This window comes from Streptomyces rhizoryzae (assembly GCF_023155275.1).
Classification (GTDB): Bacteria; Actinomycetota; Actinomycetes; order Streptomycetales; family Streptomycetaceae; genus Streptomyces; species Streptomyces rhizoryzae.
Genome location: NZ_JALMUV010000051.1, coordinates 1 through 55,430, shown reverse-complemented (window position 1 = coordinate 55,430; position 55,430 = coordinate 1). Strand labels below are relative to the sequence as shown.

Genomic DNA, 55,430 nt, shown 5'->3' with positions numbered 1-55,430 from the left:
AACCAAGACTAACTGAACCAGAATCAGTCGTGCTGCCAATTACACCATAGGCCATCAAAGTGCAACCCCCACTGAGGGGATTTTCCTTGATCCGCGCTTTCCGGTCCGGGCCTTTCGGCCCCTCTCGGGCGGCGCAGGAAGAACATTACCTGATCGTGGAGGGTGCTCCAAAACCGATAACCCCGCGCACCAGGTCCGGGAGCTCGGTCAGCTCCCGGATCCGGCGCACGCCCGGCGGGAGCCGTTCCCCGCCGGTACCGGCGCGGTCCAGCCAGACGGCCGCCAGACCGGCGTCCCGGGCGCCCAGGGCGTCCACGTCGAGCCGGTCGCCCACGTAGACCACCTCGGCCGGCGCCAGCGCGAGGGCCGCGCAGGCCGCCCGGAACGCCTCCGGGGCGGGTTTGGCGTGCCCCAGGCCGTCGGCGCACAGCACCGCCTCGAAGTGCTCCCGGATGCCCAGGGCGGTGAGCTTGCGCTCCTGGTTGGCGGTGGAGGAGTTGGAGAGCACCGCCTGTCGCACCAGCGGGGCCAGGGCCTCCAGGGCCGGTACGGCGTCCGGGAAGAGCTCCCAGGCGGCCTCGTAGTGGGCTACGTAGCGGCCGAACCAGGCATCCGCCTCGGCGTCGCCCAGCGGGACGCCGAGGAAGGTGCGGGCGCGGGCCCTGCGGTGCTCCAGGAAGCCCAGCTCCCCGGCGAGGAAGCGGGCGAACTGGGTCTCCATGGCCGTCCGCCACCGGGCCAGCGCCACCTCCTCGCCGCCGTACGCGGCCAGCAGGCCCTCGGTCCGCAGGTGCCGCAGCACGCCGGCGCGGTCGGAGCCGGTGTAGTCGAAGAGGGTGTCGTCGAGATCCCAGAGGACGGCACGCAGGGGCATACGGCGAATCTACGGGGAAAAGGGCCGGGCCCGGAAGCGCGGGGCTTCCGGGCCCGGGGGGTCCCGCGGTGCGGTGCGGCCGGGTCAGGCGGTCAGCCGGGCCAGGGCCGCGTCGATGCGGTGCAGGGTGCGCTCCTTGCCCAGGATCTCCAGGGACTCGAAGAGCGGCAGGCCGACGGTGCGGCCGGTGACGGCCACCCGGACCGGGGCCTGGGCCTTGCCCAGCTTGAGGCCGTGCTGCTCGCCGGCGGCGAGGACGGCCTGCTTGAGGGGCTCGGGGCCGGCGGTCCAGTCGGCGGCGTCGAGGTTGGCGCGGGCGGTGGTGAGCAGGGCCACCGGGTCGCCCTTCATCGCCTTGGCCCAGGACGCCTCGTCGTCGACCGGCTCCTTGCGGAAGAGGAAGTCGACGTTGGCGGTGATCTCGGAGAGGACGGTGACGCGGGTCTGGGCGTGCGGGGCGATGGCCTCCCAGGCCGCGCGGTCGAAGTCGCCCTCCTCCCAGGTGGCGAACGGGGCCTTCAGCCAGGGCTCGCAGGCCGCGGTGAAGTCCTTCACGTCCAGCCGGCGGATGTGCTCGGCGTTGATCGCCTCGGCCTTCTTGAGGTCGAAGCGGGCCGGGTTGGCGTTGACGTCCGCGATGTCGAACTTCTCGATCATCTCGGGGATGGTGAAGACGTCCTGGTCGGCGGAGAACGACCAGCCCAGCAGGGAGAGGTAGTTCAGCAGGCCCTCGGGGAGGAAGCCGCGGTCGCGGTAGAGGTTGAGGCTGGCCTGCGGGTCGCGCTTGGAGAGCTTCTTGTTGCCCTCGCCCATGACGTAGGGCAGGTGGCCGAAGTGCGGGACGGCCTGGGCGGTGCCCAGCTCGATCAGGGCCCGGTAGAGGGCGATCTGGCGGGGGGTGGAGGAGAGCAGGTCCTCGCCGCGCAGGACGTGGGTGATCCCCATCAGGGCGTCGTCGACCGGGTTGACCAGGGTGTAGAGCGGGGCGCCGTTGGCCCGGACGATGCCGTAGTCCGGGACGTTCTCCGGGGTGAAGGTCAGTTCGCCGCGGACCAGGTCGGTGAAGGTGATCGGCTCGTCGGGCATCCGGAAGCGGATGATCGAGGCGCGGCCCTCGGCCTCGTAGGCGGCCTTGCGCTCGGCGGTCAGCTCGCGGCAGGTGCCGTCGTAGCCGGAGGGGCGGCCGGCCTGGCGGGCGGCCTCGCGGCGGGCGTCGAGCTCCTCGGTGGTGCAGTAGCAGTGGTAGGCGTGGCCGGCGGCGAGCAGCTTGTCGGCGACGTCGCGGTAGAGGTCCATCCGCTGGGACTGGCGGTAGGGGGCGTGCGGGCCGCCGACCTCCGGGCCCTCGTCCCAGTCGAAGCCGAGCCAGTGGAACGAGTCCAGCAGCTGCTGGTAGGACTCCTCGGAGTCGCGGGCCGCGTCGGTGTCCTCGATGCGGAAGACCAGCCGGCCGCCGGTGTGGCGCGCGTACGCCCAGTTGAACAGGGCGGTGCGGACCAGGCCGACGTGGGGGTTGCCGGTCGGGGAGGGACAGAAACGGACGCGGACGGGGGTCGCGTTAGCCACGCTTGATCACCTTATTGGTGAGAGTGCCGATGCCTTCGATGGTGACGGAGACCGTGTCGCCGTCGTGGAGCGGGCCGACCCCGGCCGGGGTGCCCGTGAGGACGACGTCGCCGGGGAGCAGCGTCATCGCCTCGGTGATGTGGACGATCAGGTCCTCGATCGGGCGGACCATGTCGCTGGTGCGGCCGAGCTGGCGCTGGACGCCGTTGACGGTGCACTGGACGGTGAGGCCGGCGGCGACCGCCGACGGGTCGAGGTCCGTCTCGATCCAGGGGCCCAGGGGGCAGGAGCCGTCGAAGCCCTTGGCCCGGGCCCATTGCTTCTCGCGGCGCTGGACGTCACGCGCGGTGATGTCGTTGGCGCAGGTGTAGCCGAGGATGACGTCCTTGACCCGCTCGCGGGGCACCTCGCGGCACATCCGGCCGATGACGACGGCCAGCTCCGCTTCGTGGTGCACCTCCTGGGAGAAGGAGGGGTAGGCGATGGGGTCCCCGGGGCCGGTCACCGCGGTCGACGGCTTGAAGAAGATGACCGGCGTGTCCGGGACCTCGTTGCCCAGCTCGGCGGCGTGCTCGGCGTAGTTGCGGCCCACGCCCACGACCTTGTTGGGGAGGACCGGCGGCAGCAGCCGGACCTTGTCGAGGGGGACCTTGCGGCCCGAGCGCTCGAATTCCGCGAAGGGGTGCCCCTTGATGACGTCGAGTTCGTCGCCTTCGAGGACGCCGAAGCCGACGGTGCCGTCGATGGAGAATCTGGCGATGCGCACGGGTTGCCGCTGCCCCTCATTGATCACTGGCCGGAGTTGACACTCCAGGCTATCGCGGGGGCACGGGCGGACCGCCGTCCATTCAGGCCGGGATGTCCTGCTTCGGGAGGTCGTTCAGGACGGTGCGGCGGGGGTTGGCGGTCTGGCGGGGCAGCTCGACGGTGTGCTCCTGGGGCTCCGGCGCGCCGAGTTCGTCGGCGTCCTCGAGGTGGGCCAGGGTGGTGCGCCGCGGGTTGGCTATGTTGCGGAACATCATCGTCGTCTTCACGGGGATATGCCTCGCGTCTGGTCGGGGAGCGTTGCCGAACGTTGCAGTGCCGCGCGTTGTCGTTTCGCGCGACTCTGTAAAGCGTCAGGCTAAGCGCGCTATTCCCTGCGGATCAGCGGGAAAGTCGGCGATCTTCCTGTGAGTTTCCTCACGAGGGGTGTGACATATGCCGCATTTCCCATGATCAACATCCATGGTCGAAACGGACATTGCTGGATTGAAGCGCATGTTCCGCTCCTGATCACCGCACCTGGGACAGGCGGAGGGGGTGAACGACTCGCGGAGAAAAGTCCGGTATCGGGGGCAGCGTCTTCTACTCGACGTAATGCGCCCCGCACGGTCCGTCACCCGGGCCGCCGCCCCCGGCTCCGCTCTTGTTGGAGATCCGGCACTGTGCTGGAATTCCACGGACCGCCGCACGTTTCCGCCGGCGCGCAGGGCGCGAAGGAGCGCCGCGCGGTGGTGCCGCTCTCTCGGCCAGAGGGGGCAGCCCGCCGGTCACTCACGACCGCCATGGGGGCTTCGCGGTCCCCTCCGACTCGACACCGTCCCGCCGCCCGCGCGGGGGGACGCCTGGTCCAGAGGTTGCGACGCTAGTGCAGGGACGTTTCAAGAGGGATGGCAACGCTGCGGCGGACCCGGAGCTGCGCGGCGCGACAGACCGCGACCGGACTCCGGGCGAAGACGCCGCGGACGGCGGCAGGCCCAAGAACGGCCCCGGCGGGCCCGGCAGCCGCGTAGCCCTGCGCAACTGGCGCATCAGCACCCGCCTGGTCTCCCTGCTCGCGCTCCCCGTGGTCGCCGCGACGACCCTGGGCGCCCTGCGTGTCAACACCGAGCTGGACAACATGGACCAGCTCGACAAGATGCAGCTGCTGACGCAGATGACCCGCTACGCCACCGAGCTGGCGGACGCGCTTCAGGTCGAGCGGGACAAGTCGGCCGGTCCGCTGGCCGGCTCGGGCAACACCAAGGACGACGCCAACGTCGTCGCCCCGCGCGAGGCGACCAACCGCGCGAAGGTCTCGTTCGACCAGGCCACCGGCGACATCAAGACGGACGACGCCACCATGGCCGGCGTCCGGGCGACCGTCCTGGAGATCGGCCGCCAGCTCAACACCCTCAACGAGATCCGCGCCAACGCCTACAAGGACGACGACAACGTCGCGCGGACCGTCAACGCCTACAACCAGCTGATCACCTCCCTGCTGAACCTCTCGCAGGACATGGCGCAGGCCACCAGCAACCCGGAGATGATCCGCTCCACCCGTGCCCTGGCGGCGTTCTCCTCGGCCAAGGAGTACGCCTCGATGCAGCGCGCCCTGGTCAGCGCCGGCCTGGCGCACTCGGGCGGCCCGCAGCTCTCCGCCAACGACCGGCAGGCCGGGCACAACGCCGAGGAGAACGAGAAGGCCGCCCGGGCCCGCTTCTCGCAGATCTACAGCGGCAACGCCGCCTCCCTCACCAAGGGCCTGGACGGCAACAACGACGAGATCAAGGCCGCCTCCGCGTTCGCCGACCGGACCTTCGCGACGCCGAACGGCATCCGCAGCCAGGAGTACAAGTACCTCGACTGGTACGACTCCGACACCGTCAAGATCGACGAGATGTCGCGGATCGAGACCGCGCTGCTGTCCGAGATGGACCAGAAGTCCCGCGAGCTGCGCAACGCCGCGACCCAGGACGCGATCCTCAACGGTGCGGTGATCCTGCTGGTCCTCGGGGTCTCGCTGGTCGGCGCGTTCGTGGTGGCCCGCTCCATGGTCCGCTCGCTGCGCCGCCTCCAGGACACCGCGCAGAAGGTCGCCCAGGACCGGCTGCCCGAGCTGGTCAAGCAGCTCTCCGAGGCCGACCCGCAGGACGTGGACACCTCGGTCGAGTCGGTCGGTGTGCACAGCCGGGACGAGATCGGCCGGGTGGCCGCGGCGTTCGACGAGGTCCACCGCGAGGCGGTCCGGCTGGCGTCCGAGCAGGCGCTGCTGCGGGGCAACGTCAACGCGATGTTCACCAACCTCTCGCGCCGCTCCCAGGGTCTGATCCAGCGCCAGCTCTCGCTGATCTCCGAACTGGAGTCCCGCGAGGCCGACCCGGACCAGCTGTCCTCGCTGTTCAAGCTCGACCACCTCGCCACCCGTATGCGCCGGAACGGCGAGAACCTCCTGGTCCTGGCGGGCGAGGAGCCGGGCCGCCGGTGGACCCGCCCGGTCCCGCTGGTCGACGTGCTGCGCGCCGCCGCCTCCGAGGTGGAGCAGTACGAGCGGATCGAGCTGAACGCGGTCCCGCAGACCGAGGTCGCCGGCCGGGTCGTCAACGACCTGGTGCACCTGCTCGCCGAGCTGCTGGAGAACGCCACCTCGTTCTCGTCGCCGCAGACCAAGGTCAAGGTGACCGGTCACGCGCTGCCCGACGGCCGGGTGCTGGTGGAGATCCACGACACCGGTATCGGCCTCTCCCCCGAGGACCTCTCGGCGATCAACGAGCGGCTGGCCAGCCCGCCGACCGTGGACGTCTCGGTGTCCCGGCGGATGGGTCTGTTCGTGGTCGGCCGGCTCTCGCTGCGGCACGGCATCCGCATCCAGCTGCGGCCGTCGGACTCCGGCGGCACCACCGCGCTGGTCATGCTGCCGGTCGACGTCGCCCAGGGCGGCAAGAAGCCGGCGCCCGGCGCGGGCAAGGGCGGCCCCGGCAAGCCCGAGGGCGGCGGCGCGCCCACCAGCCGGCTGGCCGGACTCCAGCCGCGCGGCCAGGTCGGCGCCGGCCCCGGCGGGCGGCCCGCGCTGCCCGGCCGCGGCGGCCAGGGCGGCCCCGGCGGCGCCCCGGGCGCGTTCGGCGCGCCGGCCCCCGGCGGCCGTACCGCACCGGCCGCTCCCCCGGCCCGCGGCGGCGACGCGCCCCGGCCCGCCGCCGGCGGCGGGCGGCCCGCGCTGCCGGTCCGCGGCGCCGACAACGGCACCGGCCGTGGCACGGACACCGGCCGCGGCCCCGACGACAACCGCACCCCGACCGTGGCCCCGCCGACCGGCGCGCCCGGGCGCGGCGAGCGGCCGCAGCTGCCGTCGCGGCCGTCCGCGCCGTCGCCCGCCGGCGAGCTGCCGGGCGGCTCCGCCGGGCCGGCGCCCGCGGAGACCGGGCCGTTCCCGCGGCCGGACGGTGCGCCGCTGGGCGTCCGCCGGGACCGCGGCCGCGACGACGACTGGCCGCTGGCCCCGCGGGCGGCGCAGGACCGGCCGCGCGGCCACGAGGAGCCGGCCGGCGCGGGCGGCTTCGAGCAGCTGTCCCCGGCCGCCGGGCCCGGCGACACCGCCGCGTTCCCCCGGCCCGACTTCGGCGGACCGCGGCCGGACGGCGGACGGGACGGCGCCGCCGGCGGGCCGGCCGACACCGGGCGCTTCCCGCAGCTGGAGCAGCCGGCGGAGACCACCGGGCGCTTCCCGCGGCCCGAGCAGCCGGCGGAGACCACCGGGCAGTTCGAGACGGCCGGCCGGTTCGAGACCACCGGGCAGTTCGAGACCGGACAGTTCGAGACCGGACCGGCGGACGCCGGGCGGTTCGGGGCCGAGCGGCCCGAGGCGGGCCGGTCCGGGACCGACCCGTTCGGCTCCGGGCAGTCCGGCTCGGGCCGGCACGCCGGTACCACCGGGCAGTTCGGAACCACCGGGGAGTTCCCGGCCGGGCGGCCGGAGACCACCGGGCAGTTCCCGCACCCCGGCGACGGGCCGGCGCAGACCACCGGACAGGTCCGGCGGCCGGAGGCGCAGCGGCCCGCCGCGGGCACCGGTCCGCTGGGCGGCGACCCGCTCGCCGACCCGCTGGACACCGCCGACAGCGGTCCCGGGGACGCCCGTACGCCGATCTTCGACACCATCGAGTCCAACTGGTTCAACACCCCGGCCTCGGCGGCCGCCGGTGTCCCGCCGAGGCCGCACCGCGGCGCCGGCGAGGACGGCGGCGCGCCCGCGGGCCGCGGGGGCGAGGCCGCCCCGGCCGACCCCACCGCGCAGTGGCGGACCTCGCCCAACGACGAGGTGTGGCGGCAGGCCGAGCAGGTCCGCCAGCCCGCCTCGGGCGGTGTCACCACCTCCGGGCTGCCCCGCCGGGTGCCGCGCGCCAACCTGGTCGCCGGCACCGCGCAGCAGCAGACCCCCCAGGGCGGTCCGCAGGTCTCCCGCGCGCCGAGCGACGTGCGGGGCCGGCTGACCAATCTCCGCCGGGGCATTCAGCAGGGCCGGCAGGCCGGGACGTCGTCCACCGGCACCCACGGCATTGTCGATCCCACTCACCAGCAGGAGCGTTAGTTGAGTCCGATGAGCCAGGCGGCGCAGAATCTGAACTGGTTGATCACCAACTTCGTGGAGAACACCCCCGGGGTGTCCCACACGGTCGTGGTCTCCGCGGACGGTCTCCTCCTCGCGATGTCCGAGGGCTTCCCGCGCGACCGCGCCGACCAGTTGGCGGCGGTGGCCTCCGGTCTGACGTCGCTGACCTCCGGCGCGTCCCGCATCTTCGAGGGCGGGCACGTCAACCAGACCGTGGTGGAGATGGAGCGCGGTTTCCTCTTCATCATGTCGATCTCCGACGGATCGTCGCTGGCCGTGCTGGCGCACCCCGAGTGCGACATCGGCCTCGTCGGCTACGAGATGGCCCTGCTGGTCGACCGCGCGGGCACCGTCCTGACGCCCGATCTGCGCGCAGAGCTCCAGGGCAGTCTGCTGAACTGAGCGCGCGCGGCGTCCGCAGCGCCGCCCGCACCCGGTAAATCCCATCCATCCGTGCCGCACCCCCCACCGGCCCAACCTGACGACAGACAGCTGTCCCGTCCGGAGGACCCATGACCCCGCCGCCCCATACTTCCGGCCCGTACGGCGCCTACAGTCCCGCGCCGTACGGGAGCGAAGGTGACCAGCCGCTGGTGCGGCCGTACGCCATGACCGGGGGCCGGACCCGGCCGCGCTACCAGCTCGCCATCGAGGCGCTGGTCAGCACCACCGCCGACCCGTCCCAGCTGCCCGGGCTGCTGCCCGAGCACCAGCGCATCTGCCACCTGTGCCGCGAGGTGAAGTCGGTGGCCGAGGTCTCCGCGCTGCTGCACATCCCGCTCGGGGTCGCGCGCATCCTGGTGGCGGACCTGGCGGAGGCCGGGATGGTGGCGATCCACCAGCCGGGCGGCGAGGCGGGCGGCACGCCGGACGTGACCCTGCTGGAGAGGGTGCTCAGTGGACTTCGCAAGCTCTGACGCCGGCCGCGGCCAGGCCCCGGGCCGCTCCACCACCTCGGCGAAGATCGTGGTGGCGGGCGGCTTCGGCGTGGGCAAGACCACGTTCGTCGGCGCGGTCTCGGAGATCAACCCGCTGCGCACGGAGGCCGTGATGACCTCCGCGTCGGCCGGGATCGACGACCTCAGCCACGTCCAGGACAAGACGACCACGACCGTGGCGATGGACTTCGGCCGCATCACGCTGGACGAGGACCTGATCCTGTACCTCTTCGGTACGCCGGGCCAGGACCGCTTCTGGTTCATGTGGGACGACCTGGTGCGCGGCGCCATCGGCGCGGTGGTGCTCGTGGACACCCGCCGCCTGGCGGACTGCTTCCCGGCCGTGGACTACTTCGAGAACAGCGGCCTGCCGTTCGTGATCGCCCTCAACGGCTTCGACGGACACCAGCCCTACACGCCGGACGAGGTGCGCGAGGCGCTCCAGATCGGCCCGGGGACCCCGATCCTCACCACCGACGCGCGGCACCGCGCGGAGGCCAAGAGCGCGCTGATCACGCTCGTGGAGCACGCGCTGATGGCCCGGCTCCGGTAGCGGGGTCCGGCCCGCCGCCCACCGGCGCGGGCCGACGGGGGAGTTGCCGTCCGGCAGGCGTCGGCCGGGTTGCGGCGGGGGGTGTGCAAGGGGGGTGGTGGCGGGGGAGGTCACGGGGGAATGCGGGCTGCCCGCGTCCGGTTCCGCTCACCGGGGCGGCATGCTGTGTCCTTCGACACGCCCGCCCGGGGCTTCATAACGTTTCGACAGTGAATCGGCCCGACTTCGCCACGGCACGCGCATGTCCGGCTTCGCTGTGCTCACAGTTCTCCCGCCTTTTGCCGCGCCTCGCCCTTAACGCCCCTTTTATCTTGCGCCGTTCAAGGGCCTTTCGAGCTCTGCCCAGTGTTTGGAACGCACTGCCCTGACGTGCTGAAATTCGCTGAACTCCGGAGTAGTAACGCCCAGAAGAAACGGCACTGCAAGACCGTGCCGGCGCCGAGAGGTTGTTGGTCGAGTGAGGCGAAGCACGTCGAGCCCCGAGCCGCAGGAACCGCGGCGGGGCAACTTCACGCCGCCACCCCGAAGCGGCAGCGCACCGGCTCCCGACGCGCCCGCGGACCCGGCCCCGAAGCCGCCGGTCAGCGGCGGCCGGTTCTCCCCGCGCAACTGGCGGGTCGCCACCCGGCTGAACGCCATCCTGCTGATCCCCGTGCTCGTCGCCCTGGTCTTCGGCGGCCTGCGGGTGGACAACTCCTTCGGCACCTGGCAGGAGGCGCAGGACGCGGAGAACACCGCGAAGCTCGTTCGCGCCGCGCTTTCCTACAGCAACGCCCTCATCGACGAACGGGACCGCACCGCCGCGCCGCTGCTGAAGGGCGAGAAGGACGATCCGATCGTCCAGGAGGCCCGGGACGCCACCGACGCGGCCGCGAAGGCGTTCCACGAGGCCGCCGGGAACATGCCCGACAAGCCGGGCCTCAAGCGCCGCATGGGGCTCTTCGAGAAGACCGAGCCGAAGCTGGCGCAGCTGCGGCAGGCGGCCTTCACCCCCAAGCTCACCGGTGTGCAGACCGAAGAGGGCTACGTCGAGATCCAGCACCCGCTGATGGAGTTCGCCAACGAACTCGGCCTGGGCACCGGCAACATCACCTCCTACGGCCGCACCGTCTACGCCGTCGCACTGGCGAAGGCCGCCGAGTCGCTGGAGCGCTCGATCGGCACCCACCTGCTGGTCGCCCCGGCCACCCCGGAGAACGGCAAGGAGCACAAGACCCAGCTGACCGCGTTCGCCTCGTACCGCTACCTGGAGGGCATCGCGATCGGCGAGTACACCTCCGGCGGTACCCCGGACGACGTGGCACGGCTGAAGTCGGACGCCGCCGCGCTCCAGCAGTCCGCGCAGCAGCAGATCGCGCGGGCGAAGGCGCAGGCCCAGGCGGCCGGTCGGACGTTCCACGCGCCGCCGTCGATCGACCAGATGTCGACCCTGATCGCCAGTGGCGCCGACCCGTCGGCGCTGGCCCAGCGGGGCGTCACGCCGGAGGCGTACTTCCAGGCGGCCACCGGCAAGTTCGACATGTACCGGTCCATCGAGAAGGACCTGGCGGACAAGGCGGTCGACGAGGCCGCGCAGATCTCCGCGGACGCCCGGCGCTCGACGTTCGTGGTCTCCGGCATCGTGCTGGCCGCGCTGATCGCCGCGTTCCTGGTGGCCGGGCTGATGGCCCGCCGGATGAGCCACAACATGCGCGAGCTGCGCAACGCGGCCTTCGGCGTGGCCGAGCAGCGGCTGCCGCTGCTGGTCGACCAGCTCTCCCGCACCGACCCGGGCCGGGTCGACACCCGCGTGCAGCCCATCCCGATCTCCACCACGGACGAGATCGGCGAGGTGGCCCGCGCCTTCGACCAGGTGCACCGCGAGGCGGTCCGGCTCGCCGCCGAGCAGGCGCTGCTGCGCGGCAACGTCAACGCGATCTTCACCAACCTCTCCAGCCGCAACCAGGGGCTGATCGAGCGTCAGCTGGAGCTGATCACCAACCTGGAGAACAACGAGGCCGACCCGGACCAGCTGGAGAACCTCTTCCGGCTCGACCACCTCGCCACGCGCATGCGCCGTAACGGCGAGAACCTCCTGATCCTCGCGGGCGAGGAGCCCGGCCGCCGCTGGAACCAGCCGGTGCCGCTGATCGACGTCCTGCGGGCGGCGACGTCCGAGGTCGAGTCGTACGAGCGGATCGAGCTCAGCGGGGTGCCGGAGAGCGAGATCCACGGCACCGCGGTGACCGACCTCATCCACCTGCTGTCCGAGCTGCTGGAGAACGCCACCACGTTCTCCTCCCCGCAGACCAAGGTGAAGGTGGCCGCGACCCGGCTGCCGGACGGCCGGGTCATGATCGAGATCCACGACAAGGGCATCGGGCTGACCCCCGAGGACTTCGCGGACATCAACCACCGGCTGGCCAACCCGCCGAGCGTGGACGTCGCGATCTCCCAGCGGATGGGCCTGTTCGTGGTCGGCCGGCTGGCCGACCGGCACGGGATCCGGGTGCAGCTGCGCCCCTCGGGCGAGCAGGCCGGCACCACCTCGCTGGTCATGCTGCCGGAGGCGATCACCCACGGCGGTGGCGGCGACGAGCAGGTCGACGAGACCTTCACCGTCTCCCGGATCGTGCCCGAGCAGCCGCAGGAGGCGTACGAGGGCGGCACCCGCACGGCCGCGGAGCTGGGCTTCGACGACGGCTTCCACGGGCGCCCCGGCGCCCCGGCCGGAATGGACCCGGTGGGCCGTTCGCTGCACCGCGAGGAGCGCCGGGCGGCGCTGGAGGCCCAGGCGGCCGCGGGGCACCCCGCGCCGGCCGACCCCCGTCCGCTGTTCCGCGACGAACTGCCGGCCGACGGCCCCAAGGGCTACGAGTCCCCGCAGGGCTACGACGCCCCGCAGGGCTACGAAGGCGGGCAGGGCCCCGACGGCTACGAGGCCCACCAGGGCCACCAGGAGCCCTCCGGGCCCTATGCGGAGCCCGGCCGGCCGCTGTACGACGACCGCTCCTTCGGCGGGGAGGCGTTCGGCGAACCGGACCCGGCGCAGAGCACCGGCCAGCACCCCTTCGCCCCGCACGACCCGCTGCGGGACCCGCTGCCCGCGGACGCCTGGGCCGAACAGCCCGTCTACGACGGCTACTTCGGAACCGAAGCGGAATCTGACCGGAATGCACCCGCCGCTCCCGCGGATGCGCCGGAGCGCGTACCATTCGAGCGTCCCGGCCCTACCGCGAGCGTGATCCACTCGCTGACCGAAGCCGGTCTTCCGCGCCGCGGAACCGGCTCGCCGCAGGATCAGCAGCAGACCGCACCGGAGCCCGGCCAGGACGACGGTTCCGCCTGGCGCAGCGAGAACGACGAGCGCTGGCAGCGGGCGGGACGACTGCGCCAGCCGTCGGCGGGCGGGGTCACCGCTTCCGGCCTGCCCCGGCGGGTGCCCAAGGCCAATCTGGTCGAGGGCACCGCGGAGCAGTCCGCGCAGGGCGGCCCCCAGGTCTCCCGCGCCCCCGAGGATGTCCGCGGCAGGCTGAGCAATCTGCGCCGCGGTGTCCAGCAGGGGCGCAGCGCCGGCACCGGCACGGATCCCTCCCCGGGGGTCCCCCAGAATGACCAACAGGGCTTCGGCCCCGGCAGCACCTACGATCAGGAGCGTTAGTGTGAGCCCGATGAGCCAGGCGGCGCAGAATCTGAACTGGTTGATCACCAACTTCGTGGAGAACACCCCCGGGGTGTCCCACACGGTCGTGGTCTCCGCGGACGGTCTCCTCCTCGCGATGTCCGAGGGCTTCCCCCGGGACAGAGCGGATCAGCTGGCGGCGGTGGCCTCCGGTCTGACGTCGCTGACCTCCGGCGCGTCCCGCATCTTCGAGGGCGGGAACGTCAACCAGACCGTGGTGGAGATGGAGCGCGGCTTCCTCTTCATCATGTCCGTCTCCGACGGATCGTCGCTGGCCGTGCTGGCGCACCCCGAGTGCGACATCGGCCTCGTCGGCTACGAGATGGCCCTGCTGGTCGACCGCGCGGGCACCGTCCTGACGCCCGACCTGCGCGCGGAACTGCAGGGCAGCCTTCTCAACTAGCAGACAGGCAGTGCGTTTCCCGCCACCGCGCCATAGGGTGCGGTGGCGCGACCGGCGTCGAAGAAGGCAAGTTGGAGGAGGAGACGTGGCAACGCCCCCGAGCGGCTACCCGTACGGTCCCGGACAGCAGTCCGGGTCCCAGGGCGAGACCCATCACAACCGCTTCAACTTCCCCTCCGCGCCGAGCCGCCGGCCGCAGCGGCACCTGCCGCCGCAGCCGCAGCAGCCCGCTGCACAGCGGGGCCCGTACGACCCGAGGCCGTACGAACCCGCGCCGTACGAACAGCCGCAGCCGCCCCGCATCCAGCCGGTGCAGCCGCCGCGGCCGGCGCCCGAGCCCGCCCCCACGGGCGGGGCGAACAACCCCCTCGTGCGCCCGTACGCCATGACCGGGGGCCGGACCCGGCCGCGCTACCAGCTCGCCATCGAGGCGCTGGTGAGCACGACCGCCGATCCCGCGAAGCTGCAGGGCCAGCTGCCGGAGCACCAGCGCATCTGCCACCTCTGCCGCGAGATCAAATCAGTGGCCGAGATCTCGGCCCTCCTCTCCATCCCCCTCGGCGTCGCCCGGATCCTCGTCGCCGACCTGGCGGAGGCCGGACTCGTCGCCATCCATCAGCCCGGCGGGGACGAGACCGCCGGCGGACAGCCAGATGTGACACTGCTCGAAAGGGTGCTCAGTGGACTTCGCAAGCTCTAGCGGTGCAGCCCGCTCCACCACCTCGGCGAAGATCGTGGTGGCGGGCGGCTTCGGCGTGGGCAAGACCACGTTCGTCGGGGCCGTCTCAGAGATCAACCCGCTGCGCACCGAAGCCGTGATGACCTCCGCCTCGGCGGGCATCGACGACCTCACGCACGCACCGGACAAGACGACCACGACCGTGGCGATGGACTTCGGCCGCATCACGCTGGACCAGGACCTGATCCTGTACCTCTTCGGTACGCCGGGCCAGGACCGCTTCTGGTTCATGTGGGACGACCTGGTGCGCGGCGCCATCGGCGCGGTGGTCCTGGTGGACACCCGCCGCCTGGCGGACTGCTTCCCGGCCGTGGACTACTTCGAGAACAGCGGCCTGCCGTTCGTGATCGCCCTCAACGGCTTCGACGGACACCAGCCCTACACGCCCGACGAGGTCCGTGAGGCGCTCCAGATCGGCCCGGACGCGCCGATCATCACCACCGACGCGCGGCACCGCAGCGAGGCCAAGAGCGCGCTCATCACGCTCGTGGAGCACGCCCTGATGGCCCGCCTGCGCTGACCGGACGGCTCCGCGCCGCCCGTTGCGAAGGCCCCCGCACACCTGCCGGTCGCGGGGGCCTTCGCCGTGTGCGCGGTCAGCGGCGGGCCGGGCACTGCTTCCAGGCGAAGTGGTACACGGTGTTGATGCTGCCGTCGGTGGAGTCCATCGCCATGTAGCTGGTGGCGGCGGGGTCGGCGCCCTTGGCGTCCACCCGCAGCTCGGTGTTGATGTTGAAGTAGCGCTCCTCGCCGCAGGGGGCGTAGACCAGCGCGTCGACGTCGGTCTCGTCGGAGGTCTGCCAGTTGGCGTCGGAGGGGCCGCCGAAGGTGTGGCTGCGGCGGGCCGTCTCGGGCTGGCCCTGGAAGTAGTAGTTGGCCTGCTCCAGGCCGGTGGCGCCCTTGGCCAGGGAGGCGTAGCCGCGGTAGTCGGCCCGCGCGACGGCGTAGGTGAAGCCCTGGGGGACGTGCACGTTGAGGGCGATCTGGCAGTTCTTGCGGGCGTCGGTGGGTCTGCTGCCGCCGCCGGCCTGGGCGAGGTACTCGCTGTAGGTCACGGTGAAGGCGGTGTTGTCGGGGGCGATGGCGACCGCGGCGCTGCCGGGGCGGCAGCCCGATCCGTTCACCGTGGCGACGGTGATGGTGATCTTCCCGGTGGGCGGGTCGTCGCCGTAGCGGGCGGGGGTGGTGGGGGATGCCGGGCCGGCGAGGAGCAGGGCCGCCGCGGCGGCGGCGCCGAGCGTGCTGAGCATGGCTCTTCCTTCCGGTCGTCCTGGGCCCGCGGCGCGGGGCGCCCCGGGCGGGGGTGACGAGCGCATGCCAGCACGGGGATCTCCGCTTGCCCAGCTCCGCTTCCCAGGGTTGGGGCGAACCTACGCCTCGTTCCGGACGCGGCCTGCCGGACCGGAACACCGGGCCGCGGCGGGCCCGCCCGGGCACGGCGAAGGGCCCCGCACCGGGATGCGGGGCCCTTCGCCTGATGCCTGCCGGGTCAGCGCTGCCAGCTGGTCGCGCCGTGGAAGCCGGTCTGGCGCTCCAGGCGGCGCCAGCGGGCGGCGGTGGCGCGCGGACCGGCCGGGGCGGCCGGGCGGTGCGCGGCGCGGGCCAGCAGCACGGCGGTCAGCGCGGCCAGCTCCTCCTCGCTGGCCTGGCCCTTCTCGACGCGGATGGGGGCGGCGGTGGCATGGGCAGGATTCACGGCGGTCTCGATTCTCCGTGGTCGAAGGACGGGAAGGTCTGGCGGCGGGCCGGTGCTACTGGGGCGGGTTGCCGTGCTTGCGGGCCGGCAGGTCCGCGTGCTTGGTGCGCAGCATCTCCAGCGCCCGGACGAGCACCAGGCGGGTCTCGGCGGGGTCGATGACGTCATCGACCAGGCCGCGCTCGGCCGCGTAGTACGGGTGCATCAGCTCGGACTTGTACTCCTTGACCATGCGGGTGCGCATGGCCTCGGAGTCGTCCGCCTCGGCGATCTGCTTGCGGAAGATGACGTTGGCCGCGCCCTCGGCGCCCATCACGGCGATCTCGTTGGTGGGCCAGGCGTAGGTCAGGTCGGCGCCGATGGACTGCGAGTCCATGACGATGTAGGCGCCGCCGTACGCCTTGCGCAGCACGATGGAGATCCGCGGGACGGTCGCGTTGCAGTAGGCGTAGAGCAGCTTGGCGCCGTGCCGGATGATGCCGCCGTGCTCCTGGTCGACGCCGGGCAGGAAGCCGGGGACGTCGAGCAGGGTGACCAGCGGGATGTTGAAGGCGTCGCACATCTGGACGAAGCGGGCGGCCTTCTCGGACGCCTCGATGTCCAGGACGCCGGCCAGCGACTGCGGCTGGTTGGCGATGATGCCGACCACCCGGCCGTCGAAGCGGGTCAGCGCGCAGATGATGTTGGTGGCCCAGCGCTCGTGGACCTCCAGGTACTCGCCGTCGTCGACGATCTCCTCGATGACCTTGCGCATGTCGTACGGCCGGTTGCCGTCCGCCGGGACCAGGTCCAGGAGGGAGTCGCAGCTGCGGTCGGCGGGGTCCTCGCAGGGCACCGCGGGCGGGTTCTCGCGGTTGTTGGCCGGCAGCAGCGAGAGCAGGTAGCGGACCTCTTCGAGGCAGGTGACCTCGTCGTCGTACGCGAAGTGCGCGACACCGGAGGTCTCGGCGTGCACGTCGGCGCCGCCCAGGCCGTTCTGGGTGATCTCCTCACCGGTGACCGCGCGGACCACGTCCGGGCCGGTGATGAACATCTGGGAGGTGTCGCGGACCATGAAGACGAAGTCGGTCAGCGCCGGCGAGTAGGCGGCACCGCCGGCGCACGGGCCGAGCATGACGCTTATCTGCGGGATGACGCCGGACGCCTTGGTGTTGCGCTGGAAGATGCCGCCGTAGCCGGCGAGCGCGGAGACGCCTTCCTGGATGCGGGCGCCGGCGCCGTCGTTGAGCGACACCAGCGGGGCACCGGCCTGGATGGCCATGTCCATGATCTTGTGGATCTTGGTGGCGTGGGCCTCGCCGAGCGCGCCGCCGAAGATCCGGAAGTCGTGCGCGTAGACGAAGACGGTCCGGCCATGGACCGTGCCCCAGCCGGTGATCACACCGTCCGTGTACGGCTTCTTGGCCTCCAGGCCGAAGCCGGTGGCGCGGTGCCGGCGCAGCGGCTCGACCTCGTTGAAGGAACCCTCGTCCAGCAGCAGCTCGATCCGCTCGCGGGCCGTCAGCTTGCCCTTGGCGCGCTGCGCCTCGGTGGCTCGCTCGCTGGGGCCTCGCCGGACCTGCTCACGGATCGCGTGCAGTTCGGCGACGCGCCCGCGGGCGTCGCCGGCGCCGGCGGGCACATCTTCGACAGTGGTCATGCATCGACGGTACGTGGACGAGGCCCCGCGCACCGATGTCGGTTTCGTACAACGTCGGACGCGATTTCGTGGGCAGGCGGTACAGAACCACGCTGCACGAGGCGTGACTGCGGGCCCGGACCGGGGTGGACGCGGTGTCCAGCGGCTGTACGGTGCCGACAAACGGCAGCCGGGTGACGCTCAGGCCGGCAGCACCGTGCAGGTGTGCGTGGCGCAGGCGGTACCGGGGTCCAGGCGCAGCCGCAGGGTGCGGCCGGCCTCCATCACCCGAACGGCGGAACCGTGGCCGAGCACCGCGCGGACGGGGCGCGACCAGGTGATCTCCAGGGGGTCGCCGGTGCGCCCGGGGGCGGCGGCGCACAGCGTCGCGGTGCGGCCGGGCCGGCCGGGGGCGCGGGTCTCGCGGACCAGGACCGCGGCCGGGCCGTCGGCGGCCAGCGGCCCGGCGGGGCCGGCGCGCCGGAACGCGGCGGCGGTGACGCCGAGCGCGCGGACCTCGATGGCCTGCCGCCCGGCGTCGTTGGCCAGGATCCGCAGCCAGTGCCGGTCGGCGGCGCGGGCGGCGGTGGCCGCGGCGGTGGCGCCGGGCATCAGGAGGTAGGCGTAGCCGGCGCCGTCGGGGTCGGTGCCGTGGTCGTGCCAGAGGGTGAGGTAGCGCCGGGTGTACGGGTCGGTGGCCGAGGTGGTGTTGATGTCGGACCAGCGGCCGGTGCGGTCCTCGCAGCGCACGTGGAGCGGTGCGCCGCCGGGGAAGACGTACCCGCCGTGGCCGGCCAGGTGGGCCCAGCGGGCGTCGCGGAACAGGGCCGACCATCCGGGCCGCGGCACCCGGCGCACCCCGTCGAGCGTGAACGCACCGCTCCCCCGCTCCCCCAGGTTGCGGTTGTCGACGACGGTCTCGGCCGGGACGCCGTCGCGGGAGGTGATGCCGGCGCCCAGGCAGACCACGCAGTCGGCCAGCGCGAACCACGCCTTGTGGGCGGTGAGCGTGGAGTCCAGGCCGCGCAGGTCCTGGCCGAGCGCGGCGAACTCCCCGTCGGTGGTGCCGCCGACCCAGCGGACGGCGGGCTTGGGTTCGCCCCAGCCGCCGCCGGCGTTGTCGGCCAGCCGCTTGGTGGAGACGGTGGTGCCGGGCAGCCGGTAGGGGTCGACGGTGGGCCAGAACGCGTCGGTGTACTGGTCGCCGGCGGCGCCGGCGGGCCACCAGTAGAGCATCCCGGCACCGGTGTGCCAGCCGCGCCGGTTCTCGCCGTTGCCGTTCTCGTAGTACGTGATGCGGTCCGAGCACATCGCCAGGCCGGCGGTGAAGCCGGGGCGGCGGTGCACGGCCCGGTCCATGGCGGGGAACAGCCGGTGGCCCACCGGTTCGGGGGCGGCCGGCGCCGGGCCGCGGTCGATGGCGGCCAGCCGGGCGAGGTCGGCGACGGTGTACTGGGGATCGGTGAGGACCGGCACGGTGCGGTCGCGGGCGATCCAGCCCTTGATCATGGCGTGCCAGCGGTCCCGCTCGGCGGGGCTCGCGGCCTCGGCGAGCAGTGCGATCGCGGCGATCACCGCGTGCCCGTGGTAGTGGTCGCTGCGCAGCACGCGCCGTTCGTCGCCGCGCAGGTAACCGCGGCTGATGGCGCGCCCGTTGACGCTGTCCATCATCAGGCCGTCGTGCAGCAGCGGGGCGTAGGCGTGCTCGACGCTGTCCAGGACGACCTGCCGCCCGGGGTCGGTGACCTCCCAGGCGGAGCCGCGCAGCAGCGCGAAGAGCCGGGCGAGGCCGTCCAGGAGCACCGCACCGTACGTGCCGGTGTACGGGACCCAGGTGTGCTGCACGAACGAGCCGTCGGCGTACAGGCCGTCGCCCCGCGTGACGTACGGGAAGACCGGGGAGAGCGCGTCGCGGGCGAGCGCGAGCTTCCCCGGCGCGCGGCCCAGGGCCCCGCGCAGCGCGACGACCCGGCACAGGTCGACCCGGTTGGCGCCGGTACTGGTGCCGCCGTAGGTGCCGAGGACCGCGTCGGGAACGAAGTGGTCGACCGCGGCCAGGCACCGCGCCGGCAGGTCGCCCCCGGGGTCCAGCACCGCCAGGGTGTCCAGCAGCAGCCGGGGGCTGCCGATCTGCCATTCCCACCAGTTGCCGTAGGGGGTGGTGGCCGGGTGGTAGACGGTGCGGTCCAGGTGGTCGAGGCCGCCGGCGACGGCGGCGGCCAGCTCCGGGTCCCCGGTCAGCCCGGTCCCCGGCTGGGCCCACGCCAGCGCCATGGTGTTCAGCCGCCCGTAGCTGCGGGTGATCCCCGAGGGCGGGTCGTAGGGGCAGTCGGGCCACAGCGAGCCGTCCGCCGGCCGCAGCTCCGCCCGGTACCGCGCCGCGAGGCCGCCGGTCTCCCGCAGCATCCGCGCGTACGGCTCCGCCGCCGGGTCGAACCCGCTGCCCAGCAGCAGTCCGCACCACCGCTCCCGCAGCACCCGGAACGGGTCCTCCGCCACCCCGCCGGCCCCGAGCGCCCCCACCGCCGACACCGCCAGGAACCCCCGCCGGCTGAGCTCCCACCCACGCATACGGCCTCCCACGTGTCAGGTGCCGAGACCGTAGCCCCGAACACCCCCGCAGTCGACCACGCACGCACGCACCCACCCGGACAACCACCCACCCACGGGAGGGGACGGGCCGGAGGGGGTGGTGTGCCGGACGTGGAGCGAAGCAGTCCGGCATGCCGCCCCCGCAGGCCCGTCACCGCACCCGAAAGCCCCGCGCAGCGGAAACGCAACGCGCCGCAGGCGCACCCGAAACACCCCCCACGGCGGGACAGTCGACAACGTGGGCGGGCGACTCACCCCTCCGGCGTGACCCCCGCCCGCAGCAGCCCGTAGGCGTACGCGTCGTCCAGCGCCTGCCACGACGCCGCGATGACGTTCTCCGCGACACCGACCGTGGACCACTCGCCGCGGCCGTCGCTGGTGGAGACCAGCACGCGGGTGATCGAGCCGGTGCCCAGGGCGCCCTCCAGGATGCGGACCCGGTAGTCCACCAGCTCCATCGTGGCCAGCTGCGGGTAGATCCGCTCCAGCGCCACCCGCAGCGCCCGGTCCAGCGCGTTGACCGGGCCGTTGCCCTCGGCGGTGGCGACGATCCGCTCGCCCTTGGCCCAGAGCTTGACGGTCGCCTCGTTGGCGTGGGTGCCGTCGGGGCGGTCCTCGACGATGGCGCGCCAGGACTCGACGGTGAAGTAGCGCAGCGGCGCGCCGCCCACCTCCTCGCGGAGCAGCAGCTCGAACGAGGCGTCGGCGGCCTCGTAGGTGTAGCCGGCCAGTTCGCGTTCCTTGACCCGCTCGACGACCCGGCCGACCAGCTCGCGGTCGCCGCCGAGGTCGATGCCGAGTTCCTTGCCCTTGAGCTCGATGGAGGCCCGGCCGGCCATGTCGGAGACCAGCATCCGCATGCTGTTGCCGACCAGGGCGGGGTCGATGTGCTGGTAGAGGTCGGGGTCCACCTTGATCGCGGAGGCGTGCAGCCCGGCCTTGTGGGCGAACGCGGAGACCCCGACGTAGGGCTGGTGGGTGGAGGGGGTGAGGTTGACGACCTCGGCGATGGCGTGCGAGATCCGGGTGGTCTCGGCGAGCTTGCCGGGCGGCAGGACCGGGCGCCCGTACTTCAGCTCCAGCGCGGCGACGACCGGGAAGAGGTTGGAGTTGCCGACCCGTTCGCCGTAGCCGTTGGCGGTGCACTGGACGTGGGTGGCGCCGGCGTCCACCGCGGCCAGGGTGTTGGCGACCGCGCAGCCGGTGTCGTCCTGGGCGTGGATGCCGAGCCGGGCGCCGGTGTCCGCGAGGACGGTGCGGACCACGGCCGAGACCTGGGCCGGGAGCATCCCGCCGTTGGTGTCGCAGAGCACCACCACATCGGCGCCGGCCTCGTACGCGGTGCGCACGACCTCCTTGGCGTAGCCGGCGTCCAGCGCGTAGCCCTCGAAGAAGTGCTCGCAGTCGAGGAAGACCCGGCGGCCGTGGGCGCGCAGGTGGGCGACGGTGTCCCGGACCATCGCGAGGTTCTCCTCGGGCGTGGTGCGCAGGGCCAGTTCGACGTGGCGGACGTGGGACTTGGCGACCAGCGTGACGACCGGGGCGCCGGAGTCCAGGAGCGCGGCGACCTGCGGGTCGTCCTCGACGCGGACGCCGGCCTTGCGGGTGGCGCCGAAGGCGACGAGCTGGGCGTGCCGGAAGTCGATCTCCGCGCGGGCGCGCTGGAAGAACTCGGTGTCCCGCGGGTTGGCGCCGGGCCAGCCGCCCTCGATGAACCCCACGCCGTAGTCGTCCAGGTGACGGGCGAGGGTCAGCTTGTCGGCGACGGTGAGGTTGATGCCCTCGCGCTGCGCGCCGTCGCGCAGGGTGGTGTCGAAAACGTGGAAGTCGTCGGGGACGGCGGCTTCGGGTGCGTCCGTCATGCTGGTGTGGCTCCTGTCGGGTCTCGGTCTACCGGAATGCCCGGTTCCACCGTCCCTCCATGGTCCCTCGCGCTCCGCCTCCGGTGACGGGTGGGTCCGGAAACGAAAAAACCCCTCGCGGGTGCGAGAGGTCTGCGCGCGGGTCGGGGACGACGATGGCCGCCGTACTCGGGTCGTACGGGCGGTCACTGCGGACCGGCGCGCCTGCTGCCAATAATCATGGCGAACGAGAGCACGGGGGCAGTCTGGCACAGGACCGCCCCCGGCGTTCCGTTCGTCTCAGGATGCGAGCACGCGCTCGGCGGTGCCGTCGCCGGTCCCCTTCCCGACGCGGTTGAGGTCGATGGTCCGGGTCTCCCGCATCGTCAGGTAGACGATCAGCGAGACCGCCGCGCAGCCGGAGACGTACCAGTAATACCCGGACTCGATACCGCCGTTCTTGAACCACAGGGCGACGTACTCGGCGGTGCCGCCGAACAGCGCGTTGGCGATGGCGTACGGCAGGGCGACGCCCAGCGCGCGGATGCCGGTGGGGAACAGCTCGGCCTTCACACAGGCGTTGATCGAGGTGTAGCCGGTGACCACGACCAGGGCCAGCAGGGACAGGCCCAGGGCCGGCCAGAAGCTGCCGGCGTGCCGGAGCAGCGTCATGATCGGCACGGTCAGGAAGGTCGAGCCGAGGGCGAAGGTGATCAGCAGCGGGCGGCGGCCGATCCGGTCGGACAGCCGGCCGGCCAGCGGCTGGAGGCACATGAAGAGGAACAGCGCGCAGAAGCTCACCAGGGAGGCGGTGGGCTTGGACAGCCCGGCGGTGCCGGAGAGGTACTTGGTGAGGTAGGTGGTGTACGTGTAGTACGCGACGGTGCCGCCCATGGTGAGCGCGATGACCAGGAACGCCTCGCGCTTGTGCGCCCACAGCGCCTTCATGGTGCCGCGGTCGGGGTCGGCCCGGGCGTGGTCGTCGTCGGCGTAGACCTCGGTCTCCAGCATGGAGCGGCGCAGGTAGAAGACGATCCCGGCGCCCAGCGCGCCGACGATGAACGGGATCCGCCAGGCCCAGCTGTGCAGCGCCTGCTCGGACATGCTGCGCTGGAGGACGATCTGGAGGCCCAGGCCGAGCAGCTGCCCGGCGGTCATCGACACGTACTGGAAGCTGGAGGCGAAGCCGCGGCGGTCGGGCGCGGACGCCTCGGTGAGGTAGGTGGCGCTGGCCGCGTACTCCCCGCCGACCGAGAGCCCCTGGAGCATCCGGGCCACCAGCAGGACGGCGATCCCGCCGTACCCGGCGGTCGCGTAGGTGGGGGCGGCCGCGATCAGGACGGCCGAGGCGGACATCAGGGTCACGGTCAGGGTGAGCGCGGCCTTGCGGCCCCGGCGGTCGCCGACCCGGCCGAGCAGCCAGCCGCCGACCGGGCGCATGAAGAAGCCGACCGCGAAGATCCCCATGGTGTTCATGAGGTTGGCGGTGTCGTTCCCCTTGGGGAAGAACGCGTCGGCGAAGTACACCGCGAAACTGGCGTAGACGAACCAGTCGAACCACTCGACCATGTTGCCGGCCGAGCCGACCCAGATCTTCTTCCATTGCTGACGTCCCATAGCCGATCACGGTCGCCGAGAGCGGGCCGGTCGGCAAGGGGCGCGCGGCAACGATCCCGCGTACTTGCGTGCGTTGCGGTCACGGAACGGGGCGCGCGCCGGGCGCCGGACGGGGTCGGGCGGGTGTCCGGGCGGTGGGCGCGGGCGGTCAGTCCGCGGGCGGCATCAGCGCTTCGTCCAGGAAGTCCCGGACCTCCCGGCGGGCCTGTTCGCGGTCGGTGCCGGGCAGGCCGACGACCAGGTGGGTGCCGAAGCCGTCGAGCAGGGCGCGGGTGCGGCGCGCGAAGCGCTCGGCGTCGACGGCCCGGAACTCACCGGACGAGGCGCCCTCGACCAGCAGGGCGACCAGGTCGCGGTGCCAGGCCAGCTCCAGGTCGAGCTGGCGCTCGCGGGTCTCGTCGTCGGCGTTCTGGGAGCGCACCCAGACCTCCAGCCACAGCGTCCAGCGCGGGTCGCGGTGGCCTTGCGGGAGGTAGAGGTCGACCAGGGCGTCGAGCCGTTCGCGGGCGGAGACCCGGCGGGCGAGGGCGGCCCGGCGCTCGGCGCCGAGCTGCTCCTCGCTCCACTGGAGGGTCTGGAGCAGCAGCTCGTCCTTCGTACCGAAGTAGTAGAGGATGTGGCCGCTGCTCATGCCGACCTCGCGGCCCAGTCCCGCCATGGTCAGCCGGTCCAGTCCCTCGGCGGCGATGGTGGCCATCGCCGCGGCGAGGACCTGCTCGCGCGGCTGGTTGAGCCGCCGCCGGGGACGGCGTACGGGACCGGGCACGGGGACCTCCGGGGGACGGGACGGGCCTGGTGGGTCAGACCTTGGGCTGCTGCTGGGTGATGCAGTGGATACCGCCACCCGCTGCGAAGATCGTACGGGCGTCCACCAGGGTGACGGTGCGGCCGGGGAACAGCCGGCGGAAGAGCGCGGCCGCCTCCTCGTCCCGCGGGTCGTCGAAGGCGCACAGCACGATGCCGCCGTTGCACTGGAGGTGGTTGATGTAGGAGTAGTCGACCAGCTCGCCGTTCTCCTCGATGACGGTCGGGGCCGGGATCTCGACGACCTCCAGCTGCCGGCCGCGGGCGTCGGTGGCGGCGCGCAGCAGCTTGGCGATCTCGTTGCAGATCGCGTGGTCGGGGTGGTCGGGGTCGGGCTGGGTGTGGACCATCACCACGCCGGGGCGGGCGAAGGCGGCGACGATGTCCACGTGGCCGCGGGTGCCGAACTGGCCGTAGTCGGCGTACAGGCCGCGCGGCAGCCAGATCGCCTTGGTGGTGCCGAGGTGGGCGTGGATCTCGGCCTCGACGTCCTCCTTGCTGCGGCCGGGGTTGCGGCCCGGGTCGAGCTGGACGGTCTCGGTGAGCAGGACGGTGCCCTCGCCGTCGACGTGGATGCCGCCGCCCTCGTTGACCAGCCAGGTGGCGTAGCGGCGGGCGCCGGCGAGCTGGGCGACCTGCTCGGCCGTCTTCGCGTCGCGGTCCCAGGCGGCCCACTCCTGGGCTCCCCAGCCGTTGAACACCCAGTCCACGGCGGCCAGTTCACCCTGGCCGTTGGTGAGGAAGGTGGGGCCGATGTCGCGCATCCAGGCGTCGTCGAGGGGGCGCTCGACCAGCTCGACCGCGTCGCCGAGCAGGGCGCGGGCGCCTTCCAGCTGGCCGGGGCCGGCGACCACGGTCACCGGCTCGTACTGCCGCACCGCGCGGGCGACGGCGGCCCAGGCGCGGCGGGCCTCGGCGAGCGACTCCTCGCCCTCGGCACCGAAGGTGAAGTTGGGGCCGGGCCAGGCCATCCAGGTGCGCTCGTGCGGGGCCCACTCGGGGGGCATGCGGAAGCCGTCGGCGGCGGGGGTGTTCATACGGGATCCTCGGGTCCTGGGGTGCGCGGGGCGCCGTGTACGGGGGGGTGGGGCGGCGGAGCGGGCGGGCCGGCGCCGCCGCGAAGGGGGTCGCGGCGGCGGCCGGTCCGCCGGCCGGGTGCCGTCAGAGGAAGTAGAGCCTGGACAGCGAGACGGTGTCGGCCGGTTCGGACCGCATCGGGTCGCCGTCGAGGGTGACCAGGCCGGTGCGCTCGTCGACCTGGACGTCGCCGACCCGGGCGTTGTGGATCAGATCGCGGGGGCCGATGCCGCGGGTGCCGCGGACGGCGACCCGGCGCCGGCGGGTGGGCATCGTGTCGTTGCCCTGGGCGAGTGCGGCGCCGGCGACGAAGGCCACCGAGATCTCCGCCGGGGTGGCGCCGTGCGCGCCGAACTGCGGGCCCAGCACCAGGGGTTCGCAGGTGTCGGTGGCGGCGTTGGGGTCGCCGGTGACGCCGTACGCGGGGAAGCCGGACTTGAGCACCAGCTGCGGTTTGGCGCCGAAGAACTGCGGCTTCCACAGCACGATGTCCGCCATCTTGCCGACCTCGATCGACCCGATCTCGTGCGCGAGGCCGTGGGCGATGGCGGGGTTGATGGTGAGCTTGGCGATGTAGCGCAGCACGCGGGCGTTGTCGTCGTGCGCGCCGTCGCCCTCCATCGGCCCGAGTTCGGCCTTCATCTTGCCGGCCATCGCGAAGGTGCGGCGGACGGTCTCACCGGCCCGGCCCATGCCCTGGGCGTCGGAGGAGGTGATGCCGATCGCCCCGAGGTCGTGCAGGACGTCCTCGGCGCCCATCGTGCCGGCCCGGATGCGGTCCCGGGCCATCGCGGCGTCGCCGGGCAGGTCGGTCTTCAGGTCGTGAACCGAGACGATCATGCCGTAGTGCTCGGCGACCGCGTCCCGCCCGAAGGGGAGGGTGGGGTTGGTGGAGGAGCCGATGACGTTGGGCACGCCGGCCATCTTCAGGACGTTGGGGACGTGCCCGCCGCCGCAGCCCTCGATGTGGAAGGCGTGGATGGTCCGGCCGTCCAGCACCCGCAGGGTGTCCTCGACGGTGAGGCACTCGTTGAGGCCGTCGCTGTGCAGCGCCACCTGGACGTCGTGCTCCTCGGCGACCCGCAGCGCGGTGTCCAGGGCGCGGGCGTGCGCGCCCATGTCCTCGTGGACCTTGAAGCCCAGGGCGCCGCCCTCGGCCAGCGCCTCGACCAGCGGCGCCTCACCGGAGGACGAACCGCGGCCCAGGAAGCCGATGTTGACCGGCCAGGCGTCGAAGGCGCTGAAGGCGTGGCGCAGCGCCCAGGGCGAGTTGACGCCGACGCCCCAGACCGGGCCGAACTCCTGGCCGATGAGGGTGGTGACACCGGAGGCCAGCGAGGCTTCCATCACCCGCGGGGAGAGCAGGTGGACGTGGGTGTCCACGGCACCCGCGGTGGCGATCATGCCTTCGCCGGAGACGATCGAGGTGCCGGTGCCGACCACGACCTCGACCCCGTCGAGGGTGTCGGGGTTGCCGGCCCGCCCGATGGCGTGGATGCGGCCCTCGCGGATGCCGATGGACGTCTTGCGGATGCCCTGGACCGCGTCGATGACCAGCACGTTGCTGATCACCACGTCGCAGGTCTCGCGCAGCGACGCGGCCTTGAGGTGCAGGCCGTCGCGGGCGGTCTTGCCGAAGCCGGCCAGGAACTCGTCGCCGGGTTTCTGGGAGTCGGACTCGACCCGGACGACCAGTCCGGAGTCGCCGAGCACCACCCGGTCGCCGGCCCGCGGGCCGTGGGTGGCGGCGTATTCGTGCGCCGTGAGGCGGCGGGCCTCGACGGGGTGGCCTCCGGGGCGGCTCATCTCTCGACCTCCTGGTCCGTGGTGTCCGCCACGCCGAGGTAGCCGCAGGCGGCCGCCCTGCGCAGCGCTTCCCGCTTCGCGCCGGGCGCGTCCAGCGGCCCGTCCACCAGGCCGGCGAAGCCGATCGCGACACGCTCGCCGCCGATCGGCACCAGCCCGACCTGGTGGCTCTCCCCCGGGCCGAAGCGCACGGAGGACCCGGCGGGGACGGCGAGCCGCATGCCGTAGGCGCGCTCGCGGTCGAAGTCCAGGCGCGGGTTGGCCTCGAAGAAGTGGAAGTGGGACGTGACGCTGACCGGCACCACCGCGGTGTTGGTGACCGTCAGCCGGACATCGGGCTCGGGGTCGGTGTGCATGGGGGCCGGCAGCAGGGCGCCCGGCCCCTCCTCCCCCAGACCGCCGCCGCCGATCGGGTCGGTGACCACCGCGAGGCGGGAGCCGTCGTCGAAGACGGCCTCCACGTGCACCTCGGTGACGACGTCGGCCACCCCGGGCAGCACGTCGTCGGGTCCGAGCACGCTGCGGGCCGCCTCGATGGCCGAAGCGAGGCGGCGCCCGTCCCGCGCCGCCTCGCAGACTGTGTCCGCGATCAACGCGGTCGCCTCGGGCACATTCAGCTTCAGTCCGCGGGCCCGGCGCGCCCGGGCCAGCTCGGCCGCGCCGAACAGCAGCAGCCGGTCGCGTTCTGTGGGGGTGAGCCGCATCCCGTCCCTTCCTCCCGCTCTGGATTGAGCATCACTCTAACTCGGAATTCATCATTCCGAAACCATTGACCTAGGCCCCAAGCGTGCTTCATATTGAGCGTCGCTCTAGAACGTGGCTTGAATTGATCGTTTTTAGAGTGCTGCTCAAATGATCTCGGTCGACCGAGCACCGCTTCCCGGGTGCCGCCCGCGAAGCCCAGCCCATCGATGGAGCACCGCGCACAGCACCGCTTCTCACCATCTGTTCCGGCCTCTCAGGGGAGCCCTCATGCCGATAGAACAACGCGGAGTCGACACCATCCCGGACGAGGAACGCACCAGCAGCCCTCGCGACCTCGTATCCATCCTGCTCGGCTCGAACCTCGCACTCGGCGTTGTGATCTTCGGCTGGCTGCCGGTCTCCTTCGGCCTCGGCTTCTGGGGGTCGGTGAGCTCCCTGGCGGCCGGCACCCTGGTCGGCGCCCTGCTGACCGCACCGCTCGCGCTCGTGTCGCTGCGCAGCGCGACCAACCTCTCCACCTCCAGCGGCGCCTTCTTCGGCGTCCGCGGCCGGCTCATCGGCTCGGTGATCGGCCTGCTGCTCTCCCTCGGCTACACCGCGCTCACCCTCTGGGTCGGCGGCGACGCCATGGTCGGCTGTCTGCACCGCCTCATCGGCCTGCCGGCCGACGGGGCGGCGTACACGATCGTCTATGCGGTGCTGGCCGCCGCCACCGCCGTGGGCGCGGTCTACGGCTACAAGGTGCTGCTGCGGCTGAGCAAGGTGCTCTCCATCGGCCTGACGGTGCTGCTGGTCATCGGCGTCTTCGCCTACGCGCACCACTTCTCCACCGCCCCGGTGCACGGCGTCCCCTACGCCATGGGCGGCTACTGGCAGACCTGGCTGCTCTCCGCGGTCTCCGCCGGCCTGAGCGGCCCGATCGCCTTCATCACCCTGCTCGGCGACTACAGCCGCTACATCTCCCCCAACCGCCACCGCTCCAAGGCCGTCTTCGGCGCCACCTACCTGGGCCTGGTCCTCGGTCTGCTGGTGCCGCAGCTGTTCGGCACCTTCAGCGCGCTGGCGGTCGGCGCCGGCTCGGACTACGCCGGGCCGCTGGTCGCCGGCGCGCCCCTGTGGTATCTGGTCTTCCTGCTCCTCAACGCCTCCGCCGGCTCGGCCGGCAACTCCGGACTGATGCTCTACAGCATGGGCCTGGACCTCGACGCGATCCTGCCGCGCGCCACCCGCACCCAGGCCACCTACGTCGTCGCCGGCCTCTCCACCGTGCTGGTCTACGTCGGCCACTTCGCCTGGGACGCGCAGAACGCGATGACCGCCTTCGTCCTGCTGATGACCGCCATCGGCACGCCGTGGGCGGTCATCACCGTGATCGGCTTCGTCCGCTGCCGCGGCACCTACGACGCCGACTCGCTCCAGGTCTACAACCGCGGCACCATCGGCGGCGTGTACTGGTTCAAGGCCGGCTGGAACGTCCAGGCCACCCTCGCCTGGGCGCTCGGCTCCGCGGTCGGCCTGCTGTCGGTGGGCTCCCCCTACGAGGGGCCGCTGCTGAAGTACACCGGCGGTATCGACATGAGCTTCCTGCTGGCCGCGCTCACCGCCGCCGTGGCCTACCTGCTCCTGGTCGCCCGCCGGCCGCGCCCGGTCCCGGCGCTGCGCGCGGCCGCGGTGCCCGCCGCGGAGGAGGCCCCCGCCGAGGTCGGCTGACCCGGCCCCGGAACGGCGGAAGGCCGCCGCCGGCATCTGCTGGCGGCGGCCTTCCGCCGTTCCCCGGCCCCGGCCCCCGCGCGGGACCGGGGCCGGGCACCGCTCAGGTGATGGGGTGCATCCAGCCGTGGTCGTCGGCGACCACCCCGCGCTGGATGTCCAACAGCGCCTCGCGCAGCCGCAGCGTGACCTTGCCCGGCTCACCGCCGGCCTGCTGCCACTCGGCACCGTCCCGCTTGACCGTGCCGACCGGAGTGATCACGGCGGCGGTGCCGCAGGCGAAGACCTCGGTGAGCGCGCCGCTCGCGCTGTCGTTCTGCCACTGGTCGATGGAGACCCGCCCCTCCTCGGCCTCGTAGCCGAGGTCCCGGGCGACCGCGAGCAGGGAGTCGCGGGTCACGCCGGCCAGCAGCGAACCGGTCAGGGTGGGGGTGACGATCCGGTCGCCGTAGACGAAGTAGAGGTTCATCCCGCCCAGCTCCTCGACCCACTTGTGCTCCACGGCGTCGAGGTAGGCGACCTGGTCGCAGCCGCGGGCCGCGGCCTCGGCCTGGGCCAGCAGGGACGCGGCGTAGTTGCCGCCGGTCTTGGCGTCGCCCATCCCGCCGGGGACGGCCCGCACCCGGTCCTCGGACAGCCAGATCGAGACCGGCTTGACGCCGCCGGGGAAGTACGCGCCGGCCGGCGAGGCGATCACGACGAAGAGGTACTCGGTGGCGGGCTTGACGCCCAGCCCCACCTCGGTGGCGATCATGAAGGGGCGCAGGTACAGCGACTCCTCGCCGCCGTGCGCCGGCACCCAGTCCTGGTCCTGCCGGACCAGCACGTCGCACGCCTCGATGAAGGTCTCGACGGGCAGCTCCGGCATGGCCAGCCGGCGGGCGGACGCCTGGAAGCGCCGGGCGTTGGCGTCCGGGCGGAAGGTGGCGACGCTGCCGTCGGGCCGCCGGTACGCCTTCAGGCCCTCGAAGATCTCCTGCGCGTAGTGCAGGACGTTGGTCGCCGGGTCCAGCGCCAGCGGACCGTACGGCACGAGCTGCCCGTCGTGCCAGCCGCGGCCCTCCGACCACTTGATCGTCACCATGTGGTCGGTGAAGTGGCGGCCGAAGCCGGGGGCGGCCAGGATCTGCTCCCGCTCCGCCGCGGGCAGCGGGTGCGAGGAGGGCTTGAGCTCGATCGTGGGCGTCGTCATGTATGCGTGTCCTTCACTGCGTGGTCCGATACCGCAGGTCACCGGCCCAGCCCTCCGGCCGGGTGGCGGGGCGGCGCCCCGCACGCGGCACCGGTGCGGTGGGTGGCGGCCGCGTGCACCGCGGTGACTCGGTCGTACCGGTCGTTACGGGGACGTCCGAGTTTCCCGCCGGGCGGCGGCCCCTCGTCCGATTATCGCGCGCGGCTGTCCGGCGCCGGAACCGGTGGGCCGGCACGGAATCGCAACGGAGCGCGGGGCGGGGATGCGGAGGAGGACCGGGGAGTAGGGGGAGTACGGGGGAGAAACGAACAGCGCCGGACCGTGACCGGCCCGGCGCTGGGGTACTGCTCAGGTGCGTCGGGCGTCAGCCCGCTACCCGTGCGGCGAGCGCGTCGCCGATCTGGTCGGTGGTGCGGGCCGTGCCGTCCCGGGCCTCCAGGTCGGCGGCGACCTCCGCCTCGATCCGGGCGGCCTGCTCCTCGTGGCCGAGGTGGCGCAGCAGCAGCGCGACCGAGAGGATCGTGGCGGTCGGGTCGGCCTTGCCGGTGCCCGCGATGTCCGGCGCCGAGCCGTGCACCGGCTCGAACATGGACGGGAACTCGCCGGTCGGGTTGATGTTCCCGGAGGCGGCCAGGCCGATGCCGCCGGTGACGGCCGCGGCGAGGTCGGTGAGGATGTCGCCGAAGAGGTTGTCGGTGACGATCACGTCGAACCGCTCGGGCTGCGTGACGAGGAAGATCGTCGCCGCGTCGACGTGCAGGTAGTCGGTGGTGACCTCGGGGTACTCCGCGCCGACCCGGTCGAAGATGTTCTTCCACATGTGGCCGGCGTAGACCAGGACGTTGTTCTTGTGGACCAGCGTCAGCTTCTTGCGCGGGCGGGCGTTGGCCCGCTCGTAGGCGTCCCGGACGACCCGCTCCACACCGTAGGCGGTGTTCACACTGACCTCGGTGGCGACCTCGGCCGGGGTGCCGGTGCGCAGGCTGCCGCCGTTGCCGGTGTAGGGGCCCTCGGTGCCCTCGCGGACGACCACGAAGTCGATCTCGGGGCGGCCGGCCAGCGGGGTGGCGGTGTTCGGGAACAGCTTCGACGGGCGGAGGTTGACGAAGTGGTCGAAGGCGAAGCGGAGCTTGAGCAGCAGTCCGCGCTCCAGGACGCCGGACGGCACCGAGGGGTCGCCGATCGCGCCGAGCAGGATCGCGTCGTGGTCCTTCAGCGCGGCCAGTTCCGCGTCCGGCAGGGTCTCGCCGGTGCGGTGCCACCGCTGGGCCCCGAGGTCGTACTCCTTGGTTTCGAGCTTGACGTCCTGCGGGAGGACCGCGGTCAGGACCTTCAGCCCCTGGGCCACGACTTCCTGGCCGATTCCGTCACCGGGGATCACTGCGAGGCGAATGCTGCGAGACATGCCTGGACCCTACTCTTCGTCCCAATGATTGACACGTGACGTCCGGCATGCGGACAGCAGCGCCGGCCGCACGAGCGCCGGCCATCCGCCGTTCACCCCGGCGTCCCGCCCCCGTCGGCCGACCCTGCCAGATTCGGCCGCATGACTGCACTTCCCCGGGGTGAGCGCCCCCTGCCCTCGCACACCCCCCGTGTCGGCATACCGGAGCACCTCGCAGCCCGGATGACCATGCCCGAGCAGCATGAGTACCTGCGCACCGCGCTGACCCGCCGGGGCCTGCTGCGCAGCTCCGCGGTGGCCGCCGGCACGGTCGCCGGCGCCGGCCTGCTGGCCGCCCCGGCCGCGCACGCCGCCGGCCCGGCGCTGGTCACCGCGCCCGCCACCACCGCGGTGGACGGGCACCTGGTCGCCCCGTTCGGCCGCCACCTGGCCTTCGGCGCCGATCCGCGCTCCCAGATGCGGGTGAGCTGGCAGGTGCCGTTCGCGGTCCGGCGGCCGTACCTGCGGGTCGGCCTCACGCCCTGGGACCTGGGGCGCCGGATCCCCGCGGAGGTGCGCCACCTGCACACCCCGTCGCTGTCCGCCAAGCTCCCGGCCGTCGACCAGTACTACCTGCACGCGGCCCTGGACGGCCTGCGCCCGGGGACCACGTACTACTACGGCGTCGGCCACGACGGCTTCGACCCGGCCGACGCGCGCCACTTCGGCACGGTGGGCACCTTCCGCACCGCCCCGGCGCGCGCCGAGCACTTCGTCTTCACCGCCTTCGGCGACCAGGGCGTCAGCTACCACGCCCTCGCCAACGACCAGCTGATCCTGGGCCAGAACCCGGCCTTCCACCTGCACGCGGGCGACATCTGCTACGCCGACCCGGACGGCCAGGGCTCCGAGCACGACACCTACGACGCGCGCGCCTGGGACCAGTTCCTCGCCCAGACCGAGACGGTCGCCAAGTCCGTGCCGTGGATGGTGACCACCGGGAACCACGACATGGAGGCGTGGTACTCCCCCAACGGCTACGGCGGCCAGTCCGCCCGCTGGTCGCTGCCCGGCAACGGCCCGGACCCCGAACGCGCCCCGGGCGTCTACTCCTTCACCTACGGCAACGTCGCGGTCGTCGCCCTGGACGCCAACGACGTCTCCTACGAGATCCCGGCCAACGCCGGCTACACCGAGGGCCGGCAGACCCGCTGGCTGGACCGCCGGCTCGGCGAGCTGCGAGCCACCGCGGGCATCGACTTCCTGGTGGTCTTCTTCCACCACTGCGCGTACTCCACCACCACCGCGCACGCCTCGGAGGGCGGGGTGCGCGACGCCTGGCTGCCGCTCTTCGAGAAGCACCAGGTGGACCTGGTGGTCAACGGCCACAACCACGTCTACGAGCGGACCGACGCGCTCAGGGGCGGCCGGGTGGCGAAGCGGGTGCCGATCGGCGAGACGGTGGACGCCGCGCACGAGGGCATCGTGTACGTCACGGCCGGCGGCGCCGGGAAGTCGCTCTACGACTTCCCCGTCCCGGACAGCTACGAGGGCCACGTCAAGGACCTCGACAGCGTCGACAGCTACCACTGGGCAAAGGGGCGGGCCAAGACCGAGGAGACCGTCGAGTGGTCCCGGGTCCGCTACACCGGCTACTCGTTCCTGGCCGTCGAGGTCACCCCGGGCGGGCGGCCGCGGATGAAGGTCACCGCGCTCGCCGAGTCCGGTGCGCGCATCGACCACTTCGAGGTCACCCGCTCCCGCCGCCGGGGCTGACCGCCCGTACCGACCGCGCCGGAAGGGGCGTCCGGGACCCCGTCCCGGGCGCCCCTTCGCGTACCCGCGGGACCGGCCGGGGTCAGTGGCCGGTGGCGCCGCCGTTGTCGCGGCGGTCGAGGGCGCGCTGGAGGGCGGCCGCGGCGTTGCGGCGGTCGGCGTCGTTGGACTGACGGGAGGAGTGACGGGTCCTGCGGACGGTGGTGTCGGCCATGATGCGCGTCTCCCATGCCAGGGCCCCGAGGACTGCCCGGGGTGCGTCGTGAAGAAGAGGGGTGGGTGGTGCGAGAGGCCGGCAGGGCGGGGGCCGCGGCGCCGCAGGGGTCACCTGCGCGAAGGCGCCGGGCCGCATCCGCATTCGCTGGATGCAGCGATACGTGCGGCTCCTACAAAGCTAGGACAGCCGCGCCGTGATGTCTGCACAATTACTTGGGCTTCCTACTATTTGAGACGCGATCATGACGCGGAAGGCCCGGCACCCCCTGTCGCGGGTGCCGGGCCTGCACGGGTGCACGGGCGGCCGTGCGGGCGGGCGTCAGCCCATGTGCGGGTAGCGGTAGTCGGTCGGCGGGACCAGAGTCTCCTTGATGGAGCGGGTCGACGTCCAGCGCATGAGGTTCTGCTTGGCGCCGGCCTTGTCGTTGGTGCCCGACGCCCGGCCGCCGCCGAACGGCTGCTGGCCGACCACGGCGCCGGTGGGCTTGTCGTTGATGTAGAAGTTGCCGGCCGCGAAGCGCAGCTTCTCGCAGGTCGCGGCGGCCGCGGCGCGGTCCTGGGCGATCACCGCGCCGGTCAGGCCGTAGGCCGAGGCGGACTCCATCTGGTCGAGCATCGCCTCGTAGCCGCCCTCGGCGGAGTCGTCGTAGACGTGGACGCCGAGGATCGGGCCGAAGTACTCGTCCTTGAAGATCTCGTTCTCCGGGTCGGTGGAGACCAGGACGGTCGGGCGGACGAAGTAGCCGACGCTGTCGTCGTAGGTGCCGCCGGCCACCACCTCGACGGTGGGGTCGGCCTTGGCGCGGTCGATGGCGGCCTTGTTCTTGGCGAAGGCGCGGGCGTCGATGACCGCGCCCATGAAGTTCGACAGCTCGGTGACGTCGCCCATGGACAGGGCGTCGACCTCGGCGGCGAACTCCTCCTTGAAGCCGGCGTTCCACAGCGAGGCCGGGATGTAGGCGCGGGAGGCCGCGGAGCACTTCTGGCCCTGGAACTCGAAGGCGCCGCGGGTCAGCGCGGTCTTGAGCACCGCGCGGTCGGCCGACGGGTGGGCGACGACGAAGTCCTTGCCGCCGGTCTCGCCGACCAGCCGCGGGTAGGTCTTGTACGTCTCGATGTTGGCGCCGACCGTCTTCCACAGGTACTGGAAGGTCTTGGTCGAGCCGGTGAAGTGGATGCCCGCCAGGTCGGGGTGGGCCAGCGCCACCTCGGAGACGTCCTTGCCGTCGCCGGTGACGAGGTTGATGACGCCGGGCGGCAGGCCGGCCTCCTCCAGCAGGCGCATCAGCAGCACCGCGGCGAAGGTCTGGGTCGGGGACGGCTTCCACACCACGACGTTGCCCATCAGGGCCGGGGCGGTGGGGAGGTTGCCGGCGATCGCGGTGAAGTTGAACGGCGTGATCGCGTAGACGAAGCCCTCCAGGGGGCGGTGGTCCGAGCGGTTCCAGACGCCGGGGGCGTTCACCGGGGGCTGCTCGGCGAGGATCTGGCGCGCGAAGTGGACGTTGAAGCGCCAGAAGTCGACCAGCTCGCAGGGGGTGTCGATCTCGGCCTGCTGGGCGGTCTTGGACTGGCCGAGCATGGTCGCGGCGGCCATCGTCTCGCGCCACGGTCCGGCCAGCAGGTCGGCGGCCTTGAGGATGATCGCGGCCCGGTCGTCGAAGGACATCGCGCGCCAGGCGGGGGCGGCGGCCAGCGCGGCGTCCACCGCGTCCCGGGCGTCCTGGACGGTGGCGTTGGCGTAGGTGCCCAGCCGGGCGGAGTGGTGGTGCGGCTGCACGACGTCGAAGCGCTCACCGCCGCCCATCCGCCGGGTGCCGCCGATGGTCATGGGCAGCTCGACGGGGTTGCCGGCCAGCTCCTTGAGCTTGGCCTCCAGGCGGAACCGCTCCGGGCTGCCCGGGGCGTAGCTGTGCACCGGCTCGTTCACCGGCACGGGGACCTGGGTCACAGCGTCCATGGTGGCCGTGTCTCCTTACGCTTGCGATCGTCGTTCTCGATCGTTGTCGTTGTCGTACGTCGGTGTACGTCGGTCGTGCCGGGGCCGCTGCCACGGCAGATGGCCCGGGGAGGGTTTCCCCTTCCCCAGAATCCACCCATACGGACCCAAAGGGCCAGTAAAAACCTTCCCCGGGGGCGCCCCCGGACCCCCGGCCGGGTCCTCAGCCCCGGGTGGCCAGGGACCGCAGGAAGAACGTGAGGTTGGCGGGGCGCTCGGCCAGGCGGCGCATGAAGTAGCCGTACCAGTCGGTGCCGTAGGGCACGTAGACCCGCATCCGGTGGCCCTCCTCCACCAGCCGCCGCTGCTCGGCCTCCCGGATGCCGAAGAGCATCTGGAACTCGTAGTCGGCGGGCTTGCGGCCGCTGCGGTGCGCCAGCTCCTGGGCGATGGCGACCATCCGCGGGTCGTGGGACCCGATCATCGGGTAGCCCTGCCCGGCCATGAGGATCTTCAGGCAGCGCACATAGGCCCGGTCGACCTCCCGCTTGTCCTGGAACGCGACCGCCGCGGGCTCCTTGTACGCGCCCTTGACCAGCCGCACCCGGGACCCTGCCCCGGCCAGCGCCCGGCAGTCGTCCTCGGTGCGGAAGAGGTACGACTGGAGGACCGCGCCCGTCTGGGGGAAGCGCTCGCGCAGGGTGTGCAGGATCGCCAGCGTGGAGTCCGCGGTGGTGTGGTCCTCCATGTCCAGCGTCACGGTGGTGCCGGCGTCGGCGGCGGCTTCGACCACCGGGGTGACGTTGCGCAGCGCGAGGTCGTGGCCGCCGGCCAGCGCCTGGCCGAACGCGGAGAGCTTGACCGACATCTCGGCCCGGGCGCCGAGCCCCAGTTCCTTGAGCGACGCGGCCAGCTGGAGGTAGGCGTCGCGGGTGCGCAGCGCCTCGGCCGGATCGGTGATGTCCTCGCCGAGGAAGTCCAGGGTGACGTCCATGCCGCGGCCGGCGAGGTTCCGCACCGCCGCCATCGACTCGTCCAGGCGCTCGCCCGCGACGAACCGGTCCACCACGGGACGGGTGACCGGGGCGGCCGCGACCACGCGGCGGATGCGGTCGCTGCGCGCGGCGGCGAGAAGCACGGGACCCAGCATGGGGCACCTCCACGGTTCAGGATGACAAATGCCGGGCGGCCGCCGGTCGGGCGGGCGCAGCGGCGAGATGAGCCACCTGAAATTTAAGGATCTCGCCACTTTCCGGCCATCGACAGCTGTCACGCCTTCGTGGCCGCCATCTCAGACAGATGTATGAGAATGGGGAGTGGGAGACGGCAGTGACGGGAGAGGGGACGGTCCGTGGTGCGGGGCGACTACCAGCAGCTGGTGGACGAGATCTCGGCGGCGCTCGGCGCGCCGGCGACGCTGGAGGACCGGGACTTCGGGCTGATCGCGTTCGGGGCGCACGAGGGCGAGGACGACGAGGTCATGGACCCGGTGCGGACCCGGTCGATCCTCCAGCGGCGGTCCTCCGCGGCGGTCCGCGCGTGGTTCGAGGCGTTCGGCATCGCCCGCGCCACCGCTCCGCTGCGGATCCCGCCGGACCCGGCCGCCGGGGTCTTCAAAGGCCGGATCTGCCTCCCCGTCCGCCACCGGGGAGTGGTGCACGGCTACGTATGGCTGCTGGACGACGGCCATCTGACGGACCTGGATCTCGGCGGCCCCGGTGCGCCGCCCGACCCGCGGATCGCCCAGGCCATGGAGTCCGCCGCCCGGATCGGCGCCCTGCTGGCCGAGGAGGCCCGGGCCGGCTCCGAACTGGCCGGTCTGCTGCGGGAGTTGCTCACCACCAAGGCCGCCGGCCGGGCCGCGGCGGTCGCCGCGCTGCGGGACGGCCTCCGGGACACCCTGCGCTTCACCCCGGGCGCCCCGCTGACCGTGGTGGCGGTCCTCCCCTGGGACGCCGCCGCGGCCGACGGGCCCCCGCTGCCGAACCTGCCCGGGCTGCTGGCGGCCTGCCCGATGCCGGCGGCGGACGGCGGCCGCGCGGACCGGCCCGGCTCCGGCAACGGCGCGGACACCGGCACGGCCGCACTGGCCGCCCTGGTCCGGCTGCGCGAGCCCGGATCACTCGCCCCGGCCCGTACGGCCGCCGGCCACCTGCTGCGCTCCCCCCGGGCCGGCGGCCCGCCCGCACCGGCCGGCCGGGCCGCGCACCGCCGGGACCCGGGCGCCGCCGCCGGAATCGGCGTGCCCACCCGGGAGCCGGCCGAACTCCCCGGTGTCTGGCGGCAGGCCAGGGACGCGGCGCGGGCGGCCCGCGCCGAGCCCCGGCTGGGCAGCGTCGCCGAGTGGGACGCGCTCGGCGCCTACCGCCTGCTGACCGCGCTGCCCCCGGCCGCCGCCGACCCGGCCGCCGCCCCGCTGCTGGCGCCCGCGCACGCCGAACTCGCCCGGACCGCCGAGGCGTTCCTGGACTGCGCGGGCCAGGCCGGCCGCACCGCGCAGCACCTGGGCATCCACCGCCAGACGCTCTACTACCGCCTGGGCCGGATCGAGCAGCTCACCGGCCTCGACCTCGACGAGGGCGCGGACCGCCTGCTGCTCCACATGGCCCTGAAGGCGGCCCGGCTCTGACGGCCCGGCCCCGCCGCCCCCGCCGGCCCCCGGTCAGCCGGTGAGGTCCGCCACCCGCGGGGCGACCGGCCCGAACAGGTCGCCGACGGTGGTCAGCGCCGCGGCCTGGAGCGCCGCCGCGGACACCACGGTCCCGTCCGGCCCGGGCAGCGCCCGCGTGGCGGTGGCCTCGGCGACGACCGTGGGCCGGTAGCCGAGGCCGAACGCCCCCTGGGCGGTGAAGGACACGCACATGTGCGTCATGAACCCGGCCAGGACGAGGTCGGGCCCGGCGTTCCGCTCCCGCAGGATCCGCTCCAGGTCGGTGCGGTGGAAGGCGTCGGGGAACTGCTTGACCACGACCGGCTCGCCGTCGGCGGGCGCGACCTCGTCGGCGAGGGCGCCGATCTCGGCCCGGATGTCGTACGGGGTGCCCTCGCCGCCGTCGTTGACGATGTGCACCACCGGCGCGCCCGCGGCCCGCGCGGCGGCCAGCAGCCGGGCACCGGCGGCCAGCGCCTCCTCGGCGCCCTCCAGGGCCATCACGCCCCGGCGGTAGGTGTTCTGGAAGTCGATCATGACCAGCGTGGCGTCACCCAGCGCCGGCAGCCGGTCGTCCAGCCCGCTCACCTCCCGCAGGGTCGCGGAGGGCACGGGGGCCGACGGGGCGGGGGTGGTCGCGGAGGGGGTGGTCGCGGAGGGGGACATCTGGGGTCCTTTCGGAAGCGGGAGGGGACAGGTGAGTGGTGAGTGGTGACTGCTGAGTGGTGAGTGGTTGAGGTACAGGGGTGCGGGGTGGGGCGTGGCGGCCCGGCCCGCGCGGCGCCCGGCGCCCGGCGACCGGCGACCGGCGACCGGCGACCGGCGACCGGCAACCGGCAACCGGCAACCGGCAACCGGCAACCCGGCTTCCCGGTAAGCCGGAACGCCATCGAACCGGGAGGAATCGACCGGAGGGCGGACACGCGCACACCCAGGCGTACGCCCGCGCAAGCGCGTACTCCGGCCCCCGGCCCCGCCCGGCCTACCGCTCAGGCGGCGGTGCGGAAGCGGCGGCGGTAGGCGGCCGGACTGGTGCCCAGCTGGCGGCGGAACGCCCGTTGCAGCGTCTCCGGCGACCGCAGCCCGGTGGCCAGCGCGATACCGTCCAGCGGCTGGTCGGTGGTCTCCAGCAGCCGGCGCGCCGCCTCGACCCGGGCCGCCTCGACATAGGCGGCCGGTGTACTGCCGGTCTCCTGTTTGAAGACCCGGGCGAAGTGCCGTTCGCTCAGGCACATCCGCTCGGCCAGGGCTGCGGCCGACAGGTCCGCGTCCAGGTGCTCCCCGATGTGGACGCGCAGGGCGTCGATGTCCCGGCGGGCGGCGGCCGGCCGGCTCAGCGGCACGCTGAACTGGCTCTGCCCGCCCTGGCGTTTGAGGTAGACCACCAGCTGCCGGGCGACCGCCAGCGCCGTCTCCTCGCCCAGGTCCTCGGCCACCAGGGCCAGGGACAGGTCGAGGCAGGCGCTGATCCCCGCGCCGGTCCACACCCGCCCGGAGCGGACGAAGATCGGGTCGGGATCGACGGTCACCCCGGGGTGGTCGGCGGCCAGTTGACCGGCCGTCGACCAGTGGGTGGTCGCCGTCCGGCCGTCGAGCAGACCGGCCGCCGCCAGCAGGTGCGCGCCCACGCACACCGAGGCGATCCGCCGGGCACCGGGGGCGACGGACCTGATCCAGTCGACCACCGCGTGGTCGGTACGGGCCCGCGGGCCGTCCGGGCCCGGTTCGACGGCGCCGGGCACCAGCAGGGTGTCCACGCCCGCGCCGACCCGGTCGAAGGACAGGTCGGTCACCAGGCGGACGCCCGCCGAGGTCGCCACCGCCTCGCCCGCCGGGCCGGGCCCGGCCAGCTGGACCCGGTATCCGGCGCGGCCCCCGGTCTCCCGGTTGGCGAGCGCGAAGACCTCGGCCGGCCCCGTGACGTCGAGCAGGTCGACGTCGGGGAAGACCGCGATCACGACCCGGCGGGTGTTCCTTGGCATGCGTCCATGGTCCGGGCCCGGGCCGGTGGCCGCAATGACGGGCTTGCGTCAGATCCGGACACGCGCGGCCCGCCGCGGCGGGCCGCGCCGGCGGCAGCCCTGCGCGCCCCTCCCCCGGCCTGCCCGCGGCCCCCGCTCGCTTGCCCCGGAGTGTCCCGGGACGCCACCTGTTGTCCACAAAGCCTTTGTCCACAGGCCCTGTTGCGGGTGGCTACCGGCAAGTAGCGTGTCCGCCGACCGAGAGCGACCGGCCGCCGGGGCCGGGCCGCCGGGCACCGCTGCCCGCCGCCACGCAACCGCCCAGGGGGACCTGATGCAGGGGATGAACCGCCGCCAGTTCGTCACGAGAATGTCCGCCGCGGCGGCCGGCGCCGCACTGTGGACGGCGGGGTCGTACGGCCGGGCGCTCGCGGTCACCGCGGCGCGCGCGGTGCGCACCCGCGGCACGACCCTGGAGCAGGCCGCCCGCCCGGTCGGCACGGGGGCGTACAAGCGGCTGGTGGCGGGGCCCGGCTGGCCGCTGGTGGTGCGCGGCGAACTGGCCGCCGGGGCCGCCGGGCGGGACGACCGCCGCACCGGCCTCGCCTCGTTCGTGCAGTTCACCGACCTGCACCTGGCGGACGTCGAGTCGCCGGTGCGGTTCGAATATCTGGCCCGCTTCAACGACAGCGCGCACCGCCCGCAGGAAGCACTGACCGTGCGCGGCGCCTCCTCCCTGGTCGAGCGGGTCAACGCGGTCCGCCGGGGCCCGTACACCGGGCTGCCGTTCGGCCTGGTGATGGCCACGGGCGACAACACCGACAACCACGAGCAGATCGAGCTGGACTGGTACCTCTCGGTGATGAGCGGCGGCCGGATCACCCCCAGCAGCGGTGACCCCCGGCGCTACGAAGGCGTCCAGAACAGCGGCAACGCCGCGTACTGGAATCCCGAATCGCCCCTCCGCGACGCCTACAAGGCCAAGGGCCTGCCCGAGATCCCGGGCTTCCTGTCCGCCGCCGCCCGCCCGTTCACCGCCCCCGGCCTGTCCGTCCCCTGGTACACCACGGTCGGCAACCACGACGACAGCATCGAGGGCACCCTGCCCGACCTCGGCCTGCTGAACGAGCTCTACACCGGCGACCGGAAGCTGGAGGGCTGCGACGACACCACCGCCGCCCGCCTCGCCACCGCCCTGCGCAACGACCCGGCGCAGGCGGCCTCCCTGCTGGGCACGCTGCTGACCAAGGGCGGCGCGGTCCGCCGGATCACCCCGGACGAGCGGCGGCGCCCGTTCACCCCGGCCGAGTTCGCCCGCGCCCACCTGGATCCGGCGTACACCGGCGCGGGCCCGGTGGGCCACGGCTTCACCTCCGACGCGGCGGCCAGCGGCCGGCTCTACTACACCTTCCCGCTCGCCCCGGGCGTCCTCGGCATCAGCCTGGACACCACCAACAGGGCGGGCTGGGCGGACGGTTCACTCGGCACGGCGCAGCTGCGCTGGCTGGAGTCGGTACTCCGGTCGCACAGCAGCCGCTGGTACGACGACGACGGCCGCACGGTGCGCGGCACCGGCGGCGACTGCCTGATCGTCCTGTTCAGCCACCACACCAGCACCACCATGGGCAATCTGCTGCCCGACCCGTACCACCCGTTCGAGGGCCGGCACGACGGCAAGGCCCTGGTCGCCCTGCTCCAGCGCTACCCCAACGTGGTCGCCTGGGTGAACGGCCACACCCACGAGAACCGCATCACCCCGCACGGCCACGCGATACCCGAGCGCGCCTTCTGGGAGATCAACACCGCCTCGCACGTCGACTACCCGCAGCACGCCCGGATCATCGAGCTGGCCGACAACGGCGACGGCACCCTCTCCCTGTTCACCACCCTCATCGAGTCCGCCGCGCCGTACGCCACCGACACCGCCGACACCACCGATGCCGGCCTCGCCGCGCTCTACCGCGAGCTCTCCTACAACGACCCCTACGCCACCCCCGACGCCCGGCTCGGCACGTCCGCCGACCACAACACCGAACTCCTGCTGCCCCGCCCGGGGAAGTGACCGGCACCGGGGGCGGGCGCGGCCGGGCGGCCGGCGGGCACCGTGCGGGGCCCGCCGGCCGTGCTGCTCGCGGCCGCTCAGCGCAGCCGGTCCGGGCGGTCCGGTCCCGGTGCGCCGCGCCCGGTCCGGCCGGTACCCCGGCCGTCGTCGAACTCCACCGTCTCCTTGCGGATCTCGGCGTCGACCTCGCGCTGCTCGGTGACCCGCTCGGTCTCCAGCCGGACCCGCTCGACCGGTACGGTCCGCTTGCCGATCACCGGCTGCTCCTCGTGGAGGACGACCTCGACCTCGTCCTCACCGAGCGGCGGACCGGTCCGCCCGCGCCCGCGGTCGTCCTCGGTGATCTTCTCCCGGACCACCCGGACCTCCTCGTGGCTGACCGGCACGGTGCGGTGCACGTCCTCGGTGACGACGTGCTTGCGCAACCGGGCCCGGCCGCTCTCGTGCTCCTCGGTGCCGACCTCCAGCCGCTCCTCGGACAGCACGATCTCGGTGGTCCCGTCGCCGCGCCCGGCGTCCGGCTCACCGCGGCCGCGGGACACCGCCATCGGGCGGGTGGCGTCCTCGGACCGCTCGCCGATCAGCTTGTTGCGCTCACCGGCCCGGGTGCGGTGCTCGGCGGTGGTGTCCCCGGCGCCGGTCGCCCGGCCCCGGGCCCCGGCGGCGCCGCCGGTCCCGCCCGTCACGGTCGGCCGGTGCGAGGCCACGCCGGGCCCGCCGGGCTCGCCGGTCCGCCCGGCCGGTCCCGTCGTCCCGGGGATGGCGGTCGTCCCGCCGGTCCCCGCGGCCCCGGCCCGACCGGTGGTCCCCGCCGTCCCTGTCGTCCCTGGCGTCCCGGTCGTCCCGGGATCCGCGGTCGTCCCCGGGCGGGTGATCCCGTAGTGGTGGTACAGCCGCTCCTCCTCGGACGGGTCGAGGTGGCCGTCGGCGTCGATTCTCGGCGCCTCCTTGATCGTCTCCTTGGCGTGCGGGACGTGCAGTTCGTCGCCCGCCCGCCGCGACCCGGCCAGCGGTACGAAGGTCTCCTTCATCCCGAACAGTCCGGTCCGCACGGTGATCCACTCCGGCTCGTTGGTGGCGTCGTCCCGGTACACCTGCTGGACGATGCCCACCTTCGCGCCCTCCGCGTCCACCACGTGCAGACCGGTCAGGCTCTGCGGAGTGCCACCCAGGGGTGCGTTCATGGCGTTCTGCCCTCCTTCCGCGCGCCGGCGCGGCACGCACTGTTCCCATTGCGCGCCGCGCAGCCCTGCCCAGCGAATCGGGAGACCCGGCGCCCGGCGGCCCCGGCGGCCCCCCGGCGCTCCCCGCGCGCCCCGCACCCCGGGGACCCGTTACGCCAACCGGGTGATTGGTTGACCGGTCAGCCATCCCGCGCGCCGCTGCCGCTGCCCCGCTACGATGCCCGGACGCCGACGGGCCCGGTCCCCGCCGAAGCGGGGACCGGGCCCGTTGACCTGCGAAAAGCCGAGGGCTTCAGTGGGTGAGGTTCACCGCGCGCACCGACGTCGCGCCGATCTCGTCGGAGATCTCGGCCAGCACATTCGCCGGAATGGTGTCGTCCACGGTCAGCACCACCAGCGCCTCACCGCCGACGTCCGCCCGGGAGACCTGCATCCCGCCGATGTTGATGCCCGCCTCGCCCAGGATCCGGCCGACGGTGCCGACCACGCCGGGGCGGTCGGTGTAGCGCAGGAACGCCATGTGGTCGGCGAGCGCCAGGTCGATCGAGTGGTCACCGACCGCCACGACCTTCTGGACGTTCTTGTGGCCGGCCAGCGTGCCGGAGATCGACACCTCCTCGCCACCCGCGAGGGTGCCGCGCACGGTCACCACGTTGCGGTGCTCGGGCGACTCGCTGCTGGTGGTCAGCCGCACCTCGACGCCGCGCTCCTGCGCGAACAGCGGGGCGTTGACGTAGGACACCGTCTCGTCCACCACGTCCTCGAACACGCCCTTGAGCGCGGAGAGTTCGAGCACCTTGACGTCGTGCTGGGTGATCTCGCCGTAGACCTCGACGTCGAGCCGGAGCGCGACCTCGCCGGCCAGCGCGGTGAAGATCCGGCCCAGCCGCTCGGCCAGCGGCAGCCCCGGCTTGACGTCCTCGGCGATCACACCGCCCTGGACGTTGACCGCGTCCGGCACCAGCTCGCCGGCGAGCGCCAGCCGCACCGACTTGGCGACCGCGATACCGGCCTTCTCCTGCGCCTCACCCGTCGAGGCGCCCAGGTGCGGGGTGCACACGACCTGGTCGAAGGCGAACAGCGGCGAGTCGGTGCACGGCTCGACGGCGTACACGTCCAGGCCCGCGCCGGCGACCCGGCCCTCCTTGAGCGCGCCGGCCAGCGCCTCCTCGTCGACGATCCCGCCGCGGGCGGCGTTGACGATCCGGACCGACGGCTTGACCTTGTGCAGCGCCTCGTCGCCGATCAGGCCGATGGTCTCGGGCGTCTTGGGGAGGTGGACGGTGATGAAGTCCGAGACCTCCAGCAGCTCGTCCAGGGTCAGCAGCTTGACGCCCATCTGCGCGGCGCGGGCCGGCTGGACGTAGGGGTCGTAGGCGACGACCTTCATGCCGAACGCGGACATCCGCTGGGCCACCAGGACGCCGATCCGGCCCAGGCCGACCACGCCGAGGGTCTTCTCGCTCAGCTCGACGCCGGTGTACTTGCTGCGCTTCCACTCGCCGTTCTTGAGCGCGGTGTTGGCCTGCGGGATGTTGCGCGCGGTGGCGACCAGCAGACCGCAGGCCAGCTCGGCGGCGGTGACGATGTTGGAGGTCGGGGCGTTGACGACCATCACGCCGGCCTTGGTGGCGGCGGAGACGTCGACGTTGTCCAGGCCCACCCCGGCCCGGGCGACGACCTTCAGCTTCTTGGCCGCGGCGATCGCCTCGGCGTCGACCTTCGTCGCGCTGCGCACGAGGATCGCGTCGACGTCGGCGATGGCGGGCAGCAGCTCGGCGCGGTCGGCGCCGTTGCAGTGCCGGATCTCGAAGTCCGGGCCGAGGGCGTCGACGGTGGCCGGCGACAGCTCCTCGGCGATCAGTACGACGGGTTTTCCGGGGTTGGCAGTGCTCACGTGGTCTTCAGTCCTCATCTGGTCCGCTGCGGGTGCCTCCCACGCCCTGGCGGGCAGTGGAGGGAGGACGGCCGTCCCGACGGCCGAAGGCGGTGTAGGGGAAAGCCGCGTGGAAGACGCACGACGCTGTGAGCCTGACGCGCTTGTGACGAGCAGTGTAGTGGCGGGGCGCGGCACGGACTGTGCCGATGCGTAAGGATCACCCATGCGTGGTTCTACGCGGTGGACAAGGTGGTGCGGCGGCATACGGACGAGGGGGCCGCGAGCAGTGCCGCGGCCCCCTGGTCCCGAGGCTTACGCCTCGTCGTCCACCCAGCTCATCAGCTTGCGCAGCTTCTTGCCGGTGGTCTCCAGCAGGTGGCCCTCGTCGGCCTTCTTGTACTCGTTGTACTTCGGCAGGCCGGCGTTGTACTCCGCCATCCAGTTGTTGGCGAAGGTGCCGTCCTGGATCTCCGTGAGCACCTTCTTCATCTCGGCCTTGGTGGCGTCGGTGATGATCCGCGGGCCGGTGACGTAGTCGCCCCACTCGGCGGTCTCGGAGACCGACCAGCGCATCTTCTCCAGGCCGCCCTCGTACATCAGGTCCACGATCAGCTTCAGCTCGTGGAGGCACTCGAAGTACGCGATCTCCGGCTGGTAGCCCGCCTCGACCAGGGTCTCGAAGCCGGCCTTGACCAGGGCGGCGGCACCGCCGCAGAGCACCGCCTGCTCACCGAACAGGTCGGTCTCGGTCTCCTCGGTGAAGGTGGTCTTGATGACGCCGGCGCGGGTGCCGCCGATGCCCTTGGCGTAGGAGAGCGCCAGGTCGAACGCCTTGCCGGTGGCGTCCTGCTCGACGGCCGCGATGCACGGCACGCCGCGGCCCTCCTCGTACTGGCGGCGGACCAGGTGGCCCGGACCCTTGGGGGCGACCATGCAGACGTCCACGCCGGCCGGAGCCTTGATGAAGCCGTAGCGGATGTTCAGGCCGTGGCCGAAGAACAGCGCGTCGCCGTCCTTCAGGTGGTCCTTGATGGACTCCTCGTAGACCTTGGCCTGGATCGGGTCCGGCACCAGGATCATGATGACGTCGGCCTCGGCGGCGGCCTCGGCGGGGGTCACCACGCGCAGGCCCTGCTCCTCGGCCTTGGCCTTGGACTTGGAGCCCTCGTGCAGACCGACGCGCACGTCGACGCCCGAGTCGCGCAGGGACAGCGCGTGGGCGTGACCCTGGCTTCCGTATCCGATGACCGCCACCTTGCGGTTCTGGATGATGGACAGGTCGGCGTCGTCGTCGTAGAACAGCTCGGCCACTTGGGGTCTCTCCTTGGATCTAGCGGGTGCCCACACAGTATGTCGGGCGGGGAAGGGACGGTCGGGGGGTCTCGCCATACGGTCCGGCGGACCGCGGGTCAGGCCGAGCGGTCCAGGGCACGCAGCGAGCGGTCGGTGATGGAGCGGGCGCCGCGGCCTATCGCGATGGTGCCGGACTGCACCAGCTCCTTGATGCCGAACGGCTCCAGCATCCGCAGCATCGCCTCCAGCTTGTCGCTGGACCCGGTGGCCTCGATGGTGACGGCCTCCGGCGAGACGTCCACGGTCTTGGCGCGGAACAGCTGCACGATCTCGACGATCTGCGAGCGGGTCTCGTTGTCGGCGCGGACCTTCACCAGGACCAGTTCGCGCTGGATGGCGGAGCCGGGCTCCAGCTCGACGATCTTCAGGACGTTGACGAGCTTGTTGAGCTGCTTGGTGACCTGCTCCAGCGGCAGCGACTCGACGCTGACCACGATGGTGATGCGGGAGATGTCCGGGTGCTCGGTGACACCGACCGCCAGCGAGTCGATGTTGAAGCCGCGGCGGGAGAACAGCGCGGCGATCCGGGCGAGGATGCCGGGGGTGTTCTCCACCAGGACGGAGAGCGTGTGCTTGGACATGTCGTCTTCTCTCTTCTTCCGGGCGTCCGTGACGTCCTGGCTCAGTCGTCTTCGCTGTCGCCGAAGTCGGGACGCACGCCCCGGGCGGCCATCACCTCGTCGTTGGAGGTGCCGGCGGCGACCATCGGCCACACCTGGGCGTCCTCGTGGACGATGAAGTCGACCACGACCGGGCGGTCGTTGATGGCGTTGGCCTCTTCGATGACCTTGTCCAGCTCGGCCGGGTCCTCGCAGCGCAGCGCGGCGCAGCCCATCGCCTCGGCGAGCTTGACGAAGTCCGGGACGCGGGTGCCGCGGGCCTCGGGGTTGACGTCGTCGGGCCCGGAGTGCAGCACGGTGTTGGAGTAGCGCTGGTTGTAGAAGAGGGTCTGCCACTGGCGGACCATGCCCAGCGCGCCGTTGTTGATGATCGCGACCTTGATCGGGATGTTGTTCAGCGCGCAGGTGACCAGTTCCTGATTGGTCATCTGGAAGCAGCCGTCGCCGTCGATCGCCCAGACCGTGCGGTCCGGCTTGCCGGCCTTGGCGCCCATGGCGGCCGGCACGGCGTAGCCCATGGTGCCCGCGCCGCCGGAGTTCAGCCAGGTGGCGGGCTGCTCGTAGCCGATGAAGTGGGCGGCCCACATCTGGTGCTGGCCGACGCCCGCGGCGAAGATCGTGCCCTCCGGGGCGAGCTTGCCGATCCGCTGGATGACCTGCTGCGGGGAGAGGCTGCCGTCCTCCGGCAGGTCGTAGCCCAGCGGGTAGGTCTCGCGCCAGCGGTTGAGGTCCTTCCACCAGGCGCTGTAGTCACCCTTGTGCCCGGCCTCGTACTCCGCCTGGACCGCGACGATCAGGTCGGCGATGACCTCGCGGGCGTCCCCGACGATCGGCACGTCCGCGGCGCGGTTCTTGCCGATCTCGGCGGGGTCGATGTCGGCGTGCACGACCTTGGCGTACGGGGCGAAGGAGTCCAGCTTGCCTGTGACCCGGTCGTCGAAGCGGGCGCCCAGGGTGATCAGCAGGTCGGACTTCTGGAGCGCGGCGACGGCGGTGACCGAGCCGTGCATCCCGGGCATGCCCAGGTGCTGCGGGTGGGAGTCGGGGAAGGCGCCGAGCGCCATCAGGGTGGTGACGACCGGGGCGCCGGTCAGCTCGGCGAGCACCTTCAGCTCCGCGGTGGCCCCGGCCTTCAGGACGCCGCCGCCGACGTAGAGCACCGGGCGCCGGGACTCCGCGATCAGGCGCGCGGCCTCGCGGATCTGCTTGGCGTGCGGCTTGGTGACCGGTCGGTAGCCGGGCAGGTCGGTGTGCGGCGGCCAGACGAAGGTGGTCTGCGCCTGGAGGGCGTCCTTGGCGATGTCGACCAGGACCGGGCCCGGGCGGCCGGTGGACGCGACGTGGAACGCCTCGGCGATCGTCCTGGGGATCTCGGCCGGGTCGGTGACCAGCCAGTTGTGCTTGGTGATCGGCATGGTGATGCCGCAGATGTCCGCCTCCTGGAAGGCGTCCGTGCCGATCGCCTTGGACGCGACCTGACCGGTGATCGCGACCAGCGGCACCGAGTCCATGTGCGCGTCGGCGATCGGGGTGACGAGGTTGGTGGCGCCCGGTCCGGACGTCGCCATGCAGACGCCGACCTTGCCGGTGGCCTGGGCGTAACCGGTGGCCGCGTGACCCGCGCCCTGCTCGTGCCGCACCAGCACGTGCCGGACCTTCGAGGAGTCCATCATCGGGTCGTACGCCGGCAGGATCGCACCGCCGGGGATGCCGAACACGGTGTCGGCCCCGACCTCCTCCAGCGACCGGATGAGGGACTGCGCGCCCGTGACGTGCTCGACGGTCGCGGGCTGCTGCGATCCGCCGGAGTGACGGGCCCGCGGCTGCGGATGGTGGGCCCCGGTGGCCTGCTCGGTCATCTGCGTCTCTTCTCGAAGCTGAGGGTTTTGACGGGATTTGTGAGGTTGCTGTGCAACAAAAAACCCCTCGTGCCGTGAGGCAAGCGAGGGGAGCGCGCCGGTGTGGTCAGCTGGGTTCGTCAGGGGCCCAGCTTCAGCCGACGCGCTGTCCAAGTACGAGAATTCGGGTGCGCATGGCACTGACCCTCCCCCTCTTGCGCACTGAGTGTCAAGTGGGTGGGACGGAGGTCTCACTATTTGGGCGCAACGGGGGACGCACCAGCGTCTCCGGTCCGGCCACCGTGCCGTGGCCGGCCGGACGGCTGCCGCTGAGCACCACCGCCCGGCCCTGACCTGCGAGATCGGGCACCGGGTAGCTTCCGCGGGTCAGCGCCCGGCGCAGCCGCGGTTCGTCCAGCGGCCCGGAGAACGCCAGCCCCATGCCGTGGGTGCACCCCATCGAGCGCAGCGCGAGCACCTGTTCGGGCAGATCGACGCCCTCGGCGACGGAGTGCATCCCGAGGTCGGAGGCGATCCGCAGCAGCCCCGCGGTGATCTTGTGGACCCGGGCGGACTCCACCACTCCGTCGATCAGCCCGCGGTCCAGCCGCAGGATGTCGATGGGCAGCCGGCGCAGCGCGCTCATCGCGGCGCACCCGCTGCCGAAGCCGTCCAGCGCGGTCCGCACGCCCAGCCGGCGCAGCGCGACCAGGCGGCGCTCCAGGTCGTCCAGCGGGACGCGGGGGTCGCTCTCGGACAGCTCCAGCACCAGGGCCCGGGAGGGCAGGCCGTGGCGGGCCAGCAGCGCCTCGATGGCCTTGGGGGTCAGCGCGCGGTCCAGCAGCCGGCGGGCGGAGAGCCGGACCGCGACCGGCACCTGGTGGCCGGCCCGGTGCCGGGCGGCGGCCTGCGCCACCGCCTCCTCCAGCTGCCAGCGGCCCAGCTCCGCGGCGCGCTCGCCGCCCTCGTCGGTGAGCCGCCCGCGGTCGCCGACCCGGAGGAACTCGGCCGGGGTGAACAGGATGCCCTCCGCGGACCGCCAGCGGGCGTGCGCGGCCACCGCGGTGATGCGGCCGCCGGCCAGGTCGACGACCGGCTGGTGCAGCAGGGTGAACTCGCCGTCCTGGAGAGCGGTGCGGAGCTTGCCGGCCAGCTCCGCGCGGTGCGCGACCTCGTCCTGCATCTGCGGGGCGTAGAGCTCGACCCGGCCCTTGCCGGCCTGCTTGGCGCGGTACATCGCCAGGTCGGCGTTGCGCAGCAGGCCGGCGGGGCTGACGCCTGGTTCGGCGAAGGCGACACCGATACTGGCCGCGACCCGGACGTCGCGGCCGTCGATGCGGTACGGCTCGGAGAGGCGGATCCGCAGCCGGTCGGCGATCTCCAGGATGCGGAACTCGCGGCCCGCGCGGTCGCGGGTGCCGTCGCCGGTGATCAGCGCGGCGAACTCGTCGCCGCCCAGGCGGGCCGCTATGTCGCCGGCCCGCACCGACTCGGCCAGCCGGCGGGCCGCCTGGATCAGCAGCTCGTCGCCCGCCTGGTGGCCGATGGTGTCGTTGACCTGCTTGAAGCCGTCGAGGTCGATGTAGAGCACGGCGGTGTCGTGGTCGCTGGCCCGGCGGCCGGTGACGGCCTTGGTGACCCGCTCGGTGAACAGCGCGCGGTTGGGCAGGTCGGTGAGCGCGTCGTGCGAGGCGTTGTGCTGGAGCTGGGCCTGGAGGCGGACGCGTTCGGTGACGTCGCGGGAGTTGAAGATCAGGCCGCCGTGGTGGCGGTTGACCGTGGACTCCACGTTGAGCCAGCCGTCGCCGCCGGCGCGCCGGCCGCCGGCCCGGAAACGGCACTCGATCCGGGTGGTCGGCTCGGCCTCGGGCGAGGCGGCGAGGAACCGGCGGACCTCGTGGACCACCCGGCCCAGGTCCTCCGGGTGGATCAGCGAGGCGAGTTCGGAGCCGACCAGTTCGTCGGCGTCGCGGCCGTAGACCCCGGCGGCGGCGGGGCTGACGTAGCGCAGCACACCGGTGGGGGCGGCGATCATGATGACGTCGCTGGAGCCCTGGACCAGGGAGCGGAAGTGGTTCTCCTTCTGCGCGAGTTCCTGGGTGAGGGTGATGTTGTCGAGCAGCATGATGCCCTGCCGGACGACCAGCGCCAGCACCACCGCGCAGCCGGTGAAGAGCACCACGCGGTCGATGCGGCGCCCGTCCAGGACGTTGGTCAGGATGCCCAGCGTGCAGACCGCGGCGGCCAGATACGGGGTCAGCGCGGCCAGCGAGCCGGCGATGGGGCGGCTGCCGGGCGGCGGCTGCGGGTGGCGCGCGGTCTGCTCGGTGACCGCGGCGGGCTCGGCGCCGGTCCGGCGGCCCACCCACGGGGCGTAGGCCAGCAGCATCGAGCCGGCGAACCAGCCGGCGTCGAGGATCTGCCCGGAGCGGTAGTGCTCGTGCAGCAGCGGCGAGCTGAACAGGGCGTCGCACAGCACCGTCAGGGCCAGTGCGGCGATCGCGGTGTTGATCGCCGAGCGGTGCACCGACGAGCGCCGGAAGTGCAGCACCAGGACCATGCTGACCAGCACGATGTCCAGCAGCGGATAGGCCAGCGAGAGGGCGCTGCGGGCCACCGTGCGGCCCTGGAAGTGCGCGGTGTGGGCGAGCGCCAGGCTCCAGGAGAGGGTCACCAGCGACCCGGCGATCAGCCAGGCGTCGAGGCCCAGGCAGATCCAGCCGGCCTTGGTCACCGGCCGTTTGGCGAGCACCAGCAGGCCGACGATGGCCGGCGGGGCGAACAGCAGGAAGCAGAAGTCGGCCACCGACGGGGTGGGCACGGTGGCGCCGCGCACGACCTCGTACCAGCCCCAGACGGCGTTGCCGAGCCCCGCCATGCCGGAGGAGACGGCGAACAGGATCCAGGCCGGGCGGAAGGGCGTGGCGTACCGGCGGGCGTACAGGCCGCAGGAGACGGCGGCCACGAGGGCGGCCACGCTGAGGCCGAAGTCCCCCATCACCATGGCGATCTTCGGGGATCCCCAGCCGGCCGCGGAGCCCACGGCGTAGCCGCCGCAGATGACGGCGAGCACCACCTGCGGCACCGGGCTCGGGGACCCGCCGGTCCGCGCGGGCGGCCTGGAGAGCATCGCTCCGGGCGCGCTCACCGCTCTCTCCCGTTCTTCCGCGCCGGACCGCGCCGGGAACGGTGCGTCCGGGGTCCCGGTGGCATCGCTGCGGGCGCTCGTGGATCACGCGTCTCGCGGATCATCCCTCGGCCGTACATCGCCCGTCGCCCCCCTCGGTTCCGGATCTTTCGTATCGCGCCGTGACGTTCCCGGCGCATCCCCGCTCGGGACGATACACCAGATTGGTCACTCAGCGACATAGCACCTCTACGGAGCGTGACGGCGTAGCGATTTGTGAATACGGAGAGCAGCCCTACGGCCTCGTAGCGCGATCCGCTTCGGATTCCGGTGCGGTGGCGACCACGTTCCGGACCGGCTCGCCGGCCGCGAAAAGGGCCAACTGGCCGCGCAGCAACCGCTTCGCACGGGGCAGGAAGGCAGAGCTGGGGCCGCCGACGTGTGGAGTGATGAGCACGCCGGGAGCGTGCCACAGCGGATGGCCCGCGGGCAGGGGTTCCGGATCGGTGACGTCGAGGGCGGCGCGGAGCCGGCCCGACTCCAGTTCGGCGAGCAGCGCTCCGGTGTCGACGACCGCGCCGCGGGCGACGTTCACCAACAGCGCGCCGTCCTTCATCCGGGCCAGGAAATCCCGTCCGACCAGGCCATGTGTCGTTTCGGTGAGCGGCGTGGCGAGGATGACCACGTCCGCGGCCGGCAAGAGGGCGGTCAGCTCGGAGAGTGGATGCACCGGACCGCGCACGGTGTCACGGGCGGTGCGCGCGATGCGCATGACCCGCGCGCACTCAAACGGCGTGAGCCGGTCCTCGATGGCACTGCCGATCGAACCATAGCCCACAATGAGGACCGACTTGTCGGCGAGCGCCGGCCGGAACTCCGGCCGCCACGCACCCGCTTCCTGGGCCCGGACGAACTCCGGGACGCCGCGCAGCGCCGCCAGCGTCAGGGTGAGCGCCAGCTCGGCGGTGCTGGCGTCGTGCAGCCCGCGGGCGTTGCACAGCCGCGCACCGGGCGGCATCCGGTCGAGGCCGGGGAGCAGGTGCTCGGTCCCGGCGGTGAGCGTCTGCACCACCCGGACCCGGCTCATCCGCGCCAGCGCGCGCAGGCAGACGTCGGCGGGCTTCATGTACGGGACCACGTAGAAGACGCACCGGGCCGGGTCGGCCGGGTAGTCGGGGCCGGCGTCCCAGTGGACGTAACGGAGGCCGGCGGGGAGGCCGTCGATCTCGCCGGGCGGGATCGGGAGCCAGACGTCGCCGGTGCCGGGGGCGGTCTGCGGGTCTGCTGTTGCCATGGCCCGAGGCTATGCGAAGAGGCGTTTGGTTCAGACGTTAGTTTGGTCTGGCCCTTGATCGGGGGCGAGGGGACGGAGGCACGACCAGGTGGAGCGCAGGACAATCGGCGCGGCGGCCCTGGAGGTGGGCGCGATCGGCCTCGGCTGCATGCCGATGAGCTGGGGGTACAGCGAGTCGCAGCGCAGCGGGGAGGGTTCGCTGCGGGCGCTGCACGCCGCGCTGGACCGGGGGTGCAGCCTGCTGGACACCGCGGACATGTACGGCCCGTTCACCAACGAGCTGCTGGTGGGGCGGGTATTGAAGGAGCGGCGCCGGGACGCCTTCGTCTCGACCAAGTGCGGGCTGCTGGCCGGGGACCAGCACATCGTCGCCAACGGGCGGCCCGGCTACATCAAGCGGGCCTGCGACGCCTCGCTGCGCCGGCTCCAGACCGACTGCATCGACCTCTACCAACTGCACCGCGCGGACCCCGAGGTGCCGATCGAGGAGACCTGGGGGGCGATGGCGGAGCTGGTGGCGGCCGGGAAGGTGCGGTCGCTGGGGCTGTGCGCGGTGGGGGCCCGCGCGGCCCGGCAGCCGCGCGTCCTGCGCACCGGCCGGATCGTGCCCGGCGGCCGGGGCCCGCACCGCTCCCGGCTGCACGAGGGCACCCTGCGCCAACTGGAGCGCGTCCAGCAGGTGTTCCCGGTCAGCAGCGTGCAGGCGGAGCTGTCGGTGTGGTCGCCGGAGGCGCTGGCGGAGCTGCTGCCCTGGTGCGAGTCGCGCGGGGTGGGCTTCCTTGCGGCGATGCCGCTGGGCAACGGCTTCCTGACCGGCACGCTCACCCCCGGGCAGGGCTTCGAACCGGAGGACATACGGGCCCGGCACCCGCGCTTCACCGCGGAGATGATGGCCGCCAACCAGCCGGTGGTGGCCGGGCTGCGCCGGGTCGGCGCCCGCCACGGGGCGACGCCCGGCCAGGTGGCGCTGGCCTGGGTCCTGGCCCAGGGACGCCACGTGGTGCCCGTACCGGGGACGAAGAAGGAGCGCTGGGCGGTGCAGAACGCCGAGGCGGCGGAGCTGGTGCTGAGCGCGGAGGATCTGCGGGAGATCGGGGGGTTGCCTCGGGCTCGGGAGTCCTGGTACTGAGCGGCCCGGGGGGCCGGGGGGTGCCCACGGTGTCGGCTTTCCCGCCGTGGGGGCTTTGGGGGGCGCCTGCGGCGCGTTGCCGTGATTGCGGGGCTGCCCACGGTGTCGGCTTTCCCGCCATGGGGCTCTTTTTGTTGCGCCTTCGGCGCGGGGCCGGGTTCCGCTGCGCGGGGCTTTCGGGGTGCGGGGACGGGTCTGCGGGGGGGCTGAGGTGGGTGGGCTGGTGGCGGTCGCTGGTGGGTGAGTGGGTGGTTTTTTTGGGGGTGGGGGCTTGAG

General features: G+C 72.9%; 41 protein-coding genes. 13 read left to right on the top strand and 28 right to left on the bottom strand.

The annotated features are described in order from the left end of the window. Window positions 1-145: 145 nt before the first annotated feature. The 4 genes from MUU72_RS30215 to MUU72_RS30200 all read right to left on the bottom strand — a co-directional run bounded on the left by MUU72_RS30215 (window position 146) and on the right by MUU72_RS30200 (window position 3,474). Complete coding sequence (locus MUU72_RS30215; protein WP_248016605.1) at window positions 146-874, bottom strand: HAD family hydrolase; 729 nt, start codon at window positions 872-874, stop codon at window positions 146-148. An 84-nt stretch (window positions 875-958) separates the two neighbouring features. Continuing rightward, window positions 959-2,440: a glutamate--tRNA ligase gene (gene gltX / locus MUU72_RS30210; RefSeq protein WP_248016604.1), complete on the bottom strand. Its 1,482-nt coding sequence runs from the start codon at window positions 2,438-2,440 to the stop codon at window positions 959-961. Next, window positions 2,433-3,206, bottom strand: coding sequence for a fumarylacetoacetate hydrolase family protein (locus tag MUU72_RS30205; RefSeq protein WP_248016603.1), 774 nt, complete (start codon window positions 3,204-3,206; stop codon window positions 2,433-2,435). Before MUU72_RS30205 ends, gltX begins: the two co-directional genes overlap by 8 nt. A gap of 82 nt (window positions 3,207-3,288) precedes the next feature. Next, window positions 3,289-3,474: a hypothetical protein gene (locus MUU72_RS30200; RefSeq protein ID WP_248016602.1), complete on the bottom strand. Its 186-nt coding sequence runs from the start codon at window positions 3,472-3,474 to the stop codon at window positions 3,289-3,291. Window positions 3,475-4,070: 596 nt separating this feature from the next. Here MUU72_RS30200 and MUU72_RS30195 point away from each other — a divergent pair. From MUU72_RS30195 to MUU72_RS30160, 8 genes are all read left to right on the top strand, one after another. Next, the gene (locus MUU72_RS30195) at window positions 4,071-7,769 is read left to right on the top strand and encodes a sensor histidine kinase (RefSeq protein WP_248016601.1); all 3,699 of its coding nucleotides are present in this window, start codon (window positions 4,071-4,073) and stop codon (window positions 7,767-7,769) included. Window positions 7,770-7,778: 9 nt separating this feature from the next. Beyond that, window positions 7,779-8,192 carry a roadblock/LC7 domain-containing protein gene (locus MUU72_RS30190; protein ID WP_248016608.1) on the top strand — a complete coding sequence of 138 codons (414 nt, stop codon included), beginning with the start codon at window positions 7,779-7,781 and terminating at the stop codon, window positions 8,190-8,192. 110 nt (window positions 8,193-8,302) lie between these two features. Beyond that, the gene (locus MUU72_RS30185; protein WP_066978870.1) at window positions 8,303-8,707 is read left to right on the top strand and encodes a DUF742 domain-containing protein; all 405 of its coding nucleotides are present in this window, start codon (window positions 8,303-8,305) and stop codon (window positions 8,705-8,707) included. After that, on the top strand, window positions 8,688-9,281 hold the full coding sequence (locus MUU72_RS30180; RefSeq protein ID WP_248016600.1) for a GTP-binding protein: 594 nt from the start codon (window positions 8,688-8,690) through the stop codon (window positions 9,279-9,281). Before MUU72_RS30185 ends, MUU72_RS30180 begins: the two co-directional genes overlap by 20 nt. A 457-nt stretch (window positions 9,282-9,738) precedes the next feature. Continuing rightward, entirely contained in the window at window positions 9,739-12,921 is a 3,183-nt protein-coding gene (locus tag MUU72_RS30175) for a nitrate- and nitrite sensing domain-containing protein (protein ID WP_248016599.1), read from the top strand. Window positions 12,922-12,931: 10 nt separating this feature from the next. Next, the gene (locus MUU72_RS30170; protein ID WP_221909678.1) at window positions 12,932-13,345 is read left to right on the top strand and encodes a roadblock/LC7 domain-containing protein; all 414 of its coding nucleotides are present in this window, start codon (window positions 12,932-12,934) and stop codon (window positions 13,343-13,345) included. An 85-nt stretch (window positions 13,346-13,430) separates the two neighbouring features. Further along, window positions 13,431-14,045, top strand: coding sequence for a DUF742 domain-containing protein (locus MUU72_RS30165; RefSeq protein WP_248016598.1), 615 nt, complete (start codon window positions 13,431-13,433; stop codon window positions 14,043-14,045). After that, complete coding sequence (locus tag MUU72_RS30160; protein ID WP_073447656.1) at window positions 14,026-14,604, top strand: GTP-binding protein; 579 nt, start codon at window positions 14,026-14,028, stop codon at window positions 14,602-14,604. Before MUU72_RS30165 ends, MUU72_RS30160 begins: the two co-directional genes overlap by 20 nt. Window positions 14,605-14,680: 76 nt before the next feature. On the opposite strand, the gene MUU72_RS30155 is transcribed toward MUU72_RS30160, so the two are convergent. From MUU72_RS30155 to ureA, 10 genes are all read right to left on the bottom strand, one after another. After that, on the bottom strand, window positions 14,681-15,334 hold the full coding sequence (locus MUU72_RS30155) for a DUF4360 domain-containing protein (protein WP_248016597.1): 654 nt from the start codon (window positions 15,332-15,334) through the stop codon (window positions 14,681-14,683). 239 nt (window positions 15,335-15,573) lie between these two features. Beyond that, window positions 15,574-15,780, bottom strand: a complete 207-nt coding sequence (locus tag MUU72_RS30150) for an acyl-CoA carboxylase epsilon subunit (protein WP_248016596.1) — start codon at window positions 15,778-15,780, stop codon at window positions 15,574-15,576. Between the two features lie 55 nt (window positions 15,781-15,835). Then, entirely contained in the window at window positions 15,836-17,419 is a 1,584-nt protein-coding gene (locus MUU72_RS30145; RefSeq protein WP_248016595.1) for an acyl-CoA carboxylase subunit beta, read from the bottom strand. A gap of 180 nt (window positions 17,420-17,599) precedes the next feature. Then, window positions 17,600-19,969, bottom strand: a complete 2,370-nt coding sequence (locus tag MUU72_RS30140; protein WP_248016594.1) for a polysaccharide lyase 8 family protein — start codon at window positions 19,967-19,969, stop codon at window positions 17,600-17,602. 272 nt (window positions 19,970-20,241) lie between these two features. Then, entirely contained in the window at window positions 20,242-21,852 is a 1,611-nt protein-coding gene (gene cimA / locus MUU72_RS30135; RefSeq protein ID WP_248016593.1) for a citramalate synthase, read from the bottom strand. Between the two features lie 279 nt (window positions 21,853-22,131). Further along, complete coding sequence (locus tag MUU72_RS30130; protein ID WP_248016592.1) at window positions 22,132-23,448, bottom strand: MFS transporter; 1,317 nt, start codon at window positions 23,446-23,448, stop codon at window positions 22,132-22,134. A gap of 148 nt (window positions 23,449-23,596) precedes the next feature. Next, window positions 23,597-24,214, bottom strand: coding sequence for a TetR/AcrR family transcriptional regulator (locus tag MUU72_RS30125; RefSeq protein ID WP_248016591.1), 618 nt, complete (start codon window positions 24,212-24,214; stop codon window positions 23,597-23,599). A gap of 34 nt (window positions 24,215-24,248) precedes the next feature. Then, entirely contained in the window at window positions 24,249-25,289 is a 1,041-nt protein-coding gene (locus MUU72_RS30120) for an agmatine deiminase family protein (RefSeq protein ID WP_248016590.1), read from the bottom strand. A gap of 124 nt (window positions 25,290-25,413) precedes the next feature. Further along, the gene (locus MUU72_RS30115; protein WP_248016589.1) at window positions 25,414-27,135 is read right to left on the bottom strand and encodes an urease subunit alpha; all 1,722 of its coding nucleotides are present in this window, start codon (window positions 27,133-27,135) and stop codon (window positions 25,414-25,416) included. After that, a complete protein-coding gene (ureA, locus tag MUU72_RS30110) occupies window positions 27,132-27,839 on the bottom strand; it encodes an urease subunit gamma (protein ID WP_248016588.1) in 708 nt (235 codons plus the stop codon). The genes MUU72_RS30115 and ureA overlap by 4 nt, the downstream gene beginning before the upstream one ends. A 268-nt stretch (window positions 27,840-28,107) precedes the next feature. Between ureA and MUU72_RS30105 the strand changes: the two genes are divergently transcribed. Continuing rightward, complete coding sequence (locus MUU72_RS30105) at window positions 28,108-29,550, top strand: cytosine permease (RefSeq protein ID WP_248016587.1); 1,443 nt, start codon at window positions 28,108-28,110, stop codon at window positions 29,548-29,550. A gap of 103 nt (window positions 29,551-29,653) precedes the next feature. Here MUU72_RS30105 and MUU72_RS30100 read toward each other — a convergent pair whose 3' ends face one another. Both MUU72_RS30100 and MUU72_RS30095 read right to left on the bottom strand, forming a co-directional pair. Further along, window positions 29,654-30,742, bottom strand: coding sequence for a branched-chain amino acid aminotransferase (locus MUU72_RS30100; protein WP_248016586.1), 1,089 nt, complete (start codon window positions 30,740-30,742; stop codon window positions 29,654-29,656). 364 nt (window positions 30,743-31,106) lie between these two features. Continuing rightward, complete coding sequence (locus tag MUU72_RS30095; protein WP_248016585.1) at window positions 31,107-32,147, bottom strand: 3-isopropylmalate dehydrogenase; 1,041 nt, start codon at window positions 32,145-32,147, stop codon at window positions 31,107-31,109. 141 nt (window positions 32,148-32,288) lie between these two features. On the opposite strand from MUU72_RS30095, the gene MUU72_RS30090 reads away from it, so the two are divergent. Then, window positions 32,289-33,902, top strand: coding sequence for a purple acid phosphatase family protein (locus MUU72_RS30090; RefSeq protein WP_248016584.1), 1,614 nt, complete (start codon window positions 32,289-32,291; stop codon window positions 33,900-33,902). Window positions 33,903-33,984: 82 nt separating this feature from the next. Here MUU72_RS30090 and MUU72_RS35465 read toward each other — a convergent pair whose 3' ends face one another. From MUU72_RS35465 to MUU72_RS30080, 3 genes are all read right to left on the bottom strand, one after another. After that, window positions 33,985-34,116: a hypothetical protein gene (locus tag MUU72_RS35465; protein ID WP_282504901.1), complete on the bottom strand. Its 132-nt coding sequence runs from the start codon at window positions 34,114-34,116 to the stop codon at window positions 33,985-33,987. Between the two features lie 321 nt (window positions 34,117-34,437). Beyond that, window positions 34,438-36,078, bottom strand: coding sequence for an L-glutamate gamma-semialdehyde dehydrogenase (pruA, locus tag MUU72_RS30085; protein WP_248016583.1), 1,641 nt, complete (start codon window positions 36,076-36,078; stop codon window positions 34,438-34,440). Window positions 36,079-36,280: 202 nt separating this feature from the next. Next, window positions 36,281-37,207 carry a proline dehydrogenase family protein gene (locus tag MUU72_RS30080; RefSeq protein WP_248016582.1) on the bottom strand — a complete coding sequence of 309 codons (927 nt, stop codon included), beginning with the start codon at window positions 37,205-37,207 and terminating at the stop codon, window positions 36,281-36,283. Between the two features lie 204 nt (window positions 37,208-37,411). On the opposite strand from MUU72_RS30080, the gene MUU72_RS30075 reads away from it, so the two are divergent. Beyond that, window positions 37,412-38,686 carry a PucR family transcriptional regulator gene (locus MUU72_RS30075; protein ID WP_248016607.1) on the top strand — a complete coding sequence of 425 codons (1,275 nt, stop codon included), beginning with the start codon at window positions 37,412-37,414 and terminating at the stop codon, window positions 38,684-38,686. Window positions 38,687-38,719: 33 nt separating this feature from the next. On the opposite strand, the gene MUU72_RS30070 is transcribed toward MUU72_RS30075, so the two are convergent. Both MUU72_RS30070 and MUU72_RS30065 read right to left on the bottom strand, forming a co-directional pair. After that, a complete protein-coding gene (locus tag MUU72_RS30070) occupies window positions 38,720-39,373 on the bottom strand; it encodes an isochorismatase family protein (protein WP_248016581.1) in 654 nt (217 codons plus the stop codon). Between the two features lie 323 nt (window positions 39,374-39,696). After that, window positions 39,697-40,689, bottom strand: coding sequence for a GlxA family transcriptional regulator (locus MUU72_RS30065; RefSeq protein WP_248016580.1), 993 nt, complete (start codon window positions 40,687-40,689; stop codon window positions 39,697-39,699). Window positions 40,690-41,002: 313 nt separating this feature from the next. Between MUU72_RS30065 and MUU72_RS30060 the strand changes: the two genes are divergently transcribed. Further along, window positions 41,003-42,730, top strand: a complete 1,728-nt coding sequence (locus MUU72_RS30060; RefSeq protein WP_248016579.1) for a TIGR03767 family metallophosphoesterase — start codon at window positions 41,003-41,005, stop codon at window positions 42,728-42,730. A 77-nt stretch (window positions 42,731-42,807) separates the two neighbouring features. Here MUU72_RS30060 and MUU72_RS30055 read toward each other — a convergent pair whose 3' ends face one another. The 7 genes from MUU72_RS30055 to MUU72_RS30025 all read right to left on the bottom strand — a co-directional run bounded on the left by MUU72_RS30055 (window position 42,808) and on the right by MUU72_RS30025 (window position 54,025). Beyond that, window positions 42,808-43,914 carry a PRC and DUF2382 domain-containing protein gene (locus MUU72_RS30055; RefSeq protein WP_248016578.1) on the bottom strand — a complete coding sequence of 369 codons (1,107 nt, stop codon included), beginning with the start codon at window positions 43,912-43,914 and terminating at the stop codon, window positions 42,808-42,810. A 292-nt stretch (window positions 43,915-44,206) separates the two neighbouring features. After that, window positions 44,207-45,829 (bottom strand): phosphoglycerate dehydrogenase, encoded by a 1,623-nt coding sequence (serA, locus tag MUU72_RS30050; protein WP_248016577.1) that lies wholly within the window; start codon window positions 45,827-45,829, stop codon window positions 44,207-44,209. A 276-nt stretch (window positions 45,830-46,105) separates the two neighbouring features. Further along, window positions 46,106-47,104: a ketol-acid reductoisomerase gene (gene ilvC, locus MUU72_RS30045; RefSeq protein ID WP_248016576.1), complete on the bottom strand. Its 999-nt coding sequence runs from the start codon at window positions 47,102-47,104 to the stop codon at window positions 46,106-46,108. A gap of 98 nt (window positions 47,105-47,202) precedes the next feature. Further along, the gene (ilvN, locus tag MUU72_RS30040) at window positions 47,203-47,727 is read right to left on the bottom strand and encodes an acetolactate synthase small subunit (protein ID WP_248016575.1); all 525 of its coding nucleotides are present in this window, start codon (window positions 47,725-47,727) and stop codon (window positions 47,203-47,205) included. Between the two features lie 41 nt (window positions 47,728-47,768). Next, a complete protein-coding gene (locus MUU72_RS30035) occupies window positions 47,769-49,625 on the bottom strand; it encodes an acetolactate synthase large subunit (protein WP_248016574.1) in 1,857 nt (618 codons plus the stop codon). A 208-nt stretch (window positions 49,626-49,833) separates the two neighbouring features. Next, the gene (locus MUU72_RS30030; protein WP_372503272.1) at window positions 49,834-52,752 is read right to left on the bottom strand and encodes a putative bifunctional diguanylate cyclase/phosphodiesterase; all 2,919 of its coding nucleotides are present in this window, start codon (window positions 52,750-52,752) and stop codon (window positions 49,834-49,836) included. A 274-nt stretch (window positions 52,753-53,026) separates the two neighbouring features. Then, the gene (locus MUU72_RS30025) at window positions 53,027-54,025 is read right to left on the bottom strand and encodes a 2-hydroxyacid dehydrogenase (protein WP_248016573.1); all 999 of its coding nucleotides are present in this window, start codon (window positions 54,023-54,025) and stop codon (window positions 53,027-53,029) included. Between the two features lie 88 nt (window positions 54,026-54,113). On the opposite strand from MUU72_RS30025, the gene MUU72_RS30020 reads away from it, so the two are divergent. After that, on the top strand, window positions 54,114-55,154 hold the full coding sequence (locus tag MUU72_RS30020; protein WP_248016572.1) for an aldo/keto reductase: 1,041 nt from the start codon (window positions 54,114-54,116) through the stop codon (window positions 55,152-55,154). The last annotated feature ends 276 nt before the right edge of the window (window positions 55,155-55,430 follow it).

What these genes read in the sequence shown, in the direction of transcription:
- MUU72_RS30215 (WP_248016605.1), bottom strand. Translation starts at nt 874, where the DNA reads ATGCCCCTGCGTGCCGTCCTCTGGGATCTCGACGACACCCTCTTCGAC.
- MUU72_RS30190 (WP_248016608.1), top strand. Translation starts at nt 7,779, where the DNA reads ATGAGCCAGGCGGCGCAGAATCTGAACTGGTTGATCACCAACTTCGTG.
- MUU72_RS30185 (WP_066978870.1), top strand. Translation starts at nt 8,303, where the DNA reads ATGACCCCGCCGCCCCATACTTCCGGCCCGTACGGCGCCTACAGTCCC.
- MUU72_RS30170 (WP_221909678.1), top strand. Translation starts at nt 12,932, where the DNA reads ATGAGCCAGGCGGCGCAGAATCTGAACTGGTTGATCACCAACTTCGTG.
- MUU72_RS30155 (WP_248016597.1), bottom strand. Translation starts at nt 15,334, where the DNA reads ATGCTCAGCACGCTCGGCGCCGCCGCCGCGGCGGCCCTGCTCCTCGCC.
- MUU72_RS30145 (WP_248016595.1), bottom strand. Translation starts at nt 17,419, where the DNA reads ATGACCACTGTCGAAGATGTGCCCGCCGGCGCCGGCGACGCCCGCGGG.
- MUU72_RS30140 (WP_248016594.1), bottom strand. Translation starts at nt 19,969, where the DNA reads ATGCGTGGGTGGGAGCTCAGCCGGCGGGGGTTCCTGGCGGTGTCGGCG.
- cimA (WP_248016593.1), bottom strand. Translation starts at nt 21,852, where the DNA reads ATGACGGACGCACCCGAAGCCGCCGTCCCCGACGACTTCCACGTTTTC.
- MUU72_RS30130 (WP_248016592.1), bottom strand. Translation starts at nt 23,448, where the DNA reads ATGGGACGTCAGCAATGGAAGAAGATCTGGGTCGGCTCGGCCGGCAAC.
- MUU72_RS30120 (WP_248016590.1), bottom strand. Translation starts at nt 25,289, where the DNA reads ATGAACACCCCCGCCGCCGACGGCTTCCGCATGCCCCCCGAGTGGGCC.
- MUU72_RS30115 (WP_248016589.1), bottom strand. Translation starts at nt 27,135, where the DNA reads ATGAGCCGCCCCGGAGGCCACCCCGTCGAGGCCCGCCGCCTCACGGCG.
- ureA (WP_248016588.1), bottom strand. Translation starts at nt 27,839, where the DNA reads ATGCGGCTCACCCCCACAGAACGCGACCGGCTGCTGCTGTTCGGCGCG.
- MUU72_RS30105 (WP_248016587.1), top strand. Translation starts at nt 28,108, where the DNA reads ATGCCGATAGAACAACGCGGAGTCGACACCATCCCGGACGAGGAACGC.
- MUU72_RS30100 (WP_248016586.1), bottom strand. Translation starts at nt 30,742, where the DNA reads ATGACGACGCCCACGATCGAGCTCAAGCCCTCCTCGCACCCGCTGCCC.
- MUU72_RS30095 (WP_248016585.1), bottom strand. Translation starts at nt 32,147, where the DNA reads ATGTCTCGCAGCATTCGCCTCGCAGTGATCCCCGGTGACGGAATCGGC.
- MUU72_RS30090 (WP_248016584.1), top strand. Translation starts at nt 32,289, where the DNA reads ATGACTGCACTTCCCCGGGGTGAGCGCCCCCTGCCCTCGCACACCCCC.
- MUU72_RS35465 (WP_282504901.1), bottom strand. Translation starts at nt 34,116, where the DNA reads ATGGCCGACACCACCGTCCGCAGGACCCGTCACTCCTCCCGTCAGTCC.
- pruA (WP_248016583.1), bottom strand. Translation starts at nt 36,078, where the DNA reads ATGGACGCTGTGACCCAGGTCCCCGTGCCGGTGAACGAGCCGGTGCAC.
- MUU72_RS30080 (WP_248016582.1), bottom strand. Translation starts at nt 37,207, where the DNA reads ATGCTGGGTCCCGTGCTTCTCGCCGCCGCGCGCAGCGACCGCATCCGC.
- MUU72_RS30070 (WP_248016581.1), bottom strand. Translation starts at nt 39,373, where the DNA reads ATGTCCCCCTCCGCGACCACCCCCTCCGCGACCACCCCCGCCCCGTCG.
- MUU72_RS30065 (WP_248016580.1), bottom strand. Translation starts at nt 40,689, where the DNA reads ATGCCAAGGAACACCCGCCGGGTCGTGATCGCGGTCTTCCCCGACGTC.
- MUU72_RS30060 (WP_248016579.1), top strand. Translation starts at nt 41,003, where the DNA reads ATGCAGGGGATGAACCGCCGCCAGTTCGTCACGAGAATGTCCGCCGCG.
- MUU72_RS30055 (WP_248016578.1), bottom strand. Translation starts at nt 43,914, where the DNA reads ATGAACGCACCCCTGGGTGGCACTCCGCAGAGCCTGACCGGTCTGCAC.
- serA (WP_248016577.1), bottom strand. Translation starts at nt 45,829, where the DNA reads ATGAGGACTGAAGACCACGTGAGCACTGCCAACCCCGGAAAACCCGTC.
- ilvN (WP_248016575.1), bottom strand. Translation starts at nt 47,727, where the DNA reads ATGTCCAAGCACACGCTCTCCGTCCTGGTGGAGAACACCCCCGGCATC.
- MUU72_RS30035 (WP_248016574.1), bottom strand. Translation starts at nt 49,625, where the DNA reads ATGACCGAGCAGGCCACCGGGGCCCACCATCCGCAGCCGCGGGCCCGT.
- MUU72_RS30025 (WP_248016573.1), bottom strand. Translation starts at nt 54,025, where the DNA reads ATGGCAACAGCAGACCCGCAGACCGCCCCCGGCACCGGCGACGTCTGG.